We start from the raw sequence: 54,408 nt of genomic DNA on the forward strand, positions 1-54,408 counted from the left end.
GTGCCACGGCCCTCGGGCGGGGGAGTGCGGGGATCAGTCGTTGCCGGACTCGATGGCCGCCTGGTCGAGCGCGGTGGCCTCGGCCGCGACCGCCCCGGCGTCCTGGCTGGCTGCTGCGATCGGCGCCGCGCCGCCCGGGGCGAGCTTGCCGATCAGGCCGCTCCAGGGGGCGAGCTGACCGTGCGTGGCGTACTGCTCCAGCTTGCTGCGGGAGTCGGCGATGTCGAGGTTGCGCATGGTCAGCTGGCCGATGCGGTCGTCCGGGACGAACGCGGCGTCCACGCTGCGCTCCATCGACAGCTTCTCGGGGTGGTAGCTGAAGTTCGGGCCCTGGGTGTCGAGCACCGAGTAGTCCTGGCCGCGGCGCAGGCGCAGGGTCACGCTGCCGGTGACGGCCTGGCCGACCCACTTCTGCAGGCTGTCGCGCAGCATGAGCGCCTGCGGGTCGAACCAGCGGCCCTCGTACAGCAGCCGGCCGAGGCGGCGGCCCTGGGCGTGGTAGGTGGCGAGGGTGTCCTCGTTGTGGATGGCGTTGAGCAGTCGCTCGTAGGCGGTGTGCAGCAGGGCCATGCCGGGCGCCTCGTAGATGCCGCGGCTCTTGGCCTCGATGATGCGGTTCTCGATCTGGTCGGACATGCCGAGCCCGTGCCGGCCGCCGATGCGGTTGGCCTCGTGCACCAGCTCGACGTCGTCGGCGAACACCCGCCCGTTGATCCGCACCGGGCGGCCGAACTCGAACTCGACGGTGACGTCCTCGGCCGGGATGTCGACGGACTGGTCCCAGAACGGCACGCCCATGATCGGGGCGACGATCTCGATCGAGGCGTCCAGGTACTCCAGGCGCTTGGCCTCGTGGGTGGCGCCCCAGATGTTGGCGTCGGTGGAGTAGGCCTTCTCGGCGGAGTCGCGGTAGGGCAGGTCGCGCTCGGCGAGCCACTCGGACATCTCCTTGCGGCCGCCCAGCTCGGAGACGAACCGCTGGTCCAGCCACGGCTTGTAGATCCGCAGGCTGGGGTTGGCGAGCAGGCCGTAGCGGTAGAACCGCTCGATGTCGTTGCCCTTGTAGGTGGAGCCGTCGCCCCAGATCGAGACCTCGTCCTCCTGCATGGCGCGGACCAGCAGGGTGCCCGTCACGGCACGGCCGAGCGGGGTGGTGTTGAAGTACGTCTGCCCGGCCGAGCGGATGTGGAAGGCGCCGCACGCGAGCGCGGCCAGGCCCTCCTCGACCAGCGCGGCCCGGCAGTCCACGAGGCGGGCCTGCTCGGCGCCGTAGGCGCGGCCGCGCGCGGGCACGTCGGAGAGGTTCGGCTCGTCGTACTGGCCGATGTCCGCCGTGTACGCGTAGGGGACGGCGCCGTGCTCGCGCATCCACGCGACCGCGACGGAGGTGTCCAACCCACCGGAGAATGCGATGCCGATCCGTTCACCGACCGGCAGCTTGCTCAAGACCTTCGACATGCGTGCACCCCTGGACCCGCGGCGCGCGGGCCTTCGAACTAGCGACGTGTGGGACGTTTCGGCACTGGTGTCCGACGCCGTCACCCTGGCATAGGTTTGCAGAGTAGCGCAAGACAATACGAAAGTGGCGGCCGGGTCCGCCCGGCGGACCGGTGCCGTCGGGCGGGGTCGCGGCGGTGGTCGGTGCCGTCGGGCGGGGCCGCGGTGGTGGTCGCCGGGGTCAGGACTTGCGGCCGACGCCCGCGTACATCCAGCGGGTGGTGTTCGCGGTGGAGCCGTCCGGGCGCCAGAGCGGGACGAAGTCGACGCCGGGCTCCAGCAGCTCCCAGCCGTCGAAGAAGGCCTCGACCTCGGCCCGGCCGCGCCCGTTGATCCGGGACGTCGCGTTCTGCCAGGTCTTGCCGACCTCCTCGGCCCGCTGCGGGTTGCCCTCGGCGGTGCTGTGCGACACCAGCAGGTGGCTGCCCGGGGCGACTCTCTCGCGCACGGCCCGGACGGCGGACGCGGCCTGGGCGTCGTCGACGAAGTGCAGGACGGCGAGCATGAGCACGGCGACGGGCTGGGACAGGTCGATCAGGGAGCGCAGTTCGGAGCGGTCCAGCAGTTCCTCGATGTCCCGGAGGTCGCCGGTCAGGACGGTGGTGCTGCGGTTGTCCGCGAGCAGGGCCCGGCCGTGGGCGAGGACGATGGGGTCGTTGTCGATGTACACGACGCGCGCGTCCGGGGCGAGTTCCTGGGCGACCTCGTGGACGTTGCCGCGGGCGGGCAGGCCGGAGCCGATGTCGATGAACTGCCGGACGCCGGCCTCGACGCAGAGCCGCACGGCGCGGCGCAGGAAGGCGCGGTTCTCGCGGGCCGCCTGCGGGATGTCGGGCGCGGCGGCGATGGCGTGCTCGGCCGCGGCCCGGTCCGAGGGGAAGTTGTCCTTGCCGCCGAGCCAGTAGTCGTAGATCCGCGCCGGGTGCGGGCGGTCCGTCCGGAGATCGGTCGGGACGTCCGTCCCACTGGTGCCGTCGGTGTTGAACATCCGGTCCCCTCCACTGTGCTGAGCGGCTGTCATCCGGCGGGGCGGTGCAGCCAATCGAACGTCCGCGCATGATAGCGGCCGAGCTGCGGCGGGAGGTGAACCGCGGGTGCCCGTCGACTATCCGGCGGCCGCGCGGTGGAGGCGCCTGGGGGCGGCTCCGGCGGGTGCCCGGACGGCGCGCTTGCGCAGCCAGGGCCGGCGGGAGGCCAGCACGCCGAGGGCGAGGGCGATGAGGTGGCCCGCGTCGGCGAGTTCCTGGTCCACGGCCCAGGCCGCGGCGAGGGCGACGGCGAGCGCCGGAAGGCCGTACCGGCGCAGAGGCCTGGGGCCGAGGGCGAGCAGACAGGAGCCGGTGGCGACGAGGCCGTAGCTGATCCCGACGTCACGGGCGCGGGAGAGCGCGCCCGGGATGCCGGTGGTGATCATGACCCACATCGCGCCCTCGGTGAGCAGCGTGGCGCCGAGGTGCCCGAAGGCGAAGACGGCGCCCGCCCGGAGCGCGCCCCACCGCCACTCGGCGAGGCCGAGCACGGCGACGACGGCGGCGATCCCGGCCCAGGCGGGGACGCCGTCGACCACGAGCCCGCTGGTGAAGAGGGTCCACCACTTGCCGACTTCCATGTGGTGGACGTTGCTGCTGTTGTGCCGGACGAAGCGGGCCCGGCCGGCGTGACTCTGGCTCGCGAGCCAGGCGGCGGTCGCGGTCAGCAGCAGGACGTAGACGGTGGTCAGGCGCAGCCGCGCCAGCACGCGCAGCACCTTGTCGCCGCGGTCTTCCATCGTGCCTTCCGCCTTCGTCGTCCGACCGAAGCCCCGTGTCGGGCCCCTGCCGGTGTCCGGCAGTACGTTGGCAGCCTATCGGCGTGCGGAGGGTGCTCCGTCCCGTGCGGGCGGGCTCAGGTCGCGAGGCCGGGGAGCACCTCGGCGTGCGGGAGGCGGGCCAGTGCGGGGCCCGGCAGGATCAGCTTGCCCCGGCGTCGGCCGCTGCCGATGAGCACGTGTGGGGCCTTGGCCACGGCCTCGTCGATCAGCAGGGGCCAGTGGGCGGGCAGTCCGACGGGGGTGATGCCGCCGTACTCCATGCCCGTCTCGGCGACGGCGGTGTCCATCGGCGCGAACGACGCCTTGCGCGCCCCCAAGTGCCTCCGCACCACCTGGTTGACGTCGAGCCGGGTGGTCGCGAGGACGACGGCGGCGGCCAGCGTGACCTCACCGCCGCGCTTGGCGGCGACCACCACGCAGTTCGCCGAGTATTCGAGCGGTGTCCCGTAGGTCTCGCAGAAGACGGCGGTGTCCGCCTTGTCGGGGTCGGTGTCCACGTACAGCACCGAGCGCGCCGCCTCCTGGCCGTCTTCGTGGGCGTCCCAGTTCTTCAGCGCGTCCGCGACGGGCGCTGCGAGTTCGTCGTGGACGTCGAGCGCCGCGCGGACGACGGGGAACCTGCCGAAGGGCGGGACGATCTGCTCGCTCATGGCCCGACCCTACCGAACCGCCGTCCGCGGGAGCGCGATCCGCTTCCGGGGACGGCAGTCCGGCGGTCGTGTCGGTTCCAGGGGTTCGCGGGGGTGATTCGTGGGGGTGAATCGTGGGGGTGAATCGCGGGGTGGTGATCAGGTGTCGGTGCGCTGGGCGACGCAGAGGATGTTGCCCTCGCTGTCCTTGAACCAGGCGGCGCGCATGTCGTCGCGCTCGGCGACGCCGTCGACGGTCTTCAGGCCGGGGAAGTCGTACTCCTCGAACGTGATGCCGCGCTCGCGCAGGGCGGCCATCTCGCCGTCGAGGTCGCCGACCTTGAAGCTGGCGAGCGTGTGGGCGGACTGGCCGCCGCTGGGGGTGTGGTAGATCGTGAACTCGGTGCCGCCACAATCGCACGTGAGCTGCTCCTCGTCCTCCCTGGTGAGCTTGAGGCCGAGCACGTCCGTGTAGAAGGCCTTGGCGCGGCCGAGGTCGGTGGCGGGGATGACTGCCTGCAGCGGTCCGTCTCCAAGCATGGTGGTTCGCCTCCTCCTGATTACCAGGCTAGGGAGGTGCGGGCGTGGCCGCGCGGCGGGCGGAGCGCCGCTGCGGGGTGTGCGCGGGGTGTCGCCGGGACGTCGCGCAGCGTGGGCGCGCACGCGCTCCGGCGACGCTTCACGCTGCCGGTGGCCACTCCGCCGGCACCCGTTCCAGGACACCCGCGCCGAATAGCTCGTACAACGGCAGCGTCTCCAGGTGGACGTAACCGATGTGGCAGTCACAGACCGGCAACGGGCAGGCGCGGGAGCGGAGTCGGGCGCGGTAGCTGCCGTCGTAGAGGTTCCCGAGGACCTCCCGGACGAAGTGGCAGCGGCGCACCGTGCCGTCGCCGTCCACCGAGAGCACGGACTCGCCCGTGCGGCAGGGCAGCCCGGCGCTCGGGTGTGCGTGCCGGCTGTAGCCGAAGTGCGGGTCGAGGGCGGCCCATTGCGCGGCCTCGGCGTCGGTGTACGTGCGGCCCTCGGCGGCGTTGATCCAGAGGTAGACGTGCGGAGCGAGCGCGGCGCGCAGGCGCCGCGCCTCGGCGAGGTGCTCGGGTTGGCCGACCACGCCGACGCTGTAACGCGCGCCCAGTGCGTCCAGCTCGCGGCACTTGGCGAGGAAGCGGTCGTGGGTGACCTGGCCGGGGTGGTAGGTGACCCACAGGGCGAGGCTGTCGAGGTCGGCCTCGGCGAGCCAGTCGGTGCGGCAGCTGAGGTTGGTCTGGATCGCGACGCGGCGGACGTGCGGGAGCCGGCTCAGCTCGGCCAGTGCGCGGCGGTACCACGACCGCACGAGGCCCTCGCCCCACGGGGTGAACAGCAGCGACAGCGTGTCGCCGGTGCCCGCCCGCCCGGCGGCCCAGGCGGTGAAGCGCTCCAGCGCGGCGCGGTCGGCGCGCAGCTGCTCGGGCGTGTCGCGCCGCTTGGCGAACGGGCAGTACGGGCAGTCGTAGTCGCAGGAGGCGAGCGGGCCGCGGTAGAGGAGGGTGAGGTCCCGCGGGGCGCCGGTGGTGGCGGCGTTCGCCGAGTCGCGCACGGAGTCGTCGGCGGGAGGTTCGGTGGGAGGCGGGGACGGCATGCCGAGGAACGTCATTTCGCCTCGTAGCCCGCCATCAGCGCCCGGACCCCGGGCGAGAACAGCATCGGCCCTGCGGCGTCCGAGTGCGCCAGCCCCTCCGGCGTGAGCACCAGGCGCGCATCGTCCCCGGCCAGCCAGCCGCGCTCGGCGAACTCGGCCAGCTCGGCGGGGAAGTCCTCGGCGGGCGTGCCGCCGAACCGGGCCCGGTAGTCGGCCAGCGACATGCCCTGAGCCTGGAGCAGCGACTGGACGAGGTGGCGGCGGCGCGGCTCGTCGCCGGTCATGGCGTGTCCGACCTCGGCCCGGTGGAAGTCCGCCGTGGCGACGTAGTCGTCGATGATGCCGCGCACCTCGGTCGCGTTGACCGCGTAGTCGAAGGAGTAGTGCAGCCGCGACGTGTACGAGCGCGCCCCGCAGCCCAGGCCGACCATGCCGTCGGTCTGGCACGCGTACTCGCTCACGCCCGCCTGCGGGGACGCGGCGCGGCGGAACATCCGCATCGACACCTGCTCGTAGCCGTGCGCGAGGAGGTGGTCCCGGCCGGTGCGGTAGAGCGCGAGCCGGCGGGCGTCCCAGGCGGAGAGGCTCTCCTGCTCGCCGCGCCGGGCCAGACCGGTGAGCGGGCGGACGTACAGCGGGTAGAGGTACAGCTCCTCGGGCTGCCAGGCGAGCGCGGCGTCCAGCGAGTGCAGCCAGCTGGCCTCGGTCTGGCCGTCGATGCCGTAGATGAGGTCGATGTTGAGCACCGGGAAACCGGCCGCGCGGATCCGGCCGAGGGCCGCCTCGACCTCGGCGCGCTTCTGCGGGCGGACCGCCGAGCGGGCCTCGGCGTCGACGAAGGACTGCACGCCCAGGCTCAGCCGGGTGGTGCCCCGGGCGGCCAGGACCTCCAGCCGGTCGGCCGTCGCGGTGGTGGGGGAGGCCTCCACGGACAGGGGTATCGCCCGCAGGTCGGCGCCCATGTGCCGCTCGGCGATGTCGCACAGCCGCTCCAGCTCGCCCGCCGTCAGGTACGTGGGCGTGCCGCCGCCGAACGCGGCCACCGCGAACCGGGCGTCGGCGTCCAGTGCCCCGCGGACGGCGTCGGCCTGGCGCTCCAGCGCGTCCAGGTACGCGGTGGTCAGGCCCTCCGGGCTGCCGATCCGGGTGAACAGGTTGCAGAAGCCGCAGCGCACCTCGCAGAACGGGATGTGCAGGTAGAGCGAGAGCGAGTGCTGCGCCTCGCCCGCCCACAGCTCGGCCAGCGCCGGGCGCTCGGGCAGCGGACGGTACGCCGTCTTGTGCGGGTAGGCGTAGACGTACGACTGGTAGGGCGATTCGGTGCGTGGGGGTGCCGTCGTCATGCCGCGGGCTCCTCGGTGGTGCTCGTGCGGGGGACCGCGGTGTGGTGGGGGATCGTGGAGTCGCGGGGGACTGTGGAGCGGCGCGGGATCGTGAAGTGGGCGTACGGGACCGTCCAGACCACCTCGTGGCCGATCCGGTGGCCGGTGTAGCCGTCCTCGCCGTACGCGGTGCCGTGGTCGGAGCAGACGATCGCGAAGCACGGGCGGCGGGCGCTCATCGCCGCGAACAGGCGGCCGATGTGGGCGTCCACGTACTCCAGCGCGGCGGCGTGGCTGGCGCGCGAGTCGCCGTGCTCGCGGGTGGCGCCGGGCAGGTGGAACCAGTTCGGCTGGTGCAGCGCGGAGACGTTCAGGAACAGGAACAGCGGCTGTCCGGCGGGCTGTTCGGCGACGACCTGCTCGGCCCGGGCGACCTGCGCCTCGAACGACCTCGGCGAGGGCACGCCCATCTCCGGAGTCCAGTGGCTCTCCTGGAACAGGCCGGGGAGCACCGAGCCGAGCGGGCCCTGCTTGTTGAAGAAGCCGACCCCGCCGATGCACACCGTCCGGTACCCGGCCGCGCCGAGCGCGGTCGGCAGGTCGGGGGCGTCGAAGACCCAGGTGCGCGGGGCGGTGCTCTCCGAGCCGGCGAAGCGGGCCGCGAACAGGCGCGGGTGCGGGCCGCCGGGCGCGGCCGGGGTGGGCAGGAAGCCGGCCAGGATCGCCTGGTGGGAGGCGTACGTGAAGCTGCCGGGCGCGTGGCGGCGCTCCCAGCGGCCGCCGGGCAGGTGCGCGGCGAGGTGCGGGATGCGGCCGGCGGCGGCGAGCTCCTCGGCGACGTCGAAGCGGAGGGTGTCGAGCGTGACGAGCAGGAGGTCGTGGGTGCCCACGACGGCGTTCATGTCGGGGTCCGGGTGTGCGTGCGTGCCGGGGATCTGGTGATTCATCGTTCTGTCGTTCCGGGGTGGGTGGCGGTCAGGGCGGCCAGCTGGGCGGCGTAGGTGTCGAGGCCCTCGGCGGGGCCGCCGGGCAGGCCGGTGAGGTTCGGCAGGAGGTCGCCGAAGGCGTTGACCTCGCCGACCACGGCGCGCCGCCAGCCCGTGACGGGCAGGACGTCGACACCGACCATCGGCGAGCGGGGGAAGCAGGCGGCGGCGCGCTCGGCCGTCTCCAGGAGGGCCGGCCAGGCGGGCCCGGCGGCCTCGCGGGCGAGGTCGAGGCTGCCCCGGGCGCCGCCGAGGTGCAGGTTGGTCATCGGCTGGGCGCTGGTGCGCACCACGGCGTGGGTGGCCCGGCCGGCGACCACGACGACCCGCAGGTCCGCCGAGCGGCCGGACTGCGCCGCCTTCGGGACCCACTGTTCGACGTGCAGCCCGTCCGGTGCGAGCCGGTCGACGATCGCGGCCACCTCGGCCTCGCCGCGGTAGCGCCGCACCCGCAGCGAGTTGTGCAGCTCGCCGCCGGCCGGCTCGACGGACGTGGTGGCCTGCACCTGGCCGCGCGGGCCGAACTCCAGCGCCACCACCCCCGAGGCGGAGGAGCCGTGCGCGGGCTTGACGAAGACCCGGTGCAGGCCGGCCCCGCGCACGCGCTCGCGCAGCTCGCCCCAGCCCGTCAGGCCGGTGGTGTCGAGCGCGCGGGGCACCGGCACCCCGGCGGCGGCCAGCGCCGCGTGCGCCCGGCGTTTGTCGAACATGACGGCGATCTCCTCGGGATCGCCGAGCAGCCGCACGCCGGGTCGGGCCGCCAGGGCGCGCAGCGCGGACATCACGCCCGCGTACCAGGCGGCCGTGCCCTCCACGCGGGTGGGCGCGTAGGACGGGCCGAGTGCCGGGCCGCGCAGCAGTTCGTCCACCGCCGGCTCCTCGCCGGGCGATTCGATCCGCAGCAGAGCGCCCTCGGGCAGCCGGTACCCGCCGCGCAGCACGTCCAGCCAGGGCAGGACGGCGGGCTCGGGCAGGCCGGCGGCCCGGGCCGCGGCGGCGAACAGTGTCACCCGCCGGTGGCCCGGGTTGCCGAGGACGGTCAGCCGCGTCGTCATCGTGCCGTCACCCGCCCGCTACTCGGCCACCGCGACGTAGCGCTCGTCGGGGTCCTCGTCGGCGTCCTCGGCATCGCCGAGGTCGATCTCGACGTCGGGGAGGGCCTGGCGCAGGCGCTGCTGCATCTCGTCGGTGAGGTAGTGGTGGTGCAGGTCGAGGGAGCGCAGGTGGGTGAGCGGCTGGCCCTCCAGCAGGGCCGTGGCGCCCTCGTCGGTGAGCACGCCCATCGACAGGTCGAGCGTTTCGAGCCGGGCCACGACGGGTGCGTGCGCGACGGCCGCGGCGATCTCGTCCTGGAACTCGCTGTTGGCCAGGCCGAGGTGGCGCAGCGCCGGCAGCCGCGTGCCGTCGAGGAAGGGCGCGAGGTCGTCGAGGGTCGCGTCGCCGCCGTACTCGTCCACGCCGAGCCAGAGCACCAGGCGCTCCAGCGCGGGCAGTTCGCAGGCGCCCACGGCGCGGACGACCTCGGCGGGCAGGCCGCCGGCCTCGAAGCGCAGGGACCGGAGCCGGTCGTGGCGCACCGGCTTGAACGCCAGGCCGGTGCCGCCGCGCACGGTGAACTCGCCGAGGGCGGGGAACGCCGTCAGCAGCGGGGTGACGTCGCACATCTCCAGCCAGGAGATCTCGCACTCGTCGAACGTGACGTCGCCGAGGAAGAGCGCCTCCAAGGCGGGCAGGCGTTCGGCGGCGTCGGCGAGGAGGCCGACGGCCTCCTTGACGGGTTCGTAGTCCCGCTGCCACCAGGAACCGATCACCAGTGCCCGGACGGCCGCCGGGTCGACGGTGTCGAGGAACGTCTCCCAGAGGGCGGCGAAGTCGTGCGGGGCGTCGTACTCCAGGGAGAGCCGCCACGCGACGGCGCCGGCGGCGGGCCGCTTCGCGGCGCCGGGCTCGAAGTCGTGGATCGGCAGCTCGTGGAAGCGCCCGGGGTGGTGGTCGACGGTCATGTCCGCTCCTGGCGGGGTCGGGTGGTGGTGGAGTGTGGCGGGTGACGGCTATTCGGCCACGGCGACGTAGCGCCGGCGGCCGCCCGGGTCGCCGCCGCCGGAGAGGTCGATCTCGACGTCGGGGAGGGCCTGGCGCAGGCGCTGCTGCATCTCGTCGGTGAGGTAGTGGTGGTGCAGGTCGAGGGCGCGGAGGTGGGTGAGCGGCTGGCCCTCCAGCAGCGCGCCCGCGCCCTGGTCGGAGAGGCCGCCCATCGACAGGTTGAGCGATGCGAGCCGGGCCACGACCGGCGCGTGGGCCACGGCGGCGGCGATGTCGTCCTGGAACTCGCTGTTCTGCAGGCCGAGGTGGCGCAGCGCGGGGAAGCGCGAGCCGTCGAGGAAGGGCGCGAGGTCGTCGAGCGTGGCGTCGCCGCCGTAGTTCTCGACGCCGAGCCACAGCTCCAGCCGCTCCAGCGCGGGCAGTTCGCAGGCGGCGACGGCGCGGACGACCTCGACGGGCAGGCCGCCCGCCTCGAAGCGCAGCGCGGTGAGCGCCTCGTGGCGCACCGGCTCCAGTTCGAGGTCCGTGCCGCCGCGCACCACCAGCTCGGTGAGCCGGGGGAAGGCCGTCAGCAGCGGGGTGACGTCGCACATCTCCAGCCAGGAGATCTCGCTCTCCTCGTAGGTGATGTCCCCGACGAACAGTGCGCGCAGGGCGGGCAGCCGGTGGGCCGAGCCGGTGATCGCGGCCAGCGCGTCGTCGCTGAACGGCTCGGGGCCTTCGGTGAACCACTGGCCGATCACGACAGCCGTGACCCGGGCGGTGTCGACGGTGTCGAGGAACCGCTGCCACCGCTCGCCGAAGGTGCCCTCGGAGTCGTAGTCCAGACCGACCTTCCACGCCACCGCGGTGGCCTGCGGCAGCGTTCCGGCGGCCGCCTCCTCCCGCTCGACCGCCTCGGCGAAGTCGAAGACGGGGAGGCCGTGGAACTCCTCGATGTGGTCGTTGACGGTCATGGCGCTGCTCCTCGGGTGTCGGGCCGAACACGTGTCTACCAGTCGGGTCCGACAATCCGCCGCGGCGGGGGCACTCGTGAGCGCGCGGGCCCCGGCCGCCGGGGGCCGGAACCGTCCGGTTAAGATGCCGCGATCGCTGTTCGTTGGGGGGCGAAGCACCGGTTCCGCTGCGCCAGAAATGGCCTCTCGCGTAGGCGATTTCACGTTTCGACGAGTTCCGTCCGAATTCTCCCGTGAGGTTCCGATGCGCATCCAGCACCGCAGATTCATGGCCGTGACCGCCGCCGCCACGCTCGCGTCCGGCCTGGCCCTCGCCACGGCTCCGGCCGTGTCCGCCGCCGCGGGCGGCACCGCGACGGCCCGGACCCCGCAAGCACCGGCCTCCCCGGTCACCGTCGCCATGGACGGCCCCACCACCGTCAAGGCCGGCGGCGAGCCGGTGGAGTTCACCGCGACCCTGAAGAACACCGCCGACCACCGGGTCGACGCGACCACCTCCTTCACCGTCGCGGGAGTTCGCGGCGACGGCCTCAAGCAGAGCCGGCTCAAGCTGGAGTACCAGCGGCCGGGCGGCACGCAATGGCAGGACGCGACGGTGAACAACACCGACGCCGGTGGGGGCGGGTTCTGGGAGCTGGACCAGTTCGCCACCCAGCTGCACCTGGCGAGCGGCGCGGAAGCCGCCTACCGGCTGCGCCTCACCGTGTCGGCGGACGCCCCGCTCGTCCGGTTCTCGGCGAGCCTCGGCGTCGTGGTGTCGGATCCCGCGCTGCCGCCGGAGCAGCGCATCACGTCCACGGGCAGCCCGTACCTGAACCTGACGATCGCCCCGCGGGTGACGCCGAGCACCCCGGCGCCCACGCCCGCCCCGCGGCCGGAGGCCAGGTTGGAGGGCGTGCCGGCCTCCTTCGTGGCGGGGGAGGAGGCGAAGCAGTTCAAACTGGTCTACACCAACCGGACCGGCAAGGACCTCAAGGTCCTGCCCACCGTCGTGTTCCAGGGGCAGACCGAGCTCACCGCCGACGTCCTCACGTTCGAGTACGAGGCGCCGGGCGGCCGGTGGCAGGAGGGCAGGCCCGGCTTCGACTCGGGCCCGGGCCGCTCCGGCTGGCTCTACATGTCGCGGTGGACGGGCGACAAGGGCGCCGACGTCCTCGACCTGCCCAAGGGGGAGACCCGTACGGTCAACGTGCGGCTGTCGTTCACCAAGAGCGCGCCCGCCATGGCCGAGTCGCTGGTTCCGGTCGAGGGCGGCGAGCCGGGGCCGGGTGAGAGCCCGAACAGTGGTTTCGGCCCGAAGGCCGACTTCACCGTGTCGGCAGCGGCCGGGACGCCGGAACCGACACCGACACCGACACCGACACCGACGCGGACCCCGACGCCGACCGCCACCGCTCCGGCGCCGGGCGCGCCCTCGGACACGCCGTCCGCCGCTCCGGTCGCACAGGCCGCCGCGCCGGCGCAGAGCCAGGCGGCGAGCCCTCAGGCCGTGGCGGCCCCGGCCGCCGCGCCGGACGCGCGGCTCGCGTCCACCGGCGGCGGTTCGAGCGCCGCGCCGATGGCGATCACCGGAGCCACCGCGATCGCCCTCGGGCTGGGCACCCTGGTCGTGGCACGCCGCCGCAAGAACGCGCAGGGCAACTGAGAGAAGGAAGGCCCGTCCCCCCCGGCAGGCAGCGGGGTGGACGGGCCTTCCGTGCATCCGGCCGGCCGGGGCGCTCAGAGCCCCCAAGGTGGTCGCCGTCATGGTCGATCACCACAGGGTGGGAGCCGATCCCGCCGAAGACGTCCCGGCCCGCTGCGTCTTGTGCGAGCGCGTCGATGTCAGACCCTTGCCCTATGTTCCGGTTGTGGCTCCGGAGAGTGACGGTGGAGCCTCGGGTTCCGGCGTTCGCCGGTGTCCGTCGTGCAGTGGGGGAGGAGAGCCGATGTACCGCCAGGGTGACGTGCTGATCGTGCCGGTCGGGGAGGCCGCCGTGCCGGCGCGGGTGGCCGGGCTGGCCGTGCAGCCGCGGGACGCCCGCGGCCGGATGGTGCTCGCCCTCGGCGAGGTCACCGGCCACGCGCACGCCGTCGTCGGGCCGGGGGCGCTGCGCCGCGAGGCCGGGCCGTTCGGTGCCGGCTGGCTGCACCTGCCCGAGGGCGGGCGGGTCGTGCACGAGGAGCACGCGGCGATCCCGCTGCCCAAGGGCTGGTACCGGGTGGTGCGCCAGCGCGAGTACGCGCCGGGCGCGGTGCGGGTGGTCGCCGACTGACGCGCCCGCACGGCGGTCGGCCGGTGGACGGAAGGACGGTACGGACGCAGACGGCCGGGCGGGGAGCCCGGCCGGGATCGGAGCACGTGATGGAGAACAGCGCGACCCACCTGGTTGTCGGGCCCGCCGAGGCGACGGCCCGTTGGCGCGCGGCGGCGGCCGCCACCGGCCCGGACGACCGCGCGGCGGCCGAGCGCGCCGTCCGCGCCGCCTACCGCGCGGCCGGGCTGCCAGAGCCCGCCGGCGTCCGCTGGTACGGTTCGCCGCTCGCCGCCGCCGAGGCGGCGCTGGAGCTGCGGGAGGCCGGCGCGGTGAGCGTTCGCGAGGCCGTCCGCACCCGGGCCTGGGAGGAGGCCCGGAGGCGTGCCGTCGAGCGGGTCGGTGCGGCCGGCTGGGCGGCGCACTGGGCGCTCACCGGCGGCGAACTCGGCCCGGTCACCACCCCGCTCGCCGACCGCGTGCGCAACGCCGTCCTCGACCGGCTCGCCCCCGAGACCGATCCCGGCGCGCCGTCCGACGACGAACGGACGGCCCGTGCCCGGCGCACCACCGTCCGCCTCGCGCTGCTCGACGCCGTCCGCGGACCGCACGACGCGCCCTGGTTCGCCGCCTTCGAGGCCGCCGGGGCGCTCGACGGCGCCGTCGCCCCGCTGGCCGAGGCCGCCCGCACGGCCGGCTGGTGGTGGCCCTACGAGGACGTCGTGCTGATCAGCGAGCGGCCCGTCGAGCTCCACCGCGACGAGGCCGGCCGCCTCGACCGCGCCGACGGCCCGGCCCTCGCCCACCCCGACGGCTTCGCCCTGTACGCCTGGCGCGGCATGCCCGTCCCCGCCGACTTCCTGGCCGGCCTCGCCGACATCACCGTCGAGCGGATCCGAACCGAGGAGAACGCCGAGCTGCGCCGGGTCCTGCTGGAGCACTACGGCTACGACCGCTACCTCGCCGATGCCGGTGCCGAGCCGCTCCACCGCGACGAGACCGGCGTCCTGTGGCGGATCGTCATGCCCGGCGACGAGCCCGTCGTCATGGTCGAGGTCGTGAACTCCACGGCCGAGCCGGACGGCACCTTCCGCACCTACTGGCTGCGGGTGCCGCCCAGTACCCGCACCGCCCGGGCCGGGGTCGCGTGGACGTTCGGCATACCCGAGTCCGAGTACCACCCGCAGCGCGAGACCTGAGCCGCCTCGCCGCCCCGCCGTCGCAGCCGCGCGTGCGGCGCGGAGCCCGGTGCAGGCCGTCGAGTTGCGAGTGTTGACCCTGACCCGACGTCAGGCCCCACGGTGGGGGCAGCGCAACGGCACGAACCTATGGGCGGGCGGGCCGCCGGCTCAGGTCAGGGCACGCGGGCGATGAGCACCGGCTGGAAGAAGCCGGTCTCCTCCGGTGGGGCCCAGGTCGGGTCGGTGAAGCCCACCTCGGTGGCGAAGGCGGTCAACTGGGCCTGGGTGAGCGCCCAGTAGGTGGAGCGGTGCACGTCGGTGCGCCACTCGCCGGTGGCGTCCGGGGCCATCCGGAAGAGTTCGAGGTCGTAGCGCTCGCCGTCCTCGTGCCAGTGCCAGAGCTGGAAGATGACGGACCGGTGGCCGTCGCGTTCGGCGGTCTGGGGCGGGGTGGACGTCGGGCGCCCGCGGCGCAGGTCGTCGTAGGGACGGGTGGTGAGGAGGAGCAGGCCGCCGCTGCGGAGGGTGCGGCGCATGTCGGTGAGGGCGGCGCGGACGTCGTCGGCGGTGAGGAGGTGCGGGAGCGCGTTGTCGGCGCACACGACGACGTCGAACGTGGCGTCGGGGAACGGGAGCCGGCGCATGTCGGCAGCGGCGACGGGCAGCCGGAGACCGCGGCCGGCGGCCTCACGGGTGGCGCGTGCGGCGGCGGCCGGGCTGAGGTCGGTCCCGGTGACGTGATGGCCGAGGGCGGTGAGCCCGATCGCCTGGGTCCCGATGCCGCAGGCACAGTCGAGCACGGTGGCCGGGCGGTCGCCGAGCCGGTCGCGGACGAGGCCGTCCAGGGCGGCGCCCTGCCGGGCGACGGAGGCCTCCCAGTCCGGGTAGAGGAGGTGGTAGCCCGCCGCGAACTCGTCGTAGAACCGGCCGGTGGGGGATCGGCTCATCGACATGCGGGCTCCTCGGGCGGAGGCAGGCTCGAGTACCGGGCGCTGTTGGCGTTGAGGTGGGCGAGGTAGTACGTCCTGCCGTCGTGCTCCAGCTCCATCGGCGGCGGTTCCGGGACGGTGGCCAACGCTGCCGTGTAGTGGCCGTCGAGGCGGACCTCCAGGCGCGGGACGTTGTGGTGGGTCGCGAACTCCTCGGCCCGCTCGGCGGTCCACAGACCACGGGGCTCGCCGGGGCCCTGTCGGGTCAGGGCGCGCAGCAGGGCGGGGCTGAAGACCTCCTGGGACCGGAAGTTCTCCAGGTGGCGCATGTCGGTGACGAGCGTGACGTACCGCCGGCTGTTGTCCCGGTGCCGCCCGGCGACCACGACCTGGCCGCCGCCGAGGTCCCAGCGCGGCGGGGCGATCCACAGCTTGGCACCGGGCGCGAAGTGCTTCAGGCCGCGCCGGAGGTCCAGCCCGCCCCTGCCGTGGGTGGTTTGCCCGGCCACGTTGGCCACCACGCAGTGGCCGTACGGAGGTTCTTCGGGCTGCTGGTTCGACATGGGATCATCCTCTCCCGGTCGAGGGGCGGAGGACAGCGGTTTTGGACACGATCGAGTTGCCGGAGGGGTCCTGGTGGGACTGGGACGTGTTTTCCTGGCAACCTGGGCGGTTGCGGCTGGCGGCCGGGTACGACCTGGGCTACCACCACGGGCTGGAGCTGGTGTTCGACGATCCCCTCTACGTCGCGTGCCCGGCGGACTTCCACGATCCGGTGTTCCGCGCACCGACGCCGGAGGAGCTGCGGCTGGTCGAGCGGTGCTGCGGTGAGGTGCCGGCGGTCGTGGTCGCGTTCGAGGCGGACGCCGGCGGGGCGCAGGACGTGTCCGGGCTGATCGCGGCGGGCGGGTTGCGGATCGTGCCGGGGTTCGTGAGCAGGATCAGCGCGGCGGCGGGGGCCTGACGGCGCGACCGGCTGGCCCGGCGGAGGCGTGCGGGCGAGGATACGGGCATGCGCACCTTCGAGGAACTGATCGGTGAGGCCGCAGCGGTGTCCGTGGACGGCTGGGACTTCTCCTGGCTCGACGGGCGGGCCACCGAGGAGCGGCCGTCCTGGGGTTACCAGCGCTTGCTGGGCGAGCGGCTGGCGCGGGTCGACGCGGCGCTCGACGTCCAGACGGGCGGCGGTGAGGTGCTGGCCGGGGCGGGGAACTTCCCGCCGGTGATGGTGGCCACCGAGTCGTGGCCGCCGAACGTGGCGCGGGCGACGAAGCTGCTGCACCCGCTCGGCGCCGTCGTCGTGTCCGACCCGGACGAGCCGCCGCTGCCGTTCGCGGACGGGGCGTTCGACCTGGTCAGCAGCCGGCACCCGGTGAAGGCGCACTGGGCGGAGATCGCCCGGGTGCTGCGGCCCGGCGGCACCTACCTCGCGCAGCACGTCGGCCCGGCCTCCGGTTTCGAGCTGGTCGAGTACTTCATCGGCCCGCAGCCCGAGGCGCGCAGGAGCCGCCGCCCCGAGGACGAGAGCGCCGCCGCGCGGGCCGCCGGGCTGGAGGTCGTGGACCTGCGCTCGGAGCGGCTGCGGATGGAGTTCTTCGACGTCGGCGCGGTGGTGTACTTCCTGCGGAAGGTGATCTGGATGGTCCCGGGCTTCACCGTCGAGGCGTGCCACGAGCGCCTGCGCGAACTGGACGCGCTGATCCGTGCGGACGGACCGTTCGTCGCGCACTCGGCCCGCTTCCTCATCGAGGCCCGGAAGGCCTGAGCCCGGAAGGCCTGAGCCGGCAGGGCCCGAACCCGCAAGGCCCGAGCCCGAGTGACTCCGAGCCCGAGTGACCCCGAGCCCGGCGCCCCCGGTCCGTCGTGGGACCGGGGCCGCCGGGCGCCGGCGTCACGAGAGGCCGACGAGGTCCAGGTACGAGTCGCTCCACAGGTCCTCGTCGCCGTCCGGGAGGAGGAGGACGCGGTCCGGGCGGAGGGCCTCGATGGCGCCCGGGTCGTGGGTGACCATCACGATCGCGCCCGGGTACGTGCCGACGGCGCCCAGGACCTCGGCCCGCGAGGCCGGGTCGAGGTTGTTGGTGGGCTCGTCGAGGAGGAGCACGTTGGCGCCGGAGTGGACGAGTCCGGCCAGCGCCAGGCGGGTCTTCTCGCCGCCGGACAGGACGCCGGCGGGCTTGTCGGCGTCGTCGCCGCTGAACAGGAACGCGCCGAGCACGCGCCGCAGTTCGCCGTCGGTGAGGGCGGGGGCGGCCAGGGCGAGGTTGTCCCGGACGGTGAGCGCCGGGTCGAGGGTGTCGTGTTCCTGGGCGAAGTAGCCGAGCCGCAGGCCGGGGCCGGGCACGACGCGGCCCGAGTCCGGGGTCACGTGGCCGGCCAGGATCCGCAGCAGGGTCGTCTTGCCGGCGCCGTTGAGGCCGAGGATGACCAGCCGGGAGCCGCGGTCGACGGCGAGGTCCAGTCCGCCGAGGACGGGCCGGCCGCCGTAGGCCTTGGCGAGGCTGACCGCGCCGAGCGGCATGCGGCCGCACGGTTCGGGCTCGGGCAGCCGGATCCGGGCGACGCGCTCGGCCTGGCGGACGGGCTCCAGGTCGGCGAGCATCCGGTCGGCGCGGCGGGCCATGTTGCGGGCGGCGGTCGCGGTGGCGACGTTGGCCCGCATCTTGTCGGCCTGGGCGTTGAGCGAGGCGGCCTTGCGCTCGGCGTTGGCCCGCTCGCGGGCGCGCCGGCGCTCGTCGGCCTCGCGCTGGGTGAGGTAGGCCCGCCAGCCGGTGTTGTGGACGTCGATCGTGGCGCGCTGCGGGTCGACGTGGAAGACCCGGTTGACGGTGTCGGCGACCAGGCCGATGTCGTGGCTGATCAGCACGAGCCCGCCGGGGTGGCCGGCCAGGAAGCCGCGCAGCCAGGTGACGGAGTCGGCGTCCAGGTGGTTGGTGGGCTCGTCGAGCAGCAGGGTGCCGTGGTCGGCGAACAGGATCCGGGCCAGTTCGACCCGGCGCCGCTGGCCGCCGGACAGCGCGCCGACCGGGCCGGACATGACGCGGGTGGGCAGCCCGAGCCCGGCCGCGACCCGGGCGGCCTCGGCCTCGGCCGCGTAGCCGCCGCGCGACTGGAACGCGGCCTCGGCCCGCACGTAGGCGTCCATCGCCCGCCGCTCGGCGGCCGGTCCTTCGGCCAGCGTCATCGCCTCCTCGGCGGTGCGCAGGGCGCGGACGGCGGCGTCGAGGCCGCGGGCGGACAGGATGCGGTCGGTGACGGTGACGGCGGGGTCGGCGGCGCGGGAGTCCTGCGGGAGGTAGCCGACCGCGCCGGTGCGGGTGACGGTGCCGGCGGCGGGGGCCAGCTCGCCGGCGAGCGTGGCGAGCAGGGTCGTCTTGCCGGCGCCGTTGCGGCCGACCAGGCCGATCCGGTCGCCGGGGGCGATGTGCAGGCTGACGTCGGACAGGAGGAGACGGGCGCCGACGCGCACGTCGACACCACGGGTGGTGATCATGGGATAACGCTCCGAAACAGCGAACGGACACACGGGTGGCGTGGAGGCGGGTCCGTCAGCTAGGAAATTCGGGGCGTGGACATGGGGCCGAGGGTACCCGGGCGGGCGGGGGCCCGCATCCGGATTAACGGCGGCGGGCCGGAGCGGGCTCACGGCGGATGCGATTTCGGCCACCGCGACGCGTGAATGGCGCACAAGGCCTCCTTGTCCCGTGCGCGCCCGCATCGCTTCCATGACGGCATGAGCCGACGAGAATTCGTTCTTCTGACCGACCACGGCTCGACCGAGGGCACCCGGGACGCGATGGCCACCGCCGTCCGGAGGCTGACCGGCCGGGAACCCGTCCTGGTGGACGCGCGGCACTTCATGACGGACGACGCCGACGGGCTCGGCGGCACCGGCCGCATCGAGGCCGGCGGCAACGGCCTCGTTCGGCTGGAGGCGGACGGTCGCGCCGTGACCACGGACACGGTGGTCGTCTACGAGATCCCGCCGCACCGGCGCCCTGCGTTCGCGCACTGCCAGCGGTTGCTGCGCGTCCACGGCGTCCGTTCGCTCGGCACCGACGCCGCGGCCTGGCGCGCGGCCACCGAGAAGGACGTCACGGTGGCCTGCTTCACCCGCGACGGCGTGCCGCACATGCCGACGATCGCGCTGTCCCGGCCGAGCCCGGCGGCCGGGGGCCCGGGGGGGGGGAGCCCCCGCGGCGACGTCTGGGCCAGGCCGTGCGTGGGCATGGGTGGCGACGACGTCTTCCATGTCACCACCCGCGCCCAACTCGACGCCGCCGCACGGCACTACGCGGCCCTCGGGGCGGACTGGCTGATCGCCGGGGACGCCCGGAACTTCACCGCCGACGGGCAGCGCCACCAGTACCGGGTGGTCGTCCTCGGCGGCCGGGTCCTGCGTGCGACGGAGCACGTCCAGGCCGACCCGGACGCGCCGTGCAACGAGGTCCAGGGCGCCGTCTCCACGCTCCTGGAGGTCGACGAACTCCCGCCGGGAATCGCCGATCTGGCGGTCTCGGCGACGAAGTCCCTCGGCCTCCCGTTCGCGGGCGTCGACCTCGCCGCCGAGAGCGGCGGTGTGGTCTTCGAGGTCAACGTCCACCCGGCCTTCGGGCGGAACCGGGGGGTCGACCAGGTCGCCGTCCCGTACGTCGCGGCCCACCTGGAAGGCTGAGTCCCCTCCGGAGCCGGCTCCGAAGGGGACTCCGGAGTCAGCCGCGCAGGATCGCGCCGAGGAGCGCCGGGCGGAACAGCACGGTCGGCGGCGAGACCAGGGACATCACCTCGTGGAAGGCCGCCGTGACCGCGGTGTTGCGGGTCGCGGCGGCCAGGACCTTGTCCAGGAAGGCGTGCTGCACCTTCATCATGGCCCCGGACGGCCCGCCGGTGGTCGCGGCGAAGCGGACGTCCTCGGTGCAGGACATCACCCAGGCGTTCTTCGACGCCGCCGCCACTCCGCGCCTGGCGTCGCGCGCGGCGGCGTGGCCGATGCCGCCGTGCCGCAGCACCGCGCGGCGCAGCTCTCGGGCGCTCAGCAGCGAGACCGTGATGCCCTGCCCGTACACCGGGTTGAACGTGCAGAGGGCGTCGCCGATCGCGACGAGGCCCTCCGGCGAGCGGCGCTCGTAGTGGCGGCGCACGCCCGGGCCGGGGACGAAGCCGCGGACCTCGCCGGCGGGTTCGGCCTCGCGCAGCGCGTCGCGGATGGCCGGGTCGCGGAGCCGGGCCAGCTGACCGTCGAACCCGGCCTCGCCCGGCTCGGGCTCGGCGCCGCGCATGCCGGCCAGGCTGACGATCCAGCGGTCCCCCTCGACCGGGAGCAGGACGCCGAGGCGGGGCGCGTCCGGGGCCTTGGTCTGCAGGTAGATCGCCTTGCAGCCGAGGTCGCCGGCGCCGGCCGGGCGGTGGAAGAGCCGCGAGGTGTACGTGACACCGGCGTCCACCCGCTCCTCGGGCACCGGCGCGCAGCCGAGCTCCGCCAGCCAGCCCGCGACCCCGGTGGAGCGGCCGGTCGCGTCGACGACCATCTCGGCCGGGATCTCCTGGACCTCGCCGCGCTCGGGGCCGCGCTCGCGGACCTTGACGCCGGTCACCGCGTGCGCCGAGCCGAGCAGCCCGACCACGTCGGTGCCCTCCAGGAACTCGATCGACGGGGCGGCGCGGACGCGGTCCAGGATCAGCTTGTCCATCACCGGCCGGGTGCAGGACAGGAAGGCCACCTGCGCCGGGTAGTCGGCCATCCAGCCGGCCGAGCTGAGCCAGCGCAGATCACCCGAAGCGGCGACCCGGGTGGCGCCCGCGTCCGTCAACTCCTGTTTGATGCCGGGCATCATCTCCTCCAGTGCCCGGTGTCCGGCCTCCAGCACCAGGTGCGCGTGCCGTCCCTGCGGGACACCCGCGCGGAACTGCGGCTCCGCCGGGTAGTGGTCCCGCTCCACCACCACGATCCGCTCGGCGTAGCCGCGCAGCGCCCAGGCCGCCACCGTTCCGGCGAGTCCACCGCCGATCACCACCGCCGTGCCCCGCCCGGGGGCCGTCTCCGAAGAAGTCATGCGACGTAGCGTAGTTGGGCGATGGTGCGCGCGTAACGGATCGGTGGTGTGAACGGGCGCTGCTGGGGCGCCTGTTGACGCGCGCGCCGGGTCGCCGCCGAGTGCCCCCGGGGCGAACCGCCACGGGGAAACGATCGTGCAGGCACGGGGCTCGTGCGGTTCGTGCGGCTGCCCCCGCTCGTTCGTGCAGCTGCCCCGCTCGTTCCTGCGGCCGGCTCCGACGGACGGGCGCTCCGCCTGGCCGGGACACCGCCGGATCGCAGACGTCGCCTGCACCCAAGGGCCGACGGCGCTAAGAGTTCGTCAAGATCGGCGTCCGGCGGTGCCAAGGAGGCGTCGGGAGGAGTCTCATCGTCGACGGCGCGGAAACAGCGTCGCTCGGCGGAGAGGAAACGGTTCCGCGCGGGCCCCGAAGGGGAGGTCCCGCGGACCGTACAACGGGGAAGAGGACGTACGGTCATGACGACGGCGGCTAAGGGCAGAACGGCCACATCCAAGGAGGCCGCCTCAGCGGGCGCCCCGGCGGGCTCCGCGGCGGGCTCCGACCCCGGGGAGGGGAGCCCAGCGGCCGCGCCGCCGAAGCCCGCCGCCCCCCGCGTCCCGCACCACCTCCCGACCGGCCTCGGCCACCGACTCCGCCAGGGCGCCCGCCGGATGGGCGGCCGGGCCTACTGGACCACCCCGCGCCTCGTCCGCGGCCTCACCGCGCTGAGCCTCGCCGCCCTGCTCGGCCTCGGCGCCACCGCCACCGGCGTCCTCGGCGGCGCCCGTGACGGCACCGACACCATCGGCCACGGCGCCGCCCCGCAGGCGGCCCGCGCCGCCGACCTCTACTTCGCGCTCAGCGACATGGACGCCCAGGCCGCCAACCTGCTGCTGATTGGCGCCGACCCGGACTACACGGCGCTGCACCGGACCACCCTCGACACCTACGAGCAGCGTCGCGCCCAGGCCGACGACGACCTCCAGCAGGCCGCCCAGGCCGCCGCCGACGACTCGGCCTCGCAGCGCGCGGTCCAGCGCGTCCTCGGCGAACTCGGCAGCTACGAGGCCCTGGTGGCCCGCGCCCAGCTGCTGGAGGACCAGGCCAAGGCCCCGGCCGGCAAGCCCTCCGAGGAGGCCCTCACGGCCTACCGGCAGGCCACCGACCTGCTGCGGCAGCAGCTGCTCCCGGCCGCCGACCAGGTCACCGCCGCCAACGAGGCGGTCGTCGACCACGTCTACGCGCAGCAGCGCTCCGACCTGGACGGCGGCTGGTGGGAGCTGGCCGCCGTCGGCCTGTTCGCGCTCGTCGCGCTGTTCGCGCTCCAGCGGACGCTGGCCGTGCGCTACCACCGCGTCGTCAACCCGGCGCTGGCGGCCGTCACCCTGGTGACCGCCGTCGTGCTCGCGGCCGGCCTGCACCTCGTCTCCACGGCGGACGGCAACCTGGTGACGGCCAAGAGCAACGCCTACGACTCGGTGATCGCGCTCAGCCGGGCCCGCGCCGTCGCCTACGACATGAACGCCGACGAGAGCCGCTACCTCGCCGACCCGGTGCTCGCGGCCACGTACCAGCGGACCTACCTGGAGAAGAGCCAGGCGGTCGTCCGTCTCGACGGCGCGACCGTCACCGACTACGACGGCCGGCTGGAGACCGCCGCCGCCAAGCACCTGGCCGACCGCTCGGTGCCGTTCGGGGGCTACCTCGGGACGGAGCTCAACAACATCACCTTCCCCGGCGAGCGGGACGCGGCCGAGCGGGTGCTGGCGGCCTTCCGGTCCTACCAGCAGGTGGACCACAAGATCCGCGTCCTGCACGACGCCGGCCAGCTGAAGGACGCGGTGACGCTCAACACCGGCCTCTCGAAGGGCCAGTCCAACTACGAGTTCGACCAGCTGAGCAAGGCCATGGGCGACACCATCGACGTCAACTCCCGCGCCATGGACGCGGCCGTCGCCGACACCGACGACGCCCTCGACGGCACCACCGCGACCCTGGCCGCGGTCGTCCTGGCGGCGGCGCTCGTCCTGGTCGCCGTCGGTGTCCGCCCCCGCCTGCGCGAGTACCGCTGACACGTCCGGACGAGGGCCCGGTGACGCTCCGTCCGTCACCGGGCTCCTCGGCGTGGGCGCGGAGGAAGGATTCCGCCGCCGTCCCCGCTGTGCCGGTTTGACAAACCGGGTTGCCGTGGCGGCGAATGGCGGGTATGGCCGACGACGCGGATCTCGAGAACGTCCTGAACACGGTGGGCCCCCGGCTGCGGGCGTTGCGGCGGGAGCGGGGGACGACGCTGGCCAAGCTGGCGGCGGCCACCGGCATCTCGCTCAGCACGCTGTCCCGGCTGGAGTCGGGCCAGCGCAAGCCGACGCTGGAACTGCTGCTGCCGCTGGCGCGCGAGTACCGGGTGCCGCTGGACGAACTGGTCGGCGCGCCGGCCACCGGCGACCCGCGGATCCACCCGCGGCCGGTGACCAGGAACGGGCAGACCATCGTGCCGCTCACCCGCCACCTGGGCGGGCTGCACGCCTACAAGCACATCATGCCGCCGGGGCACGGCACCGGGCCCGGGCCGGAGTTGAAGGTGCACGAGGGCTACGAGTGGCTGTACGTGCTCTCCGGCCGGCTGCGGCTGCTGCTCGGTCCGCACGACATCGAGCTCGGTGCCGGGGAGGCCGCGGAGTTCGACACCCGCACCCCGCACGCCTTCGGCAACGCCGGCCCGCAGCCCGTGGAGTTCCTCAGCCTGTTCGGGCCGCAGGGCGAGCGCATCCACGTCAGGGCGCGCCCGGGAACCTCTGTTCGGTAGGTTCGTTTCCTGACAGCGGGGGCTTTCCGTTCCGGACTCCCGCAGGCCATCGGGAGGGGCCGAGGAGATGAGTGTCCAGCAGAGCACGGAGACCGGGGACAGCGGCGGAGCCGGAGAGCGGGCCGGGAGCGGGGGCGGGAGGCGGCGCAAGGAGCGCAAGAAGCGGCCCTTCTGGCAGGAGCTGCCGATCCTCCTGGTGATCGCCCTGCTGCTCTCGCTCGGCATCAAGACCTTCTTCGTCCAGGCCTTCTCGATCCCGTCCGGCTCGATGGAGCAGACCCTCGACATCGGCGACCGCGTGCTCGTCGACAAGTTCACCCCCTGGTTCGGGGCGAAGCCCGAACGCGGCGAGGTCGTCGTGTTCCGCGATCCGGGCGGCTGGCTGGAGGGCCCGCCGAAGCAGTCCGGCGACTCCGTGATGGGCACCGTCCAGAAGGTCCTGAGCACCGTCGGCCTGATGCCCTCGGCCGACGAGAAGGACCTGATCAAGCGGGTGATCGCGGTCGGCGGGGACACCGTCGAGTGCAAGAAGGGCGGCCCGGTGAAGGTCAACGGCGTCGCGCTGGACGAGCCGTACATCTTCCCCGGCTCCGCGCCCTGCGACAACGACCCGGTCGGCACCGTGACCGTCCCCAAGGACCACCTGTGGGTGATGGGCGACCACCGGAACAACTCGCGCGACTCCCGGCCGCACCACAACGAGACCGGCGACGGCTTCGTGCCGGTGGACGACGTCGTCGGCCGGGCCTTCGTCGTCGCCTGGCCCGTCTCGCACTGGAGCACCCTGCCGGTGCCCGACACCTTCGACCAGAAGGGCCTCGCCGCGCCGGCCGCCCCGCGGTCGCCGCTGGAGGCGCCGTCCGCCCCCGGCGCGGCGGCACTGGTCGCCGCCGTGCCGCTGACGCTGTGGCGGCGCCGGCGCCGGGCGCGTCGCTGAGGCCTGCCCGGGTCTGCGGAACCCCGCCCGCGCTGCTCTACACGCCTGTAGAGTTCGACGGGTGAGCTGCACGCCTGGTCGCGTGGCCGCCCGACCCGGGAGGCCGCCGGCCACGTCCGGGCCGGGAGGCGGAACCGTGGTGGAGAGTCGGCGCAGTCCTGCGGACGGCGGGGAGCCGGACGGGCCGGACGTCCAGTGGGTGTACCAGCCGGTCGAGGTGCACCTCCCGGACGGCTCCTGGCGGCTCGGCCGGATCAGCGGCTGGTGGCAGGACGCGGGCGGCGAGCGCTGGTGCCGCCTGCGGGTCACCCGCAGCGGCCGCCCGGCGGGCTGGGAGCGGTTCGACCCGTCGCGCGTGGTGCTACTCCCGGCGGCGGGGCTGTGACCGCGGCCTGAGCAGGAGGTATCCCGGGGCCGGCGAATGTCACGGTTCGGCCCTGGTCGTGCTGCAACCGGCCTGCGGGACCTGGCGCAACCGCCCCGGTCCGTGCGAACGTCGCTTCGGGCGCGGTCGACGTGATGACCACCCACCTGCCACTCCACCTCTCCGGGGACGACGTGAGTTCCGAGATCTACTTCAGCAGCAACTACCGCGACATGTGCGAGCAGTACGGCACCGGCGCGGGCTTCCAGTTCGAATTCTCCTGCTACCGCTGCTCCGACACCTGGCGCTCGCCGTTCGAGGCGTTCACCACCGGCCAGGTCGCCGGGTGGATCGGCAAGGGCGTCAGCGCCGCCTGGAACCTCATCGGCGGCAACGCCAACACCATCAGCAACGCCGCCGACGGCCTGGCCGGGCACACCTGGGGCAGCGCGCGCGACGCCGCGTTCCAGCGCGCGATCACCAACGCCCAGACGCACTTCAACCGCTGCGCCCGCTGCACCACCTACGTGTGCGGCCGCTGCTTCGACCCGGGCCAGGGCCTGTGCCACAACTGCGCCCCGGACACCGCCGCCGAGGCCATGGTGGCGCAGCGGCGCGGCCTCAACGACATGGTGTCCGAGCGCGCCTACAGCGTCGGCCAGCAGTCCGGTGCGGAGTTCGACGTGAACGCGCGACGGCAGCTGGTGTGCCCGCAGTGCTCGGCGGAGACGCACGGCACGCCGTTCTGTCCGGGCTGCGGGTACCGGCTCGCGCAGCCGTCCGAGTGCGCGGGCTGCCACAAGGAGGTGCCGGACGGTTCGGCGTTCTGCCCGTCCTGCGGCACCAGGCGCTGACGCCGGGGCAGACGGGGCAGACGGGGGCGGGGAAGACGGGGGAGGGGTGTGCTCCGGATTCCGTTCCGGGGCGCACGTCCGCGATTTCCGGCCGCCGGACGGGAACCCCGGGGCCCGGATGCGTCGTCGTTCTCCTTGGTTGACGCCCGGGCAGGACCCGGGCGCCGAAGTACGAGGAGCACGATGACTCAGCGGATCGCACGTTCGATGGCCGGCGCCCTGGTGGCGCTGCTGGCCGCCCTCGGCCTCGGTGCCGTGGCGTCGGGCGCGCCCGCGGCGGCGGCACCGCGCGCTGTGGCGGTCGCCCAGTCCACGGCCGGTCAGTCCACGGCTGGTCAGTCCACGGCCGGTTCGGCGGACGCGCACGCCGTGCCGACCGTGACGGTCGCCGAGCGCTCGCAGTCGGCGGCTCGGCTCGCGGCGCCCCAGTCCCAGCAGAAGAAGAAGTCCGGGTTCTTCGCCAAGCTCGGCAAGTTCCTGCTGGTCGTGGTGATCCTGATCATCCTGCTCTTCGTGCTGCTGATCATCGGCATCATCTACTTCGTGAAGCGGATCTTCAGCCGGCGCCGCTGAGCGCCCCACCGCGCCGACAGCCCGCCGGCACCCCGCCGCCCAGGGCCAATTGATCGCGATTGGCCCTGGGCGGCGCGGTCGTCCGGCCCCAGGATGGCGGCATGAGCGACTTCGACCGCACGCTGCGCCCCGAGAGCCGGATCGTCCACCCGCCCGTCGTGGAGGTGAACGGCAGCCGCCCGATGGGCGTGCCGCTCCACCAGGGCCACGTGTTCGCCTTCGACTCCAGCGACGCCCTCGTGGCGGCCTTCAGCGGCCCCGACGGCGGGTTCGTCTACAACCGCAACGGCAACCCGACGGTCCGTTCGCTGGAGGAGGCCGTCGCCGGCCTGGAGGGCGGCACCGGCGCGCTCGCCACCTCCTCCGGGATGGGCGCCATCAACACCGTCCTGCTCGCCCTGCTGCGCTCCGGGGACCACGTGATCGCCCAGCGCAGCCTCTACGGCGGGACGTTCGCGACGCTGGCCGACCTCGTCGAGCGCTGGGGCGTCGAGGTCACCCACGTCGGGGGCGACGACCCGGCCGAGGTGACGGCCGCCCTGCGGCCCAACACGCGGCTGCTGCACCTGGAGACGATCTCCAACCCGACGACGAGGGTCACCGACCTGCCCGGCCTGATCGCCGCGGCGAAGGCGGCCGGGGTCGTCACCGTCGTGGACAACACCTTCGCGACGCCGCTGCTGTGCCGGCCGATCGAGCACGGCGCGGACATCGTGATCCACTCGGCCACCAAGTACCTCGGCGGCCACTCGGACGTCCTGGCCGGACTCGCCGTCTTCGCCGACCGGGAGCTCCACGAGAAGGTCTGGCACCACGCGCTCGAACTCGGCGCCACCGCCGACCCGTTCGCCGCCTGGCTCACCCTGCGCGGCCTGCAGACCCTCGCGCTGCGGGTCCGCCGCCACTGCGACACCGCCCTCGACCTGGCCGGCCGCCTCGCCGCGCACCCGGCGGTGACCGCCGTCCACTACCCGGGCCTGCCGGCGCACCCCGACCACGGGCTGGCACTGCGCCTGCTGCCCGAGGGGCACGGCGGCGTCCTCGCGTTCGACCTCGCGGGCGGGCGGGAGGCGGCCCGCGCGTTCACCGAGTCCGTCCGGCTGGCCTCGCTGGCGCCGTCGCTCGGCGGCGTGCACACGCTGGTGCTGCACCCGGCCAGCACGTCCCACCGGCAGCTGTCGGACGCCGAGTTGGCGGCGGCCGGGATCGGCGCGGGGACGGTCCGGGTCGCGGTGGGCATCGAGCACCCCGAGGACCTGTGGGCGGACCTGGAGCAGGCGCTCGCGAAGCTCTAGCGGGGCAGTCGGCTCAGCGCGGCCGGGGCCGGGCGGCCAGGAGCGCGATGTCGTCCTCGGCCGCCGCCGGCGCGATCGAGTGGAGGAGCGCGTCGAGGAGGTCGTCCAGCTCGCCCGCGGCGGGCAGGCGGAGGTCGGCGAGCCGCGCGAGCGAGACGTCGATGTCCTCGCCGCGGCGCTCGACCAGGCCGTCCGTGTAGAGGAGGAGGGTCTGGCCCGGGCTGAGCGGGTGGGTCGCCTGCTCGTAGCCGCCGAGTCCGGTGCCGAGCGGCGGGCCGGTGGGGATCCGCAGGAGCTCGGTGGCGCGGCCCGGGGCGATGAGGGCGGGCGGCAGGTGGCCCGCGCTGGAAAGCGTCCAGCGGCCGCGGCTGGGGTCGGCGAGCACGAGGAGGCAGGTCGCCGGGCGGGCGGAGTCGTTGGCGGAGATGACGGTGTCGAGCTGGCGCAGGATGCGGTGCGGCGGCAGGTCCATCCCGGCCACGTCGCGCAGGGTGGAGCGGTAGTGGCTCATGTCCACCGCCGCCTCCACGCCGTGGCCCATGACGTCGCCCATCACCAGCAGCGTGCGCCCGAACGGCAGCCGGACGCTCTCGTACCAGTCGCCGCCGACCACCGAGGTGGTGCCGGAGGGCAGGTAGCGGGAGGCGAGGTCGAGGTTCTGGTGCGGGTTGCCGGGCTCGCTGAGCAGGGCGCGCTGGAGTTCGAGCGCGATGCCCTGCGAGCGGGTGTAGCGGCGGGCGTTGTCGATGCTCGTGGCGGCGCGGCCGGCCAGGTCCCCGAGCAGCTCGGTCTCGTCGGGGGTGAAGGCGGGCACGGCGTCGGTGCGGCCGAGGGTGATCAGGCCGACGACGTGGCCGCGGGCGGTCAGCGGCAGCAGGAGCAGTGAGGCGAGGCCGGCGGCGGCGTCCGCTCCGTCGGTGAGCACGGCGACGCCGCCCGCGAGGCTGCGCGCGCCGGGGGAGCCCTCGCGGTGGCGGACGGACTCGCCCGGCCGGGGCAGTTCGTCGAGCGCGGCCTGGAGTCGCAGGACGGACTCGGCGGCGGCGCGGTGCAACCGCTGGGTGCCGCCCCGTCCGGTTCGGTCGGCGGTCGCCTCGGGCGGCAGGACGTCGACGGTGACGAACTCGGCGAGCCGGGGGACGGCGAAGGCGGCGAGCTCGGCGCAGGTGGTGTCGACGTCGAGGGTGGTGCCGATGCGCTCGGCGGCGGCGTCGAGGAGGGCGAGCCGTGCGCGGGCCCGTTCGAGCTCGTGCAGTTGCTCGCGGGCCGGTCCGGGGTCGTCGAGGACGACCACGACGACGCCGGCGGTCCGTCCGGCGCGCTCCAGCGGCCGGTAGCGCACGCGCAGGCCGGGCGGGACGGGCGCGCCCGGGGCGTCGGGGCCGCCGGTGACCTGTTCGCGGTCGCGGCCGTCGGCCAGCACGCGGCGCAGGGCGGCGGTGGCGCCCGCGAAGGCGGTGGCGTGGGCGGGGTGGCCGAGCAGGTCGGCGGGGTGCAGGCCGGTGACGGCGGTGAAGGCGGGGTTGGCGTACTCCCAGCGCAGGTCGGCGTCGAGCAGCGCGACCGCGACGGGGGCGGCGGCGAGGACGTCGCGGTGGAGGTCCGGCCCGTCGCTCCCGGTCACCGGGCCGGAGCGCGCGGCGAGGCCCGTCGTCGTCGCCGCTGCCGCCGTCGCGGACCGGCGCTCGGGCGTGGCGGACGGGCCTTGGTCGCCCGGGGCGGGGTCCTCGGTTCGGTGGCCGTGCCGGAACTGCATACGCCCATGATCACGCCCCGCGGCCCGGCACGCCCGGAAGAGGGCGAAACCTTGACTGGGCGGAAGCGCGGTTGTGACCGACCCGATGGTATTCGTGCACGTATTTGCGTGTGCGCACACACAACGATAGAGTGCGTGCACACGCACACAGTCGTGGAGCCCGTCCCCGTCGGCGCACCAGCAGATGCAAGAGGTATCGATGAACACCACCACCGCCCCGATCGTCCTCATCACCGGCACCTCGTCCGGGATCGGCCTCGCCGCCGCCGTCTCCGCCGCCCGGGCCGGGTTCCACGTGGTCGCCACCATGCGCGACACCGGCCGCGCCGGTGCGCTGCGCGCCGCCGCCGAGGAGGCCGGCGTCGCGGGGCGCGTCGAGGTCGAGCGGCTGGACGTCACCGACCCGGCGTCCGTCGCGGCCTGCCTGGACGCCGTCGTCGCCCGGTACGGCCGGCTCGACGCCGTCGTCAACAACGCGGGTGCCGGGCGGGTCGGCACGATCGAGCAGGACGGGATGGAGCCGGTCCGGTTCACGATGGAGGTGAACTACTTCGGCGTCGTCGAGGTCACCCGGGCCGCCATGCCGCACCTGCGCGCCAGCGGCGGCCGGGTCGTCACCGTGACCAGCGTGGGCGGCGTCGTCGGCCAGCCGTTCAACGAGGCGTACTGCGCCTCGAAGTTCGCCGTCGAGGGCTTCATGGAGTCGCTGGCCCCGACCGCCGCCTCCGTCGGCGTGCACGTCAGCGTGGTCGAACCGGGCGCGGTGGCCAGCGAGTTCATCGGCAACCAGGCCATCGACGTGCCCGCCCTGCTCGACGCGGCCGGCCCGTACGCCCCGGCCCTCGGCGCGTACGTCGACCGCACGCTCAAGGCATTCGGGCAGGCGCAGACGCCGGAGGAGGCCGCCGCGCCGGTCGTCGAGGCGCTGACGGCCGAGCGCCCGGCGTTCCGGATCCAGACCTCGGCGGCGGCGCGGGCGTTCGCCGGCACCAAGCTGGCGGACCTCGACGGCTCGGCGGTGCAGACGATGACGGGCGGCTGGGTCGCGGACTGATCCCGGCCGCGACCGGTGCCGCCGCCCTCCCGTCGCGCTTGCGGCGGGAGGGCGGCGCACCGGTAGACGGACGGACGGTCAGGCGGTGGCCAGGGTCAGGCCGTAGGTCTGCAGGATCGGGTTGACGGGCTGGAAGTAGGTGGTGCCGCCGGAGGTGCAGTCGCCCGAGCCGCCGGAGGTGACGCCCTGCGCCTGGCTGCCCGAGATGAACGAGCCGCCGGAGTCGCCGGGTTCGGCGCACACGTCGGTGCGGGTCAGGCCGTAGACCGTGCCCTCGGCGTAGTTGACGGTCGCGTTGAACTCCTGGACGGTCCCGCAGTGCCAGCCGGTGGTGGAGCCGGAGCGGCAGATCGATCCGCCGATCGGGGTCTCGGTGGAGCCGGAGACCGTCACCGCGCCGCCGGCGTAGTCGCTGACCTGCGGCTGCGCCGTCCAGCTCGAATCGGCCTGGACCCACGAGTAGTCGTTGCCCGGGAACGTGGAGCCCTGGAAGGTGCCGATCGAACTGCCCTCGGAGGCCGTCGCGTTGGAACCGGGCTGGCCGCAGTGGCCGGCGCTGACGAAGCCCGGCCGGCCGTTCGAGGTGACCGGGAAGCCGATCGAGCAACGGGCCGCGCCGTCGATGTAGTACGCGTCACCGCCGTGCAGGTCGGCCAGCGGCCGCGGGGCCTCGGCGGCGCGCTCGACCCGGACGAGGCCGCGGTCGACGCCCGCCTGCCGGAGGAACGCCTCGGTGCGGCCGGTGTCGGTGGACTGGACGACGACGGTGTTCCCGGTGACGTCCACGTACCAGAGCGGCGTGGCCTCGGGCGTGGTGGCGGCGACGGCGTGGTCCAGCGCGTTCTTCGCGCCGTCGAGGGCGGCGAGGCTGTGCCGGACGACGGTGGCGGTGCCGCCGTGGGCGGTGATCTCGCGGGCGGCGGAGGCGTCGGTGGTGGCGACGGTGAGGGTGGCGCCGGGCCCGCTGACCCAGGCGCCCGCCCAGCGGTCGCCGAGCGCCTGACGCAGCGCCGACTGGACGGCGGTGGCCCGGCCCTCCTCTGCGAGCCGGTCGGTCGCGGCCTGCGGGGACAGGCCGAGGTCGCGCTGCATCGCGTGCAGGAGGGCGGGCGATGCGGCGACCGGCCGGGTGGGGGCGGCCAGGGCGGCGGCGATCGACGGTTCGTCGGCGCCGGTTCCGGTGGTGGCGCCGGAGGCGGGGGCGGCGGCGAGCGCGAGGGCGGCGAGCGCGCAGGCTGCGGCGAGTGCACGGATTCGGAGCATGGGGGAATCTCCTTGGTTCGCGTGGGGGTTGGAGCGACCGTAGCGATCGTGACGTGACCTCAGGAACATGCCGGAACCCCCCGTGCTCCGGCGTTATACCCCCGCGCCGTCACCGCTCGGGCGCGATGGGGTGTTCGAATGGCGGACGCGTGGGGGGTGCGGAGGCGTGGAGGGGCGTGCGCGCATGCGCGAGGCGCTCAGGGGCGCGCGGCTGATGGGAGGCCGGGATGGTCAACGCTCGGTAGTCGGCAGGTCTCGATCCGCCAACGAGTGTGCGATCCGTGCCCGGCCGGTGAGGGAGTTCTGCTTGACTCGCTCACCTCTCCCACCTCACCCGAATCGGAACGGAGCGTTCTCCCCTCATGCCTTCACGGATACGCGTGGGCCGCAGCAGCGCCCGCCGGGGCGCGGGTCTGGCGGCCTTCGCCGGACTCGTCCTCACCGTCGGCCTGGCGCTGACGGGTTGCGACCCCTCGGCGGCGGACGCCGGCGCCAAGGCCTCGACCTCGCCCACCCCGACGGCCGCGCCCGCCACTTCCGCACCCTCGGCTCCTCCCGCTCCGCCCGCGGCGACCACGCCGGCGGCCGAACCGACGACGACCGCCGCACAGCCGCCGGCCCCGCCCGCCACGCACGCACCGGTGTCCGCGCCCGCTCCGGCTCCCGCTCCCGCGAGCAAGCCGCCGGTGACCAAGGCGCCGCAGCCGCAACCGCAGCCCAAGGTGACGACGGCCCAGCCGCCGACCGACCCGCAGCCCCAGCAGCCCGCGGCCGCCGGTGGCGGCGGCTGCGAGATCCGTTCCAACGCGGGCAACTGCTACGCGGCCGGCCAGTTCTGCCGCGACGCCGACCTCGGCCTGAGCACCCACGACGCCAACGGCCGGATGATCACCTGCCGGATCGTGAGCGGCAAGCCGCACTGGCAGGCGTGAGAGAGCGGCCATACCTGCCGCGCAGGAAGTCGGCCCGGCCGACTTCCTGCGCTATGGGGCTTCCTGACGCTCAGCTCCACCGGACGTGGAAGTCGGTGGGCAGCAGGCGCAGGGCGTCCAGTTCGTCCGCGAGTTCGGGGGCGGCGGTCTCGATCCGCTCGCCGTCCACCAGCGGTGCGGAGCTGTAGATCTTGCGCAGGGAGAAGTCCCACCCGGTGCCGTCGTCGGGGGCGTGCCCGATCGTGACCTTCAGCCGGTGCGGCTCGTACCGGCTCCTGCCGCTCTCCGTCCGGGTGGCGGCGCAGGCGTTGAGCGCGGACCAGAACTCGTGATCCGTCATCCGGGCGACCCGCGCCGGGGCGAGCCCGGTGTCGTCGAGCAGCCGGCCCGCCAGCCGCCGGACCACCGAGACCGGCCCCACGTTGTCCCACGAGGTGTGGAGCCGCGCCTCCGCGGCGACCAGCCCGACGAGCGCGGCAGCGTCCTCGCGGCCGGCCGACACCGCCGAGTCCGCCAGCCCGAGCCGCCCCAGCAGCGCGGCCGGATCGACGTCGAGCCGCCCGGCGGCACGACCGCTGCGCGCGTAGGAGTCGAGGTGGTCGAGGTTCAGCAGCCCCGAGCGCCCGGTCAGCGGCGAGAGCGGTTTCCCGTCGAGCAGGGAGACGACGGCGTCGGCATCGACCCCGTGCTTCTCCAGCACACCCCGGATCGGCTCGGCTCGTAGCAGTTGCGAGCCGATCGCATGGTGATCGAGCCCGCCGAGGCCTTCGAAGGTGTGGCTCAACGGCAGGTGCCCGATGTCGTGCAGCAGCGCCGCGACCCGCAGGAGCTCGTCCCGGGGCCGGAAGCGCACGACCAGCGCGAGTACCCCGAGGGTGTGCTCAAGCCTGGAGTACGACTGCAGCGTACTGATCGTCGAGGCTCCGCCGTGCACGACGAAGTGCAGCCGCCGCAACGGCTCGCTCCGAAGCAACTCGACTTCCACGGGCCTGAGTTCGACGGGAACCCGCCAGAGCGGATCGGTAAACACCGGGCCCGCCCCCACGACGTTGGTCGGCGCGGCCGGTGCGGTCTGGTCCATGTGAGCAGGCATCGGGCAACTCTAGGAACCGCTCGCCCGCCCGCACCACTCCATAATGGTGGAGAAGACCCGGAGGAGCGTGTCGGGTCTGCAGTGGGGCGTCTCGGGGGGAACGGCATGCAGGTGGAGTTGGTGTACAGCCGCATGGGCGGTCTGTTGACGGCGATCGGGGACCGGGAGCTCGGGTACCGGCGGTTCGGGGCGAAGCCGCGGACGCTCGGGGCCTGGGAGCTCCGCTACGACCGGCTCGGGAATCGGCTGGCGGGGGTCGGGCACGTGGAGCTCACGTACGACCGGATGGGGAACCGGCTGCGCACCGCGGGGGGCTGGACGCTCGAGTACGACCGGATGGGCAACCGGCTCCACCGGATCGGCCCGTACGACCTCGAAGCCGACCACATGGGAAACCGCGTGCGCGCGGTGGGTCCGATGAGGCTCGACTACGACCGGCTCGGCGCGCGCCCGCGCTGGGTGCAGCTGCCGGACGGGTACGGACCGTTGTCGGACGACCTGGTCCTCGCGCTGTTCCTCGTCCTGCACCTGCAGAAGGAGGAATCGGACTGAGAGGTCCGGTCATGCATGATGACGGGATGATATCCAGCGACCAGCGCTTCCACGTCATCGTGCTGTCGAACTTCGCGAGGGGCTTCGACAAGTACGCGTTCGCCTACGGCAAGGCGGGGATCCCGGAGAGCACCTACCCGGACCGGTTCCACCTGCTGACCCGGGCGGAGCTGGGCATCGGCGTCGGCAAGGCGCGGCGCCTGCTGGAGCGGCTGGCAGTTCCGGGCGACCGGCTGCTGGTGCTGGAGACTTCGGTGGATCCCGACGCGCTGGTGCCCAACACGAGGACCGGCCTCGGCATGGAACTGCACGAGGCGAGCATCCGGCTGTCGGCCGTCCACGAGCTCGACCACGCGGACGACGAGGTCACCCTGCGCCCGACGACCGTCGAGGACGCGATGGCGGCCTCCCTGCACTTGCAGGAGGCGGCCCGGAGACCCTACGCCGAGCTGCGGCCGCGCTCGGTCTCGGTCCTGCCGGTCGCCTCCGCCTGCCAGGCCCGGTGCTCGTTCTGCTTCTCCGCGGCCTCGATCTCCAGCGACCAGGCACCGGCCCGGGTGCCGTGGGACAGCGTCACCTCCTGGCTGGAGCGCGCCCGTGCGGCGGGTGCCGAGCGAGCGGTGATCACCGGGGGCGGCGAGCCCACGCTGCTGCCGTTCGACCAGCAGCTGCGGCTGGTGTCCGCCTGCTCGGCGGCCTTCCCGAAGGTCGTCCTGATCACCAACGCGCACAACCTGGCGCAGGGCGAGCACGCCGATCGGGCCGACCGGCTGGCCGCCCTGAGCTCGGCGGGCCTGAGCGTGCTGGCCGTCTCCCGGCACCACCAGGACGACGCCGTCAGCGAGCGGCTGATGTCGCTGCGCACGCCGGTGGGCTCCGTCGTCGAGACCTGGCGTGCGGAGCGCGAGCGCTGGCCGGGGCTGCGGATGCGGCTGATCTGCGTGTTGCAACACGGCGGTGTGGCCGACGCGAGCGGCGTCGCCGACTACCTCTCGTGGGCCGCGGACCTCGGCGTCGACGAGGTGTGCTTCAAGGAGCTCTACGTCTCCACCAGTACCGAGTCCCTCTACTTCGAGCGCGCGGCCAACGTCTGGAGCCGGCAGCACCAGGTCTCGCTGTCCGTCGTCACCCGGTTCGCCGAGCAGCACGGCTTTGCGCTGTCGAGCCGGCTGCCCTGGGGCGCGCCGGTCTACGACGGCACCTGGGAGGGCCGGCCCATGCGGATCGCCGCGTACACCGAGCCCAGCCTGCTCTGGGAACGCACCACCGGGACCGCGCGGAGCTGGAACGTTCTGGCGGACGGACGCTGCTACGTCTCCCTGGAGGACCGGGCGAGCGAGATCGTGCGGGAAGGAGCACCCGCATGAGGTTCGACGAGTTCCAGGAGTTCCGGCAGCGGCAACTCGGCGCCGAACCCTCGCTGCTGGACGCGGCCGAGACCAATGTGTACCGGGCGCTCGCGGCACTGCGACCGGAGCCGCCGGCCGAGCCGCACACGGTGTACCGGTGCGATCTCGCCCGTGCCTGGCTGCGGCGGTACGGGCTGCCGGAGGAGTGGTCCCGCCGGGCCATGGTCTCCCGCGGGGTCCGGCACGGCCTCGGGGTGGTGTTCGCGCGGCTGCGCGCCGAGCGGGCGCGGTTGTGGCTGCCCGGCGACGTGTACCCGGTGTACTTCGAGCTGGCCCGCGCCGCGGGTCTGGAGCCAGGGTCCTACCCGACGCTTCCGGCGCCGGTCCTGCCGGCGTCGCCGGCGGACGACCGGCCCGAATACCTGCTGCTCGCCAACCCCAGCAAGCCGCTCGGCCGGTACCTGACCGACACCGAGTGCGCCGCGGTGATCTCGTGGCTGCGGGAGTCGCCGCACCGCCGTCTGCTGATCGACGCCGTCTACGACCTGGGAGCCCCGTTCGCGGCCGGCACGCGGCGACTGCTGGAGACCGGCCGTGCGGTCCTGCTGCATTCGGTGACCAAGGGCTGGCTGTGGCCGCGCACGTTCGGCGTGGTCCTGCTGGGTCCGGAGCAGCCCGAACTGGCCGAGGCGTTCCGGGCGGACCCGCCGACACCGGCCCAACTGAGCCTCGCCGACCGCCTGCTGACCGAGCACGGCGACGTGCCCCGGCAGGTCGCCGACGAACTGGCCGCATGGGCCGGGCGGTTGTTCGCGCGGCTGCCGGCCGACGTCCTCGGGGCGATTCCCGCGGCGAGCCGGACGTCTCCCGGCAACTACTTCTTCCCGGTCGGGATCCCGGCGGAGACGCTCCGGCGCGAGTACGGCGTGCTCGCCCTGCCGGCCGGCGTGTTCGGGCAGAGCGACTGGTCCGGTTCGGTCCTGACCAGCCTCGCGGGCGCCTTCGGCCCGTAGCGCTGGGCCGTAGCGCTAGGAGGGCGTGGCCAGGGTGTTCCAGAAGAGGTGTTCGTAGGCCTGGAGCAGGAGGGCGTGTTCGCGGGCCGTGGCGAGGGTGTGGTCGTCGAGGGGGTGCGGGCCGAGGGATTCGGCGGCCTGTTCCTCGAGGGCGGTCGCGGGCTGGGCGAAGAAGTCGAAGAACGCGCAGGCCTCGTCCGGGAAGCCGTAGTGGCGGCGCAGGGCCTGGGCGATCGTGGCGCAGTAGCCGCCCCAGGCCGCGAAGTTCGCGACGAGGGCGACGGCCGCCGCGGGCGGCCGCGCGTTGAGGGCGAGCCAGGCGAGGTACGCGGGGTAGGCCTGGCAGCCGGCGAGGGGCGGGTGGTGCGCGAGTCCGTCGGGGTCGAGGCCGCAGGCCGAGGCGAGGGCGGGGAGGGTGCGGAGCGCGGCGCTCTCGCCGTCGGCCAGGGTGGCGAACCAGGCGCCCGCCGGGCGGTCGGCGCAGCGGGTGGCGAGGAGGAGCAGGCTGCGCCGGTCGGAGGTGATGATCCGGTGCTGCTGGGCGGCGAGTTCGGCGAGGGTGGTGAGCGGGGCCCGGCCGTCGGCGAGGGCCGTGACGAGGGCTGGGGCGGTGTCGCCGGGCGCCAGTTCGGCGCGCAGTCGCTGGATCTGGGCGAGGATCGGGTGGTTCACCTGGTGCCTCCGTGGACGGGCGCTGCGGGTGGGGCGCTGGGCGGTGCGGCCCCGGCGTCCCTTCCTACCGCCTCGCCGGGGGCCGGATGCGGCGACAGGCCGGGTGGGCGGCGGGCTGCCGCCGCACCCGGCGTGTTCGTCGGCGCGGGTCGTCAGGACGAGCCGCAGGCCGTCGTGACGTCGGCGGCGGCGCTCACGATGGCGCCGACGTCGGGCTGCTTGCCGTCGTTCACGGCCTTCTGGGCGTCGTCGATGGTCTTGGACAGCTTGTCGGTGGCCTTGTCGAGCTTGCCGTCGCTGCCGCTCTCGCGGACCTTCTTGACGTCGTCCCTGATCTTCTTCAGGGCGTCGAGCGTGTGCTGCCGCTTGCTGTCGTCGGTGATCTGCCCGACGTTGATCGCCGAGTCGGCCAGGTCCTGGACGTCGCCGGTGACGCTGATGGCCCGCTTCCCGCAGTCGAGCGCCTGGTCGGCGTTCTTGCACGCGGTGAACAGCGGGGCGGCGGCGAGCAGTGCGACCGCGGCGATCGTGATCCGGTACGGCTTCCTTGTCATGTCGATTCCCTCCCGTCCTCACCAACGCCGAAACGGGCTGCGCCGGTTCCGGCGTCCTTCCGGCCGGCGAGGGTGGCGGACCAGGCGTCGCCCGTCGTGCCGGAGCGGGTGAGGTCTAGGGGGTTGGGGGCGGTTGCGCGGCGGTGGACGGTTCCGGTGGGCAAACTGTGCAGCAAAACTGCACAGGGAAACTGTACAGCAAGACTGGACAGTCAAGGCTGATGAACCTACCGTGGACGGAGTGAACGAGATACCTGCCGACGTCGGCGAGTCCGCCGAGCGCGCCACCGTGCCGGAGGCGCCGGCGCTGCTCGCCCGGATCCGGTCGCTACCCCGCGGTGGACAACGGCCTGGCCGGGAGGGGGAGTTCGACCGGCGGCTGATCGCCCCGATGGTCCTCGGCTCGGTGCTGAACCCGGTCAACTCCTCGATGATCGCCGTCGCCCTGGTGCCCATCGGCACCGCCTTCGGAGCCCCGCTCGCGGAGACGGCCTGGCTCGTCTCCGCGCTCTACCTCGCGACCGCCGTCGGCCAACCCGTGATCGGGCGACTGGTCGACACCCACGGGCCCCGTTGCCTCTACCTCGCCGGGACGGCGCTGGTCGGCGTCGCGGGCCTGCTGGGCGTGCTCGCCCCCTCGCTCGGGTTGCTGATCGCCGCCCGCGTGCTGCTGGGCCTCGGCACGTCGGCCGCCTATCCCGCCGCGATGCACCTGACCCGCAGCGAGGCCGCGCGGACCGGGCGGGACAGCCCGGCGGGCGTGCTCACCGCGCTGGCCGTCGCCAACCAGACGGTTGCCGTCATCGGCCCCACCCTCGGCGGGCTGCTGATCGGCGCCGGCGGCTGGCGGGCCGTCTTCGCCGTCAACGTGCCGCTGTCGCTGGCCTGCCTGGTGCTCGGCGCGGCCCGCCTGCCGAGGCGGCCGGCCCGCACGCGGCGCACCTCCGCCCGCCTGGACGGCACCGGGATCGCACTCTTCGCCGCCATGCTCGTCGCCCTGATGCTCTTCCTCATGAAGCCGCAGGCCGCCCACTGGTACCTGCCGGCGGCCGCCGTCGCCGCCGCCTGCGCCTTCGCCGCACGGGAGTTGCGTGTCCGCGACCCCTTCATCGACCTGCGGACGCTCGCCGGGAACCGCCCGCTGATCGTCACCTACCTGCGCCAGCTCCTCGGCTACACCGCCTCCTACGCCTTCCTCTACGGCTACACCCAGTGGCTGGAGGAAGGCCGCCGGCTCACGCCCTCGGCCGCCGGACTGGTCCTGCTGCCGCTCTCCGGCGCCGCCCTCGCCGTCTCCGCCGCCACCGGCCGCAGCACGGCCGTCCGGGGCAAGCTGGTCGTCGGCTCCTGCCTCCAACTCGCCGCGTGTTCGGCGATGTTGTTGGTCGGAACCGGGAGCGGAATCTGGCTGCTGGTCGCCGTCGGGATACTCGCCGGGATCCCGCAGGGGCTCATCGGCCTGGCCAACCAGGCCGCCCTCTACCACCAGGCCGACCCGGCCCGGATCGGCTCCGCGGCGGGCCTGCTCCGCACGTTCACGTACCTCGGCGCGATGGCGGCCTCCGCGGCCAATGCCGCGTTCTTCCCCCACGGCGCCACCACTGCGGGGCTGCACCACCTCGCGCTGTTCATGCTCGGCGGTGCCGCCCTCCTGCTCGCGCTCGTCCTGCCCGACCGCTCGCTGCGCAGGCTCGCGCCGGCCGCGCACAACTGAGGACAAGGAAACGGGAGTTGCTCTCCTACTGCGCGTCGTTGTCGTCGGGGGAGTGCACGACGGCCTCGACGGGGTAGCCCTCCCGGAGGATCTTCAGGAGGGCGTGCTGCTCCTCCAGCCAGCCGGGGGCGAGGGAGAGGATGAAGCGCAGGGTCACGCCGGAGTCCTCGGCGTCGGAGACGGTGACCCAGACCCCGCCGGGCCGGCCGGGCTCGACCCGCAGCTCCGGCCCGTGCTCCTCGTCGAGCCAGCGGACCGCCTCCCGGCGGGAGAGCCGCTCCAGGGCGGCTTCCCAGTCGATGAGGTGTTGTTCCGTCAGGACCGTCGCGAACCGGGCGGTCAGCGCCTCGGCGGTGGCGACGATCTCGCAGTCCAGCCGGTCGTGTCCGAGCGGCGTGACCGGGGCGTGCCGGCCGAGGACGAGGACCCGCAGGCTCTTCCCGGCGCCGCCCGGGCGGTCGGCGAGTCTGATCAACTCGTTCTGCTGCGAAGCGACTTCACTCATCGTGCACTCCCGGTGACAGCCTTCCAAAGGGTGCTCATCCTCGCGTAGGTGTTCGCCCGATGCCAATCCCGGTGGTGGGACCGGTCGTTGTCACGATGTGGACGTCCCGTCCGGCGGATGGGCCGTGGCTCGCCCGTGCCTCACCCGTGTTCCGGGCGGCCGGTGATGACCGTGGTGAAGATCGGGGCGCCGTACTGGTGGCCGGTCACGACGGTGGTGAGTGCGTCGGGGTCCTCGGCGCGGGTGAGGCACGCGGTGACGGTGGTCGGCGCGTCGTGCTCGGCGTAGCGGTGGTAGGTGGTGGTCATGGTGGTCGGCGCGATCGTGACCGGGGAGGTGAGGGCGTTGGCGGCCTGGCGGGCGGCCTCCAGCAGGACCATGCCGGGGATGTGGTCGATGGCGTGGTCGAAGAGGATCGGGTGCCACGGGTCGGGCGTGAGGTGCCAGGTGTCGGGCTCGTCGGACGGGGTGAGCACGACGTCGGCGGGGCGCAGTCGGCCGACCCGGGCGGGCGGCAGTGGCGGGCCGGCCGGGGCTTGTGCGGGGATGAGCCGCTCGGACGTGCTCGCGCCGTCGGGGCTGCCGGGCCCGTCGGTGCGGTCGGTGCGGTCCGTGCCGTTAGTGCCGTCCGTGCGGTCCGTGTCGGGGTTGCGGCAGGCGCCGCGCAGGCGACGGTAGGTCGCGTCGGAGACGGTGGTGAAGCGGGTGAGGCCGGTCGCGGCGACGTGGGGGCCTCGGCGCATGGTGATGGTCAGGGTGAAGTCGATCGTCGTGCGGGTTCTGGGCTGCGGCTCGAGTCTGGCCTCGATGGTGAGGTCGGTGGGCGTGCCGCCGATGGCGAGTCGCCGGGGGTGGGTGGTGCAGTCGAGGTTCCACATCATGAACCGGTGGTCGAGCGGCACGCCGAAGCGGGTGTGGGCGAGGTAGAGCCCGGTCTGGCGGATCGTCTCGGCGGCCTGCATCGGGTCGTGCCGGGTGCCGTCCGGCGTACTGAAGAAGGTGTGGGCGCGCGGCCACTGCGCAGTGACGGTGAACGTGGTGTCGCTCAACTGCTCACTGCCGGTCAGGAAGACCTCGGCGTGACAGGCGCGGTGGACGTACTCCTTGGGGACGGTGGTGGTCAGTCGGGGCTTCGCACCGATCGGGCGGTCGGCGAGCCCGGCGGCGGAGTCGGCATGCGCGGGCCCGAAACCGGGGATGCCGGTGGAGAGGTCGTCCGGAAGGTCGTCGGAGAAGCCGGCGAAGAGCCCGGTGGAGAGGCCGCGGGGAAGGCCGGTAGCGGCGCGGGAGGGCGCGGGGGCACGATAGGCAAGCTGGGTCACGGGAGCGCTCCGAAGGGCCGTGGCGGGCGGGTAGGGCTGCTCAGGGCTCGTAAGATACGTACCTTCCGGTTTGGTTTTCAAGGAGTCCGGACCACGGTTCGTCGGCGACCGAGCGTTGCGATCTCGTCGCTCCGGGTGCGCACCGAGGGGTCCGGGAGGCCGTCGGCGCTTGCAGACGGGTGCCTGACCTGCGGTCAATTCGACGGTGGAAGAACACTTGGGCGTGATTTGACCACGCTTTGGCCGGGGGGACGGCGGAGGGAAGTGGGAGGCGGCGTTCCGTACCGGCCGATCGCGGGCGAATCGTGCGTCGCCTGTCCGACCCATACCGTCCACACGGTTTTCACCGCGTTCCCGAGCGGACGAGTCACCGCCTGGGAGGGGGACCGGCCCGTTCCTGTACGGCTAAGATACAGGGTGTTTGGTTTGGTTCTCCGAACGGTTCAGGGGTGGTGGCGTTGGTGCGGCAGGAGAGGGCGGTCCAGACCCGGCGGTCGATCCTGGAGGCCGCGGCGACGGTCTTCGACGAGTTCGGCTACGAGGGTGCGACCATCGGCGAGGTGGTCGCGCGCGCGGGCGTGACGCGCGGGGCGCTGTACTTCCACTTCGCCTCGAAGCGCGACCTCGCGCTCGGCGTGGTGGAGGAGCAGTTCGTCCAAGGGCCGCTGCCCGAACGGAGCTGCAAGCTCCAGGAGTTCGTCGACACCGGGATGGTGGTGGCGCACCTGATGCCGCGGGATGCGCTCCTGAGCGCCGGCGCGCGGCTCTCGCTGGGCCAGGACGTCTTCGGCGATCTCCGTGGCGGCGCCTTCCAGGGCTGGATCAGCCGGCTGGAGGAGGTGCTCGTGGCGGCGAAGGAGCAGGGTGAACTGCTGCCGCACGTGGTGCCGGCCGAGACCGCCTGGCTGCTGACCGGAGCGTGGACCGGCGTGCAGATCCAGTCTCAGAAGCTCACCGGGCGGGCGGACTTGGAGCGTCGGGTGTCCGGGCTCTACCGGCTCGTCATGCCGAGCATCGCGATGCCCGGCGTGCTGGCCACGCTCGACCTCGCGCCCGACCGCGGCGCCAGGGTGGCGGCCGAGGTGGCGGCGCGGGCGGCGGCCGGTGCGGATGCGGCCGATGCGACGTCAGGAGCGCCGGAGGAGACGGACGCCGTGGGCGGCGCGGACGCCGGCTGAGGCCTCCGCCCGTCGGGCTCGTCGGTCCCCGTCGGTCTCCGTCGAGCTTCGGGTGGCGAATTGTTCGGCATAAAACAAACAGCTTGGTCGGTTTTCCATTGACAAACCGTCCGCCCTGTTTTTGGATGGTGGTGGGTGCCCTGCCGTCCGGCTGACGGGTACTCGGCCGACCGGTGGCCGTCGGGGCCGCCGACGCGTCTGGATGTGGGGTGGTCATCGTGGAGATCCGGGTGCTGGGGGCTTTGGGGGTCCGGGTGTGCGGGGAGTCGGTGGTGCCCTCCGCGCCCAAACCGCGGCAGGTGCTCGCGCTGCTGGCCTTACGGGCCGACCAGGTCGTCCCGGCGGGCGTCCTCGCCGAGGAGTTGTGGTCCGGCCGCCCGCCGCGCAGCGCGCGCACGACCGTCCAGACCTACGTGCTGCAACTGCGCGACCTGATCGACAAGGCGCTCGCCCAGGCCGACGAGCCGTGCGCCGCCACGTGCGCGAAGGACGTCCTGGTGACGTCGCCCGGCGGCTACATGCTCAACACCGGCGGCGGCACCGTCGACCTCCACGAGTTCGAGCGCCTGGCCGGCCTCGGCTACCGCGCCATGGACGGCGGCGACCACGCGCTCGCGGCCCGGCAGTTGGCCGACGCCCTCGCCCTGTGGCGCGGCCCGGCCCTCGCGGACGTCCCGCTCGGCGGCCAGCTCGCCGTCGAGGCCAAACGCCTGGAGGAGACCCGGCTCTGCGCGCTGGACCAGCGCATCGAGGCCGACCTGCGCCTCGGCCGCCACCGCGTCCTGCTCGCCGAACTGACCGTCCTGGTCGACCGCTACCGCACCCACGAGAGCCTGCACGGCCAGTACATGCTCGCCCTGCACCGCTCCGGGCGGCGCGGCGAGGCGCTGGAGGCGTACCAGCGGCTGCGGAACACCCTGGTCCGGGAGCTGGGCATGGAGCCCTCGGCCGGTCTGCGGCGGCTGCAGCGCACGATCCTGCTCGCCGGGCCGGAGCGGGTCGAGCCGGACCGTCCGGCCGCGGTCCCGTCCGTCGGGGGCGATCCGGCGACGCGGGCCCGGCTCAGCCGGATCGGGTGATCGGGCTCCGGAGCCTTCGCTGCGGGCGCGGAACCGAGCGGCGCCAAACCCGCTGGTGGGCGCGAACGGGGCACCCGTAGACTCCCGTGCTCGTGACCGACGCCACCGACGCCACTGACACCGCTGATGCCACGGACGCCACCGACGCCTTGACGTCCCGTCCCGCCCCGACCCGCCGTGCCCCCGGGGCATCCCGGGCCGCCTCGACGCCCGAATCCGACACCGTGTCCGGTTTTGCCGGTGACGGGCGGGGCGGCCCGGGACCGTCCGCCGCCGGGTCGACCGCGGAGGACGGCGACCTGGTCGCCGCCGCGGCGGCCGCCGCCGGGCAAGGGCTGGTCGGCCGGGGGACGGTCGCCGAGGTCGTGACGCTGTGCGCCGTCGCCGGGGAGCACGTGCTGGTGATCGGCGAGCCCGGGACGGCGAAGTCCGAGGCGGTGCGGCGGGTCGCCGGGCAGCTGGGCGGGCGGTACTTCGAGTACCTGCTCGGCCGGTTCACCGAGCCCAACGAGCTGTTCGGCCCGGTCGACCTGCGCCGGCTGCGCGAGGGCCACGTCGAGTTCGCGACCGAAGGGATGCTCCCCGAGGCCGAGTTCGCGTTCCTCGACGAGGTCTTCCTCGGCTCGACGGCCGTGCTCAACACCCTGCTCGGCCTGCTCAACGACCGGGTGTTCCGGCGCGGCCGGACGGTGCTGGCCAGCCCGCTGCGGGTGTGCGTCGGCGCCGCCAACCACCTGCCCGAGGACCCGGCCCTCGCCGCCTTCGCGGACCGGTTCCTCGCGCGCGTCTTCGTCGAACCCGTCCCCGACGGGCAGTTGGAGGACCTGCTGACCGCCGGCCGGCGGCCCTACACCGCACCCGAACGGCCGGCGAGGCTGCTCGGCGCGCTCGACCGGCTCGCCGCCGCGGCCCGGTCCTGCGACCTGGGCGCCGTCACCCCGCTGCTCGGCACGGCGCTGCGGCGCCTGCGGGCGGCGGGAGTCCCGATCAGCGACCGCCGGGCGGTGCGCTCGCAGAACCTCGTCGCGGCGGCCGCCGTCCTCGACGGGCGCACCACGGCCTCCGCGCGCGACCTGTGGGTGCTGCCGCTGGTCGCGCCCACCGCCGACACCCAGGCGCTCGCCCGCGAGACCCTCGCCGACCTGATCGACGGCGCCGCCAACCGCAGCCTGGCGCACACCGCCGAGGAGCTCTCCCGCAGCACCGCCGCGCGCGCCGAACGGCTCGTGCGCACGGGCGCCGCTCTGCTCGCCGAGCACGCCGGACTGCCCGACGGGCGGGACTCGCGGCTGCGGCTGGAGGCCGTCCTGCGCGAGATCGACGCCGGCTTCGCCGTGGCCGACCTGCCCGGAGCGTTGGTCGGCATACGCGCCGGCCTGGTCGCCGCGGTCGCCCCCGCATGACGGGCGACGACCGCCGGATGACGAGTGACGACCGCCGCATGACGGGCGGCGACCCCCGCATGACGAGTGACGACCGCCAGGTGTCGGCTGACGACCCCCGCCTGACTGGCGGGGACCGCCACGTGTCGGCTGACGCTTCTCGTCCGACGCCCGTCCCGCTCCGCTGGGAGCGCCGTGAGCCGCCGCTGCCGGCCGCCGCCGTGCTCGCGCTCGGCGAGGACGTCCCGGCCCTCGCCGTCGCCACCCGCGAACGCCTCCTGACCGGCACCCGTCTCGGCGTCGCCGCCGACGCCACCGCCCTGCTCGTGCTCGGCGCCACCGAGGACCTGCCGTGGGCCCCCGGCGCCCGCTACCTCGGCCTCGACGGCGACCTGCTGGTACCGACTACGGCGCGGCCGCAGCCCGCCGCCGCCCTGTGGTGCGCCGCCCTCGGGGCGGGCGAGGGGCAGCTGTGCGTCCTGGTGCCGGGGCACGCGCTGGTGGCCGACCGGCCACCGCCCGGGACGGACCCGGCAGCGCTGGAGTCCGTCGCGCGCGGGGAGGGGGAGCGATGACCGTCCGACCGACCGTCGAGTCCGTGGGCCGGGCCGCCTCGGTCGGCGCCATCAGTTCTCAAGCGGCGCTGGAGTCCGTCGCGCGCGGGGAGGGGGAGCGATGACCGTCCGTCCGTCCGCCGAGCCCGTGGGCCGGGCCGGCTCGTTTGCCGCCATCAGCCCCCAACTCGCCGACGCCCTCGATCCGTTGCTGCGCCGCCTGGACGCCATCATCGGCGGGTACGAGAGCACCGCCGGCGTCCTCGGCACGCCCGAAGGCCACGGCGGCCTCGCACGCACCGGGCGCCCGGACCAGCTGCTGCCCTCCGAGTGGCTGCTCGCCGACGAGGCCCCGGACGAGTTCCTGCGCCGGTACGCGGACCGCGAACTGCTGCACCTCGCGCCCGAGTCGACCACGGACACCGGTCGCGGCCGGGTCGTCGCCCTGGTCGACACCGGCCCCGCCCAGGCGGGCGCGGGCCGGCTGGTCCAGCTCGCCGTCCTGCTGGTGCTGCACCGGCGGGCCGTCGCCCGCGGCACCGAACTGCTGGTCGGCGTGCTCGGGGACCCGTCCGGCCGGCTGCTGGGCGGCGACCTCGCCGAGGTGCTGCCGCGCTGGCTCGTCGCCCGTCGGCACGCCGACCCGACGCCCGAGGACGTCCGCCGCGCCGAGGAGTCGCTGGCCGACGGCGACCGCGCCTGGCTGCTCGCCTCGCCGCGCCTGGCCGAGCAACTGCCGTCGCGCAAGGGCGTGCTGAGCACCGAGGAGACCGGCTGGACCGCCGACGGCGCCGCCCGCGTCGCGATCCGGGTGGACGGCGGGCCGAAGGCCGAACTCCCGCTGCCCACCGGCGCCGTCGCCGTCCGGGCGCTGCGCGGCTCCGAGTTCCGCCGGGGCGGCGTGGTCTTCGCGCCGCTCCCCAGCGGCACCGGGGCGCTGCCCGCCTTCACCACGGACTCCGCGACGCTGCTCGCGCGCGGCCGGGACGCCTCCGTGCTGCTCGCGGTGAGGCTGCCGCCGAGTGCGGCGCACTTCGCCGGGAGCGCCCGGCCGCGCCGCCACCAACTGCGCGGACAGGTGGTCGCCGCCGGACGGACCGGTCGGCGCCTGCTCGTCTACTACGCCGAGCGGAACCGCCTCCTCCTCCACGTCAGCGGCAGCCGTTTCGGTGAACCGGGCCGCTACGACGTCGACTTGGACGACCTCGGGCTCGACACCACCGCACTCCCCGCGCTCGCGCACCAGCCCGTCCTGCCGCTCGTGCGCGACGGCGAGGACCTCGTCGTCCCCCTGGCCGGGCACTGGCGACGGATCGCGCCCGGCGGCCGGGTCACCCTCGACGGGCCGGTGGTGTCGACCGCCGGCGGTCGGCCCTTCGTCCGGGCCCGGGAGCCGCGGCTGTTCGACGGCGAGCTCCCGCCCGGCGTGGCCGAGTGCGAGCACCTCGTGCACGGCGCGGGCGGGCTGCTCGCGTGGTCCGAGGACGACTTCGGGTGGGACATCCGCACCCGGAAGGGCGAGCGCCGCTACCTCGAACTCCCCGGCGGCGGCGATGTCATCGCGATCATCGAGGACGAGTCCGGTGCGCCCGTGCTCCTCACGTGCACCCGCGACGCCCACCTGGTCCGCGCCGTCCGCGAAGGCCAGGTCCGCACGCTCACGGATTTCTCCGGCGGGCCCGCGGTGCCCGCCGTCCACCCGCGCTGGCCGATGATCGCGGCCGAGCCCCGGCCGGGCCGGCTGAGGGCCGGCAATGCGGCGACCGGCAAGACCCTCCTCTCGATCGAGAACGACGAATGAGCCCTGTCATCCACGCGTCCGGCTTCGTGCTCGACGCCCCCGTGATCGGTGCGGCCGAGGCCGCCGACCGCGTCCTGGCGGCCTGGCGGCCGGGCGCCGAGCTGCGCGAACTTCCGGACGGCCGCTGGCTCTTCACGCTTCCCGAGCCGACGCCGATCCGGGTCGACGGCGCTCCGGGGGAGCCGCTTCGCGCGGTTGGGGGCGGGCTGGAGGCCGTCGGGCTGCGAGGTGACGAGAATGCGGCTCCCGGTGAACTCCTGCTCCACGTTGGTAGTGTGATTGAGCGTCATATCATCGATGCACTACCACGGTTGAGACCAGAGGACTGGCTCGACCTGTCCGGACTCACCCTCCACCGGCTCGGCGCGGTCGGTGCCCCGGTCGTGCCCGAGCCCGTCCGGGAGGATGTCCCGCAGGCGCCCGCCGTGGACCTTCGTGCGGCCGCAGGGATCTCCGAGTCGACCGACCGTGTGCGCCGCCGTACGGCGTCGGGCCCGGACCGCTCCAACGAGGGGTGGGTCGCCGCTGCGGCGGTGTTCCTGGTCGCCGCGATCGCCGCGATCCCCTTCTCGAACCTGATCGCCCGCAGGGGCTTCCACCTCGGCGCGTTCCTGCTCGCCGTCGGCGGCGCCGCCGCGGTCCTCCTGGGCTTCGTCCTGCACGACCGGCGCCAGGCGCGGTCGGCCGGTGCCGCCCACGCTGCGGCCGGCGGTGCTGCCGCCCGCAGCACGGCCAGGCCGCGCGGCGCCCGGCGCACGCCGTCCACCTCCGGCGCGCTCCACCGCCGCCACCTGCGCTACCTCCGCGACCTCACCCGGGCATTCGAGCAGCGCCGCTGGGAGGACGCCCTGCGCGACGCCATCCGGCTCGCCGCCGCGGGCTCCCGCGACCAGCCGGTCTGGTTCGGCCGCCGCCTGCCCCGCCGCTTCACCGGCGCCCTCAGGCCCACCCCGCGGCTCGCCGACGGTCCGCTCGTCGCCAGTCCGATCAGCGGCCCGACGGTCCACCAGTACCTCACCGACCTCTACCGCGAGGCCGCCCGCGCCCTCGAAGGCGAAGGGCGGATCGACGAGGCCGCGTTCGTCCTCGCCGACCTCCTCGACGCCCCCGCCGAAGCCGTCGCCCTGCTCGCCCGGCACGACCGCGCCGCCCAGGCCGCCGAACTCGCCGAGGGCCGCCGCCTCGCCGCCCACCTGATCGTCCGCCTCTGGTGGCGGGCCGGCGACCGCGATCGCGCCGTCCGCACCGCCCACCGCCGCGGCGCCTTCGCCCGCGCCGTCGAGCGCCTCGCCGACACCGACCGGGCCGCCGCCCGCGACCTGCGCACCGCCTGGGTCGAGCACTGCCGCTCCCGCGGCGACCGGCTCGGCGCCGTCGCCGCCGCCTGGCCCGACCTCGTCCTGCGCCCGACCGTCGCCGCCGACCTGCGCGACGCCGTCGCCCTCGGCGGGCCCGTCCGCGGCCGGGCCCTCGCCCACCTGCTCGCCCTCGGCGCGGGAGACGCCACCCGTCGACTCGCCCGCGCCCTCCTCGACGGCGGCGACGAGGCCGCCGGGAGCCTCGCCCTCGCCGCCGCCCTCGCCGACCTCCCCGCCGCCGACCCGGCCGTCGACCGCGAGCTCACCACCGCCGCGCTCCGCGCCGTCATCCGGGCCGGCGGCTTCGGCCGGCCGGACGGCACGCGCGATGCGCACACCGAACACCTGCTCCACGAGCGGCTGTTGAAGCGCGCAGACCCGTTCGCCGCCGTCGACCTGCCCCGCCTGCGCCGCGCCGAGCACAGCGTGGCCGGCGTACCGCACCTGACCGCCCCCGACCGCCCCGGCACGCTCCCCGTCCTCGACGCCGTCCGGCTCGGCTCGGGCTCGGTCCTGGTCGCCTGCGGGCACGCGGGCGTCCGGCTGCTCGCCCCCGACGGCCGCACCCGGGCCCGCTGGGACGTGCCCGCCGACCAGCTCGTGGTCGCCGACCACGGCGGCACCGCGCTCCTGGTCGCCCACTACGGTGACGTCCACGAACTGGTCCGCCTCGACCTCGCCACCCGCACCCTCCACCCGTGGACGACGCTGCGGACCCGCCAGATCGTCCCGTCCTTCGACGGCCGCCACCTGCTCACGGCGGACGACGACGGCATCACCGTCCTGGACACCCACACCCCGCGTCCCACCGTCGTGTGGCGCGAACTCGGCCACGACCAGCGACTGTCGGGCCCAGTGGTGCGCTCGGCGACCAGCTGCGCCGCGCTGGTGCGCACCCGCTCCGACGGCCGCACGCCGGGCCAGGCCGAACTCTGGCGCTGGGACCAGCCCAGCTGGGAACTGCGCCGTCGCCTGGGACTGGAGGAGGACGACCGGGTCGCGGCGCAGCCGCTGGCCAACGGCCGTCTGCTGAGCGTCGGGCCGGGCGCGCTCCGCTGGACGGGCGAGAGTGGATCGGTCTCCCTGGAGGTGGACGGCGAGGGCGAGGCGCGCACCGACGGCGCGTGGTGGGCGTACACCGCGACGGACGCGACGGGCGCCCACGTCCGCGCCGGTGCCGGCCCCGGCGCGACGCCCGCGTTCACGGCCGGCTTCCCGGGCGCGGCCGGTACCCCGGTGGGCATCCGCCACCACGCGGGGGCGGTCACCTTGTGGCACCGCAGCGGCCGCGTCCTGGCCGTCACCCCCGACGGCGGCACGCTGCTCGCCGGTCTGCGCGTGACGGCCTCCTGAAGTCGGCTGCGGATCCGTCCTTTTTCGGCCCAGGCCGAAGGACGGCGACAGCGCCGCGGCACTCTCGGGACGATGGGAGCACCGGGGCGGGGCCGCGCCGGCCGGAGGCCGACGGGGGTGGTCTCCGGCCGCCGCCGCCCCGGGCGCTTCGCGGCATCAGGCATCAGGTGTCAGGCATCAGGCGTCAGGCGGCGCCCGCGCCGAGGAGGGTGAGGCCGGCCGTCGTGGGGGAGTGGATCGCCGTGGTCCGGTCTCGCAGGGTCGAGATCAGCCCGGCCGCCCGCAGCACCGTCGCGTGCTCGCTCGCGCTGGCCGCCGAGATCCGGACGGCGGAGGCGATCGCGCCCGTCGTGCAGCCGTCCTGCTCCGCGATGGTGAGCAGGACGGCCGCGCGGGTACGGCCCAGCAGCGCCGCGAGCGCCGCGGACGTCGGCACCGACGAGGCTCCCAACGGCCTTACGGCGTCCGGCTGGTGAGCCGGGTAGAGCAGCACGGGCTGCGGCCTCCCCTCCGGGAACACCACGGCCGCCCCCGTGACGAACGCCGAGGGGACCAGCAGCAGCCCCCGGCCGTCCAGGTGCATGTCCTCGTCCAGCCCCGAGAACATCTTGACGCTCAACACCGGCGCCTCCCACCGGATGCGCGACGGAAGCAGCTGGTTGAACAGCCGCTGGACCCCGCCCTCCAGCAGGTCGCGCCCACGGGCCGCCCGGTCGGCCGCGAGCAGGTCCTCCGCCGGCGCCCGGTACGGCGCGAGCAGCACGTCGTGGACGTGGCCGAGCGCCCCGACCAGCCGGCCCAGCAACTCCCGGTCCTCGCCCAGCGCCCGGGCCCACCCGGGGACCGGCTGCACGGCCGCCACCTCGGCGAGGTCCTCCCGGATCCGCCGGCCCGGCGTGGCCGCGACGGCCTCCAGCAGCTCCGCGACGCTCCGGGTGCCCGTCGGGTTGAGGAACCCCGGCGACAGCCCGTGCGACGGCACCAGGTCCAGGACCATCCGCGCCCGCGGCTCCAGCCGGCCCCGGACCTCGCGGCGCCACGCCCCGAACCGCACGTCCTGGCCGCGGTCCTGCAGGACGCGCAGGGCCGCGTTCAGCTCCATCATCGGAGCCACGCTCCCGGCCACGCGCGTGCGGGCCAGGTCCTCGCCCGTGAAGTGGAACCGAAACGGCATCCCGTCCCCTGCCCTTCCCTCCCCGAACCGGCCGACCGCCGCCGGGCGTTCATGATGCCAGCGGACCTGCGGGCCGAGGACCGCCGGGTCCCGACGGCGTCGCATTCGGGCCACGGCCCCGGCGCTCCCGCCGGTCGACCGGCAGCACGGCCCGCGCCGCCGCATCCACGAGATGCTCACGTAGGTTGGGGATCCGGCCGCCCTCGTGACGGTCATGCAACTGATCGGCCACTGAACCACACCTCAACTCTCGGGAGAACACAGATGCGTTGGCGTACCTCGGCGACGGCCGTCCTGCTCGCCGCAGTCTCCGTGGCAGGGCTGGGCACACCCGCCGCGACCGCGGCCGACCGCGGCGGGCTCATCCCCGCCGCCGACCGCGAAATCCGCTTCACCGCCGACGGCACCACTGCCTACGGCACCCTCCACGTCCCCGCCCACCGCGCCGGACACCGCCTCGCCGCCGCCCTGCTGCTCCCCGGCAGCGGGCCGACCGACCGCAACGGCGACGAGCCGCCCGCACTGACCCCGGGCACCCTCGCCCAACTCGCCGAAACCCTCGGCGGCGACGGCGTCATGACGCTGCGCTTCGACAAGTACTTCACCGGCCGCACCGGCCCCGGCGCCTACCAGGGCGACCCCGGCCGGCTCGACCTCGCCGCCTTCACCCGCCAGGCCGCGGCCGCCTACACCACCCTGCGCGACCAGCCCGAGGCCGACCCGCACGCCCTCCTGGTCGTCGGCCACAGCGAGGGCGGCCTGCAGGCCCTCCTCGTCGCCCGGACGGTCCGGCCCGCGCCGGCCGGCCTCGCACTGCTGGCACCGCAGGACGCCCGCCTCCTCGACCTCCTCGCCGCCCAACTCGTCGGCCAGCTCGACCAGGCCGTCGCCGCCGGCCAGGTCACCGCGGCGCAGGCCGAGGCGAACAAGGCGGGCGTGAGCGCCGCAATAGCGGAATTCCGGGCCGGCCGCCCGGCCGACACGAGCACGCTGCTGCCCCCGCTCGCCGCCCTCCTGAACGCGCTGTTCGGCCCGAACAACGCCCGCTTCGTGCGCAGCGACGACGCCGTCTACCCGCCCGACGTCGCCCGCGCCCTTCGCCCCGGCACCCGGGTCACCGTCACGTGCGGCACCGCCGACACCAACGTCCCCTGCGCGACCACCCCGCCCCTGCTCGCCGCCCTCGCCCATGCCCGCACCACCGGCCCGGGCCTGCGCACCCTCGACGGCGTCGACCACTTCCTCCACCCGGCCGGCACGCCGGTGAACGACCACACCCTGGCACCCGCGGCCGTGGCGGCCCTGCACGAGTTCGCCCGCCCCTGGAAGCGATAGCCCTCACCGGGCCGGACACAGGACCGGCGGACGCACGGAACGCATCCCGGGGCACGAGACGGGTGCGGAGGGGTGGGGAAGCGGCCCGGTCGAGTTCGCCGACGACGAATCGGACGGCGCCGACTGGCTGTTCGCTGGAGATCCTCTGGAAGCCCGGGTGGACGTCGTGGCCGCGGTCTGCGTGTTCGAGTGGGCGGGCCTCGACGGCTTTCCGGGTTCCCCGCTGCTCCAGTACGTCTGAGACGAACGGTCACCCGGTCATCCCTGGACGAACGGCAGCTCGCGCTGCATGATCGTCCGATGACCACTCCGGAGATCGTCGTCGAACGCCAGCTCGCCGCCTACAACAGCCATGACCTGGACGCCTTCCTGGCGACCTACGCCCCCGACGTCACCGTCAACCGCCGCGACGGCAGCCGTCTCGACGGGCGCGAGGCGCTGCGCGAGGTGTACGCGGGCATGTTCGCGAAGGCGCAGTGCCGGGCCGAGATCGTCGGACGGCTGACCGAGGGGGAGTGGGTCGTGGATCGGGAGATCGCCCACGGCATCAAGGCCGACCCCGTCCGGGTGCTGGTCGGCTACCGGGTCCGCGAGGGCCTGATCGACCGGGTGGACTTCCTCGGTTGATCGCTGTTCGGAGCCGCCGGAAGCCCCGTGTCCGTATGATGATCATTCATGGGGGATGGCAGCGCGGTTGACAGGTCATCAGGAGTGATCCTGGTGCAGGGCCGGGCCCGGCTGTGGGTGGCCGACGGCGCGGTGCACTGGCAGCGGGGGCGGGAGCTGATCGTCGTCCCGGGCGTTTGGGTGCGCAGGGTCGGCGTGGACGGCGGGACGTTGACGGTCGAGCTCTTCGACGACACCTCGCTGACGCTCCGGCACCGGCTGCCGGAGGTCGCCCGGGCGCTCGCGGACGAGATCGAGCCGCTGATCGGCGACAGCCCCGGACCGGGCGACCGCCCGCCGATCCGGGACGTCACGCCGCCGCCCGCCGTGGTCAGGGCGGTGCGGCGGACGGCCCGGGCCCTGCGTGCCTCGTCGCCGCTCGTCCGCGTGCAGATCGGGCACGCGGCGCTCGCCGTGCCGGTCGCCCTGTTGGCCGGAAGCTGGCTCACGTTCGTGGCCTGGGCGATGGCGGCGGCCGGCCTGTGGCTGATCGGGCTGTCCCTCCGGGTGGTCCAGCCGGTCAAGCGCTGGCAGGTGTGGCGGCGCGGGGTGACGGTGCGGGCGGAGTTCAAGCCCGATTTCGCCACGTACGCCAAGGCCGGTGACCTCCGCGCACTGTTCCGCGCGCTCGACGGCTCCGCGCACGACGAGTCCGTCCGCTGGGGCAACCGGC

51 protein-coding genes (1 of these 51 only partly in view) are annotated in these 54,408 nt (G+C 74.5%); 28 read left to right on the forward strand and 23 right to left on the reverse strand.

The features are described from left to right. Positions 1-33: 33 nt before the first annotated feature. The 11 genes from argG to ACFVU9_RS06245 all read right to left on the reverse strand — a co-directional run bounded on the left by argG (position 34) and on the right by ACFVU9_RS06245 (position 10,867). Positions 34-1,458 carry an argininosuccinate synthase gene (gene argG / locus ACFVU9_RS06195; RefSeq protein ID WP_387590474.1) on the reverse strand — a complete coding sequence of 475 codons (1,425 nt, stop codon included), beginning with the start codon at positions 1,456-1,458 and terminating at the stop codon, positions 34-36. 220 nt (positions 1,459-1,678) lie between these two features. Beyond that, the gene (locus tag ACFVU9_RS06200) at positions 1,679-2,485 is read right to left on the reverse strand and encodes an SAM-dependent methyltransferase (protein WP_387590477.1); all 807 of its coding nucleotides are present in this window, start codon (positions 2,483-2,485) and stop codon (positions 1,679-1,681) included. Positions 2,486-2,602: 117 nt separating this feature from the next. Then, positions 2,603-3,265 (reverse strand): rhomboid-like protein, encoded by a 663-nt coding sequence (locus ACFVU9_RS06205; protein WP_387590480.1) that lies wholly within the window; start codon positions 3,263-3,265, stop codon positions 2,603-2,605. A gap of 116 nt (positions 3,266-3,381) precedes the next feature. Then, a complete protein-coding gene (locus tag ACFVU9_RS06210; RefSeq protein ID WP_387590483.1) occupies positions 3,382-3,957 on the reverse strand; it encodes a YbaK/EbsC family protein in 576 nt (191 codons plus the stop codon). Positions 3,958-4,095: 138 nt separating this feature from the next. Further along, a complete protein-coding gene (locus ACFVU9_RS06215) occupies positions 4,096-4,476 on the reverse strand; it encodes a VOC family protein (protein ID WP_387590486.1) in 381 nt (126 codons plus the stop codon). Positions 4,477-4,615: 139 nt separating this feature from the next. Continuing rightward, positions 4,616-5,560, reverse strand: a complete 945-nt coding sequence (locus ACFVU9_RS06220; RefSeq protein WP_387590489.1) for an STM4011 family radical SAM protein — start codon at positions 5,558-5,560, stop codon at positions 4,616-4,618. 11 nt (positions 5,561-5,571) lie between these two features. Further along, on the reverse strand, positions 5,572-6,903 hold the full coding sequence (locus ACFVU9_RS06225; RefSeq protein WP_387590492.1) for an STM4012 family radical SAM protein: 1,332 nt from the start codon (positions 6,901-6,903) through the stop codon (positions 5,572-5,574). Then, positions 6,900-7,784 carry an STM4013/SEN3800 family hydrolase gene (locus ACFVU9_RS06230; RefSeq protein ID WP_387590622.1) on the reverse strand — a complete coding sequence of 295 codons (885 nt, stop codon included), beginning with the start codon at positions 7,782-7,784 and terminating at the stop codon, positions 6,900-6,902. The genes ACFVU9_RS06225 and ACFVU9_RS06230 overlap by 4 nt, the downstream gene beginning before the upstream one ends. Before the next feature lie 41 nt (positions 7,785-7,825). Next, the gene (locus ACFVU9_RS06235) at positions 7,826-8,923 is read right to left on the reverse strand and encodes an STM4014 family protein (RefSeq protein WP_387590495.1); all 1,098 of its coding nucleotides are present in this window, start codon (positions 8,921-8,923) and stop codon (positions 7,826-7,828) included. An 18-nt stretch (positions 8,924-8,941) separates the two neighbouring features. Further along, positions 8,942-9,871 carry an STM4015 family protein gene (locus tag ACFVU9_RS06240; protein ID WP_387590498.1) on the reverse strand — a complete coding sequence of 310 codons (930 nt, stop codon included), beginning with the start codon at positions 9,869-9,871 and terminating at the stop codon, positions 8,942-8,944. Between the two features lie 48 nt (positions 9,872-9,919). Beyond that, the gene (locus tag ACFVU9_RS06245) at positions 9,920-10,867 is read right to left on the reverse strand and encodes an STM4015 family protein (RefSeq protein WP_387590501.1); all 948 of its coding nucleotides are present in this window, start codon (positions 10,865-10,867) and stop codon (positions 9,920-9,922) included. A 244-nt stretch (positions 10,868-11,111) separates the two neighbouring features. On the opposite strand from ACFVU9_RS06245, the gene ACFVU9_RS06250 reads away from it, so the two are divergent. The 3 genes from ACFVU9_RS06250 to ACFVU9_RS06260 all read left to right on the forward strand — a co-directional run bounded on the left by ACFVU9_RS06250 (position 11,112) and on the right by ACFVU9_RS06260 (position 14,300). Continuing rightward, positions 11,112-12,512, forward strand: coding sequence for an LPXTG cell wall anchor domain-containing protein (locus ACFVU9_RS06250; RefSeq protein WP_387590503.1), 1,401 nt, complete (start codon positions 11,112-11,114; stop codon positions 12,510-12,512). Positions 12,513-12,795: 283 nt separating this feature from the next. After that, positions 12,796-13,122, forward strand: coding sequence for a hypothetical protein (locus tag ACFVU9_RS06255; RefSeq protein ID WP_380447466.1), 327 nt, complete (start codon positions 12,796-12,798; stop codon positions 13,120-13,122). An 89-nt stretch (positions 13,123-13,211) separates the two neighbouring features. Further along, positions 13,212-14,300 carry a DUF6745 domain-containing protein gene (locus tag ACFVU9_RS06260; RefSeq protein ID WP_387590507.1) on the forward strand — a complete coding sequence of 363 codons (1,089 nt, stop codon included), beginning with the start codon at positions 13,212-13,214 and terminating at the stop codon, positions 14,298-14,300. Between the two features lie 155 nt (positions 14,301-14,455). Here ACFVU9_RS06260 and ACFVU9_RS06265 read toward each other — a convergent pair whose 3' ends face one another. Together ACFVU9_RS06265 and ACFVU9_RS06270 are read right to left on the reverse strand one after the other, a co-directional pair. Next, complete coding sequence (locus ACFVU9_RS06265) at positions 14,456-15,229, reverse strand: class I SAM-dependent methyltransferase (protein ID WP_387590625.1); 774 nt, start codon at positions 15,227-15,229, stop codon at positions 14,456-14,458. Beyond that, complete coding sequence (locus ACFVU9_RS06270) at positions 15,226-15,774, reverse strand: hypothetical protein (protein ID WP_387590510.1); 549 nt, start codon at positions 15,772-15,774, stop codon at positions 15,226-15,228. The genes ACFVU9_RS06265 and ACFVU9_RS06270 overlap by 4 nt, the downstream gene beginning before the upstream one ends. A 41-nt stretch (positions 15,775-15,815) precedes the next feature. On the opposite strand from ACFVU9_RS06270, the gene ACFVU9_RS06275 reads away from it, so the two are divergent. Further along, positions 15,816-16,175, forward strand: a complete 360-nt coding sequence (locus tag ACFVU9_RS06275; protein ID WP_387590513.1) for a hypothetical protein — start codon at positions 15,816-15,818, stop codon at positions 16,173-16,175. 48 nt (positions 16,176-16,223) lie between these two features. Then, entirely contained in the window at positions 16,224-16,976 is a 753-nt protein-coding gene (locus ACFVU9_RS06280; RefSeq protein WP_387590516.1) for a class I SAM-dependent methyltransferase, read from the forward strand. Positions 16,977-17,102: 126 nt separating this feature from the next. Here ACFVU9_RS06280 and ACFVU9_RS06285 read toward each other — a convergent pair whose 3' ends face one another. Next, positions 17,103-18,704, reverse strand: coding sequence for an ABC-F family ATP-binding cassette domain-containing protein (locus ACFVU9_RS06285; RefSeq protein ID WP_380445771.1), 1,602 nt, complete (start codon positions 18,702-18,704; stop codon positions 17,103-17,105). A gap of 240 nt (positions 18,705-18,944) precedes the next feature. Here ACFVU9_RS06285 and ACFVU9_RS06290 point away from each other — a divergent pair, with 240 nt between their 5' ends. Continuing rightward, on the forward strand, positions 18,945-19,886 hold the full coding sequence (locus ACFVU9_RS06290; RefSeq protein ID WP_387590520.1) for a RimK family alpha-L-glutamate ligase: 942 nt from the start codon (positions 18,945-18,947) through the stop codon (positions 19,884-19,886). A 37-nt stretch (positions 19,887-19,923) separates the two neighbouring features. Here ACFVU9_RS06290 and ACFVU9_RS06295 read toward each other — a convergent pair whose 3' ends face one another. Further along, on the reverse strand, positions 19,924-21,264 hold the full coding sequence (locus tag ACFVU9_RS06295; RefSeq protein ID WP_387590523.1) for an NAD(P)/FAD-dependent oxidoreductase: 1,341 nt from the start codon (positions 21,262-21,264) through the stop codon (positions 19,924-19,926). Positions 21,265-21,723: 459 nt separating this feature from the next. Between ACFVU9_RS06295 and ACFVU9_RS06300 the strand changes: the two genes are divergently transcribed. The 7 genes from ACFVU9_RS06300 (at position 21,724) to ACFVU9_RS06330 (ending at position 28,076) form a co-directional block, all read left to right on the forward strand. Continuing rightward, positions 21,724-23,319: a MerC domain-containing protein gene (locus ACFVU9_RS06300; RefSeq protein WP_387590526.1), complete on the forward strand. Its 1,596-nt coding sequence runs from the start codon at positions 21,724-21,726 to the stop codon at positions 23,317-23,319. A gap of 134 nt (positions 23,320-23,453) precedes the next feature. After that, a complete protein-coding gene (locus ACFVU9_RS06305) occupies positions 23,454-24,053 on the forward strand; it encodes a helix-turn-helix domain-containing protein (RefSeq protein ID WP_380445766.1) in 600 nt (199 codons plus the stop codon). 67 nt (positions 24,054-24,120) lie between these two features. Beyond that, a complete protein-coding gene (gene lepB / locus ACFVU9_RS06310; protein WP_387590529.1) occupies positions 24,121-24,990 on the forward strand; it encodes a signal peptidase I in 870 nt (289 codons plus the stop codon). A 136-nt stretch (positions 24,991-25,126) separates the two neighbouring features. Next, positions 25,127-25,375 carry a hypothetical protein gene (locus ACFVU9_RS06315; RefSeq protein ID WP_329931473.1) on the forward strand — a complete coding sequence of 83 codons (249 nt, stop codon included), beginning with the start codon at positions 25,127-25,129 and terminating at the stop codon, positions 25,373-25,375. 134 nt (positions 25,376-25,509) lie between these two features. After that, entirely contained in the window at positions 25,510-26,208 is a 699-nt protein-coding gene (locus tag ACFVU9_RS06320; protein ID WP_387590533.1) for a zinc ribbon domain-containing protein, read from the forward strand. 183 nt (positions 26,209-26,391) lie between these two features. Beyond that, a complete protein-coding gene (locus ACFVU9_RS06325; protein WP_387590535.1) occupies positions 26,392-26,781 on the forward strand; it encodes a hypothetical protein in 390 nt (129 codons plus the stop codon). A 101-nt stretch (positions 26,782-26,882) separates the two neighbouring features. Further along, entirely contained in the window at positions 26,883-28,076 is a 1,194-nt protein-coding gene (locus ACFVU9_RS06330; protein ID WP_380490893.1) for a trans-sulfuration enzyme family protein, read from the forward strand. A 13-nt stretch (positions 28,077-28,089) separates the two neighbouring features. On the opposite strand, the gene ACFVU9_RS06335 is transcribed toward ACFVU9_RS06330, so the two are convergent. Then, positions 28,090-29,832: a SpoIIE family protein phosphatase gene (locus tag ACFVU9_RS06335; protein WP_387590539.1), complete on the reverse strand. Its 1,743-nt coding sequence runs from the start codon at positions 29,830-29,832 to the stop codon at positions 28,090-28,092. Positions 29,833-30,031: 199 nt separating this feature from the next. On the opposite strand from ACFVU9_RS06335, the gene ACFVU9_RS06340 reads away from it, so the two are divergent. Beyond that, positions 30,032-30,886 carry an SDR family NAD(P)-dependent oxidoreductase gene (locus tag ACFVU9_RS06340; protein WP_387590542.1) on the forward strand — a complete coding sequence of 285 codons (855 nt, stop codon included), beginning with the start codon at positions 30,032-30,034 and terminating at the stop codon, positions 30,884-30,886. A 78-nt stretch (positions 30,887-30,964) separates the two neighbouring features. Here ACFVU9_RS06340 and ACFVU9_RS06345 read toward each other — a convergent pair whose 3' ends face one another. Further along, positions 30,965-32,149, reverse strand: a complete 1,185-nt coding sequence (locus tag ACFVU9_RS06345) for a S1 family peptidase (protein ID WP_387590545.1) — start codon at positions 32,147-32,149, stop codon at positions 30,965-30,967. A 380-nt stretch (positions 32,150-32,529) separates the two neighbouring features. On the opposite strand from ACFVU9_RS06345, the gene ACFVU9_RS06350 reads away from it, so the two are divergent. Next, positions 32,530-33,081 (forward strand): hypothetical protein, encoded by a 552-nt coding sequence (locus ACFVU9_RS06350; protein ID WP_387590548.1) that lies wholly within the window; start codon positions 32,530-32,532, stop codon positions 33,079-33,081. A 70-nt stretch (positions 33,082-33,151) separates the two neighbouring features. On the opposite strand, the gene ACFVU9_RS06355 is transcribed toward ACFVU9_RS06350, so the two are convergent. Next, complete coding sequence (locus ACFVU9_RS06355) at positions 33,152-34,174, reverse strand: HD domain-containing protein (protein ID WP_387590551.1); 1,023 nt, start codon at positions 34,172-34,174, stop codon at positions 33,152-33,154. A 105-nt stretch (positions 34,175-34,279) separates the two neighbouring features. On the opposite strand from ACFVU9_RS06355, the gene ACFVU9_RS06360 reads away from it, so the two are divergent. Genes ACFVU9_RS06360 through ACFVU9_RS06370 form a run of 3 tightly spaced genes read left to right on the forward strand, consistent with a single transcriptional unit; the run spans position 34,280 to position 37,088 of the window. After that, positions 34,280-34,726 (forward strand): hypothetical protein, encoded by a 447-nt coding sequence (locus ACFVU9_RS06360; protein WP_380442530.1) that lies wholly within the window; start codon positions 34,280-34,282, stop codon positions 34,724-34,726. Positions 34,727-34,752: 26 nt separating this feature from the next. Then, positions 34,753-36,093, forward strand: a complete 1,341-nt coding sequence (locus tag ACFVU9_RS06365; RefSeq protein ID WP_387590555.1) for a radical SAM protein — start codon at positions 34,753-34,755, stop codon at positions 36,091-36,093. After that, on the forward strand, positions 36,090-37,088 hold the full coding sequence (locus ACFVU9_RS06370; RefSeq protein WP_387590558.1) for an aminotransferase class I/II-fold pyridoxal phosphate-dependent enzyme: 999 nt from the start codon (positions 36,090-36,092) through the stop codon (positions 37,086-37,088). The genes ACFVU9_RS06365 and ACFVU9_RS06370 overlap by 4 nt, the downstream gene beginning before the upstream one ends. Before the next feature lie 15 nt (positions 37,089-37,103). Here ACFVU9_RS06370 and ACFVU9_RS06375 read toward each other — a convergent pair whose 3' ends face one another. Together ACFVU9_RS06375 and ACFVU9_RS06380 are read right to left on the reverse strand one after the other, a co-directional pair. Then, positions 37,104-37,760, reverse strand: a complete 657-nt coding sequence (locus ACFVU9_RS06375; protein WP_387590561.1) for an iron-containing redox enzyme family protein — start codon at positions 37,758-37,760, stop codon at positions 37,104-37,106. A 152-nt stretch (positions 37,761-37,912) separates the two neighbouring features. Further along, on the reverse strand, positions 37,913-38,314 hold the full coding sequence (locus ACFVU9_RS06380; protein WP_387590564.1) for a hypothetical protein: 402 nt from the start codon (positions 38,312-38,314) through the stop codon (positions 37,913-37,915). A gap of 307 nt (positions 38,315-38,621) precedes the next feature. On the opposite strand from ACFVU9_RS06380, the gene ACFVU9_RS06385 reads away from it, so the two are divergent. After that, on the forward strand, positions 38,622-40,028 hold the full coding sequence (locus ACFVU9_RS06385; RefSeq protein WP_387590628.1) for an MFS transporter: 1,407 nt from the start codon (positions 38,622-38,624) through the stop codon (positions 40,026-40,028). Positions 40,029-40,053: 25 nt separating this feature from the next. Here ACFVU9_RS06385 and ACFVU9_RS06390 read toward each other — a convergent pair whose 3' ends face one another. Together ACFVU9_RS06390 and ACFVU9_RS06395 are read right to left on the reverse strand one after the other, a co-directional pair. Beyond that, a complete protein-coding gene (locus ACFVU9_RS06390; RefSeq protein WP_387590567.1) occupies positions 40,054-40,533 on the reverse strand; it encodes a DUF5959 family protein in 480 nt (159 codons plus the stop codon). Between the two features lie 140 nt (positions 40,534-40,673). Next, entirely contained in the window at positions 40,674-41,855 is a 1,182-nt protein-coding gene (locus ACFVU9_RS06395; protein WP_387590570.1) for a ScbA/BarX family gamma-butyrolactone biosynthesis protein, read from the reverse strand. Between the two features lie 461 nt (positions 41,856-42,316). On the opposite strand from ACFVU9_RS06395, the gene ACFVU9_RS06400 reads away from it, so the two are divergent. The 6 genes from ACFVU9_RS06400 (at position 42,317) to ACFVU9_RS06425 (ending at position 50,560) form a co-directional block, all read left to right on the forward strand. Continuing rightward, entirely contained in the window at positions 42,317-43,033 is a 717-nt protein-coding gene (locus tag ACFVU9_RS06400) for a ScbR family autoregulator-binding transcription factor (RefSeq protein ID WP_380510180.1), read from the forward strand. Positions 43,034-43,251: 218 nt separating this feature from the next. Next, positions 43,252-44,112 (forward strand): BTAD domain-containing putative transcriptional regulator, encoded by an 861-nt coding sequence (locus ACFVU9_RS06405; RefSeq protein ID WP_387590631.1) that lies wholly within the window; start codon positions 43,252-43,254, stop codon positions 44,110-44,112. A gap of 92 nt (positions 44,113-44,204) precedes the next feature. Beyond that, the gene (locus ACFVU9_RS06410) at positions 44,205-45,515 is read left to right on the forward strand and encodes an AAA family ATPase (RefSeq protein WP_387590573.1); all 1,311 of its coding nucleotides are present in this window, start codon (positions 44,205-44,207) and stop codon (positions 45,513-45,515) included. A 17-nt stretch (positions 45,516-45,532) separates the two neighbouring features. Beyond that, the gene (locus ACFVU9_RS06415) at positions 45,533-46,069 is read left to right on the forward strand and encodes a hypothetical protein (RefSeq protein WP_387590576.1); all 537 of its coding nucleotides are present in this window, start codon (positions 45,533-45,535) and stop codon (positions 46,067-46,069) included. Positions 46,070-46,169: 100 nt separating this feature from the next. Next, the gene (locus tag ACFVU9_RS06420; protein ID WP_387590579.1) at positions 46,170-47,849 is read left to right on the forward strand and encodes a hypothetical protein; all 1,680 of its coding nucleotides are present in this window, start codon (positions 46,170-46,172) and stop codon (positions 47,847-47,849) included. After that, a complete protein-coding gene (locus ACFVU9_RS06425; protein ID WP_387590582.1) occupies positions 47,846-50,560 on the forward strand; it encodes a bpX6 domain-containing protein in 2,715 nt (904 codons plus the stop codon). The genes ACFVU9_RS06420 and ACFVU9_RS06425 overlap by 4 nt, the downstream gene beginning before the upstream one ends. 184 nt (positions 50,561-50,744) lie before the next feature. On the opposite strand, the gene ACFVU9_RS06430 is transcribed toward ACFVU9_RS06425, so the two are convergent. Next, positions 50,745-51,734, reverse strand: coding sequence for an ArsR/SmtB family transcription factor (locus ACFVU9_RS06430; protein ID WP_387590585.1), 990 nt, complete (start codon positions 51,732-51,734; stop codon positions 50,745-50,747). Between the two features lie 264 nt (positions 51,735-51,998). Between ACFVU9_RS06430 and ACFVU9_RS06435 the strand changes: the two genes are divergently transcribed. From ACFVU9_RS06435 to ACFVU9_RS06445, 3 genes are all read left to right on the forward strand, one after another. Further along, entirely contained in the window at positions 51,999-53,069 is a 1,071-nt protein-coding gene (locus ACFVU9_RS06435) for an alpha/beta hydrolase (RefSeq protein ID WP_387590588.1), read from the forward strand. Positions 53,070-53,369: 300 nt separating this feature from the next. After that, entirely contained in the window at positions 53,370-53,696 is a 327-nt protein-coding gene (locus ACFVU9_RS06440) for a nuclear transport factor 2 family protein (RefSeq protein WP_380442565.1), read from the forward strand. A gap of 48 nt (positions 53,697-53,744) precedes the next feature. Next, positions 53,745-54,408 carry the 5' portion of a hypothetical protein gene (locus ACFVU9_RS06445; protein WP_387590591.1) on the forward strand. It continues 170 nt past the right edge of the window, so the window shows 664 of its 834 coding nt (coding positions 1-664); the start codon lies at positions 53,745-53,747; its stop codon lies beyond the right edge, outside the window.

Origin of the sequence: Kitasatospora sp. NPDC057936 (genome assembly GCF_042887525.1) — a bacterium.
Taxonomy (GTDB): domain Bacteria; phylum Actinomycetota; class Actinomycetes; order Streptomycetales; family Streptomycetaceae; genus Kitasatospora.

Excerpts from the sequence above, each read along its gene's own strand:
- argG (WP_387590474.1), bottom strand. The coding sequence starts at position 1,458 with ATGTCGAAGGTCTTGAGCAAGCTGCCGGTCGGTGAACGGATCGGCATC.
- ACFVU9_RS06200 (WP_387590477.1), bottom strand. The coding sequence starts at position 2,485 with ATGTTCAACACCGACGGCACCAGTGGGACGGACGTCCCGACCGATCTC.
- ACFVU9_RS06205 (WP_387590480.1), bottom strand. The coding sequence starts at position 3,265 with ATGGAAGACCGCGGCGACAAGGTGCTGCGCGTGCTGGCGCGGCTGCGC.
- ACFVU9_RS06210 (WP_387590483.1), bottom strand. The coding sequence starts at position 3,957 with ATGAGCGAGCAGATCGTCCCGCCCTTCGGCAGGTTCCCCGTCGTCCGC.
- ACFVU9_RS06215 (WP_387590486.1), bottom strand. The coding sequence starts at position 4,476 with ATGCTTGGAGACGGACCGCTGCAGGCAGTCATCCCCGCCACCGACCTC.
- ACFVU9_RS06220 (WP_387590489.1), bottom strand. The coding sequence starts at position 5,560 with ATGCCGTCCCCGCCTCCCACCGAACCTCCCGCCGACGACTCCGTGCGC.
- ACFVU9_RS06225 (WP_387590492.1), bottom strand. The coding sequence starts at position 6,903 with ATGACGACGGCACCCCCACGCACCGAATCGCCCTACCAGTCGTACGTC.
- ACFVU9_RS06230 (WP_387590622.1), bottom strand. The coding sequence starts at position 7,784 with ATGAACGCCGTCGTGGGCACCCACGACCTCCTGCTCGTCACGCTCGAC.
- ACFVU9_RS06235 (WP_387590495.1), bottom strand. The coding sequence starts at position 8,923 with ATGACGACGCGGCTGACCGTCCTCGGCAACCCGGGCCACCGGCGGGTG.
- ACFVU9_RS06240 (WP_387590498.1), bottom strand. The coding sequence starts at position 9,871 with ATGACCGTCGACCACCACCCCGGGCGCTTCCACGAGCTGCCGATCCAC.
- ACFVU9_RS06245 (WP_387590501.1), bottom strand. The coding sequence starts at position 10,867 with ATGACCGTCAACGACCACATCGAGGAGTTCCACGGCCTCCCCGTCTTC.
- ACFVU9_RS06250 (WP_387590503.1), top strand. The coding sequence starts at position 11,112 with ATGCGCATCCAGCACCGCAGATTCATGGCCGTGACCGCCGCCGCCACG.
- ACFVU9_RS06255 (WP_380447466.1), top strand. The coding sequence starts at position 12,796 with ATGTACCGCCAGGGTGACGTGCTGATCGTGCCGGTCGGGGAGGCCGCC.
- ACFVU9_RS06260 (WP_387590507.1), top strand. The coding sequence starts at position 13,212 with ATGGAGAACAGCGCGACCCACCTGGTTGTCGGGCCCGCCGAGGCGACG.
- ACFVU9_RS06265 (WP_387590625.1), bottom strand. The coding sequence starts at position 15,229 with ATGAGCCGATCCCCCACCGGCCGGTTCTACGACGAGTTCGCGGCGGGC.
- ACFVU9_RS06270 (WP_387590510.1), bottom strand. The coding sequence starts at position 15,774 with ATGTCGAACCAGCAGCCCGAAGAACCTCCGTACGGCCACTGCGTGGTG.
- ACFVU9_RS06280 (WP_387590516.1), top strand. The coding sequence starts at position 16,224 with ATGCGCACCTTCGAGGAACTGATCGGTGAGGCCGCAGCGGTGTCCGTG.
- ACFVU9_RS06285 (WP_380445771.1), bottom strand. The coding sequence starts at position 18,704 with ATGATCACCACCCGTGGTGTCGACGTGCGCGTCGGCGCCCGTCTCCTC.
- ACFVU9_RS06290 (WP_387590520.1), top strand. The coding sequence starts at position 18,945 with ATGAGCCGACGAGAATTCGTTCTTCTGACCGACCACGGCTCGACCGAG.
- ACFVU9_RS06295 (WP_387590523.1), bottom strand. The coding sequence starts at position 21,264 with ATGACTTCTTCGGAGACGGCCCCCGGGCGGGGCACGGCGGTGGTGATC.
- ACFVU9_RS06300 (WP_387590526.1), top strand. The coding sequence starts at position 21,724 with ATGACGACGGCGGCTAAGGGCAGAACGGCCACATCCAAGGAGGCCGCC.
- ACFVU9_RS06305 (WP_380445766.1), top strand. The coding sequence starts at position 23,454 with ATGGCCGACGACGCGGATCTCGAGAACGTCCTGAACACGGTGGGCCCC.
- lepB (WP_387590529.1), top strand. The coding sequence starts at position 24,121 with ATGAGTGTCCAGCAGAGCACGGAGACCGGGGACAGCGGCGGAGCCGGA.
- ACFVU9_RS06320 (WP_387590533.1), top strand. The coding sequence starts at position 25,510 with ATGACCACCCACCTGCCACTCCACCTCTCCGGGGACGACGTGAGTTCC.
- ACFVU9_RS06325 (WP_387590535.1), top strand. The coding sequence starts at position 26,392 with ATGACTCAGCGGATCGCACGTTCGATGGCCGGCGCCCTGGTGGCGCTG.
- ACFVU9_RS06330 (WP_380490893.1), top strand. The coding sequence starts at position 26,883 with ATGAGCGACTTCGACCGCACGCTGCGCCCCGAGAGCCGGATCGTCCAC.
- ACFVU9_RS06335 (WP_387590539.1), bottom strand. The coding sequence starts at position 29,832 with ATGCAGTTCCGGCACGGCCACCGAACCGAGGACCCCGCCCCGGGCGAC.
- ACFVU9_RS06340 (WP_387590542.1), top strand. The coding sequence starts at position 30,032 with ATGAACACCACCACCGCCCCGATCGTCCTCATCACCGGCACCTCGTCC.
- ACFVU9_RS06345 (WP_387590545.1), bottom strand. The coding sequence starts at position 32,149 with ATGCTCCGAATCCGTGCACTCGCCGCAGCCTGCGCGCTCGCCGCCCTC.
- ACFVU9_RS06355 (WP_387590551.1), bottom strand. The coding sequence starts at position 34,174 with ATGCCTGCTCACATGGACCAGACCGCACCGGCCGCGCCGACCAACGTC.
- ACFVU9_RS06360 (WP_380442530.1), top strand. The coding sequence starts at position 34,280 with ATGCAGGTGGAGTTGGTGTACAGCCGCATGGGCGGTCTGTTGACGGCG.
- ACFVU9_RS06365 (WP_387590555.1), top strand. The coding sequence starts at position 34,753 with ATGATATCCAGCGACCAGCGCTTCCACGTCATCGTGCTGTCGAACTTC.
- ACFVU9_RS06370 (WP_387590558.1), top strand. The coding sequence starts at position 36,090 with ATGAGGTTCGACGAGTTCCAGGAGTTCCGGCAGCGGCAACTCGGCGCC.
- ACFVU9_RS06380 (WP_387590564.1), bottom strand. The coding sequence starts at position 38,314 with ATGACAAGGAAGCCGTACCGGATCACGATCGCCGCGGTCGCACTGCTC.
- ACFVU9_RS06390 (WP_387590567.1), bottom strand. The coding sequence starts at position 40,533 with ATGAGTGAAGTCGCTTCGCAGCAGAACGAGTTGATCAGACTCGCCGAC.
- ACFVU9_RS06415 (WP_387590576.1), top strand. The coding sequence starts at position 45,533 with ATGACGAGTGACGACCGCCGCATGACGGGCGGCGACCCCCGCATGACG.
- ACFVU9_RS06420 (WP_387590579.1), top strand. The coding sequence starts at position 46,170 with ATGACCGTCCGTCCGTCCGCCGAGCCCGTGGGCCGGGCCGGCTCGTTT.
- ACFVU9_RS06425 (WP_387590582.1), top strand. The coding sequence starts at position 47,846 with ATGAGCCCTGTCATCCACGCGTCCGGCTTCGTGCTCGACGCCCCCGTG.
- ACFVU9_RS06430 (WP_387590585.1), bottom strand. The coding sequence starts at position 51,734 with ATGCCGTTTCGGTTCCACTTCACGGGCGAGGACCTGGCCCGCACGCGC.
- ACFVU9_RS06435 (WP_387590588.1), top strand. The coding sequence starts at position 51,999 with ATGCGTTGGCGTACCTCGGCGACGGCCGTCCTGCTCGCCGCAGTCTCC.
- ACFVU9_RS06440 (WP_380442565.1), top strand. The coding sequence starts at position 53,370 with ATGACCACTCCGGAGATCGTCGTCGAACGCCAGCTCGCCGCCTACAAC.